This window comes from Sinorhizobium sp. Y406 (assembly GCF_058732025.1).
Window position 1 is genome coordinate 451867 of record NZ_CM178974.1, and the last position, 55917, is coordinate 507783.

Here is a 55917-nt window from a genome sequence, read left to right on the forward strand (position 1 = left end):
CAAGAACAAGGCGAGTGCCGACCGTGTTGCGGTCGAGGCCGATCTCGCGAAGAAGATCGCTGCCGCCGAGACGCGCATCGCCGACATCAAGGCCAAGGCGCTTTCCGACGTTGGTGCGATCGCCGAAGAGACGGCAACTGCCGTCGTTACGCAACTGATCGGCGGAACCGTCACCAAGGCCGAGATTTCCGCCGCCGTCAAGGCGTCTGCGGGCAACTGAGGAGCAGGTAATTATGGCTCTTGATGCGACTTTCTATGCCTTTGTTGGCCTGATCCTTTTCCTGGCACTCATCGTCTATCTTAAAGTTCCGGGCATGGTCGCCGGCGCACTCGATACCCGCGCCGACAAGATCAGCAATGAGTTGGCGGAAGCCAAGCGACTGCGCGAAGAGGCGCAGGGTCTCGTCGCCGAATACCAGCGCAAGCGCAAGGACGCCGAGGCCGAAGCGGCCAGCATCGTTGCCGCGGCGCAGCGCGAGGCGGAGATGCTGACGGCGGAAGCCAGGCAGAAGACCGAGGAATACGTGGCGCGCCGCACGGCACTTTCCGAGCAGAAGATAAAGCAGGCCGAGAGCGACGCGATCAACGCGGTTCGCGCGGCCGCCGTCGACCTAGCGATCAGCGCCGCGGAGAAGGTTCTGATGGCGAAGGCCGATGCCGGCGCACAGGAAGCGCTCTTCAGGAAGGCCCTCGGCGAGGTCAAATCGCGCCTCAACTGAGATCGCTCCAAAACGCTAAACGGGAGAGCCCCGCTTCGGCGGGGCTTTTTTGTCGGATGTCACCTACGCTGGGCATTGCCGACATTGGTCATGCGCAATCGAGACGTGTTTATTTCGATCGCGAATATCGGAATTGAACTTCCTCGGGCCGCCCGAAACCTATGGTGCGCCAAGTCCACCTTCCACTGTTGCACATTGAACGGCCCGAGCCCGCGGCAGATGGCAGTCGGCAATGATGCCAGTTGAAGATCGCTCTGTCTCCGCAAGCCACAATATCCCTGGGCGGTATTGCCTCTGCTGCAGCGAACTTACGTCGCCGTCGACAGATCCCGGATCGAGAACCTTCTTGCCGGCCCTTCTCGGAAGATCGGTTGTGAGGACGTCGCTTGGTCTCAGACCTGCCGGAAGGGGCGGAAGCTCATGCGGTGCAGCGAGCACGGACCATGGCTGTCGATAGCGGTGCGATGCTTCACTGTCGCATAGCCCGCATGCAGGGCAAAGCCATAGGCGGGAAAGGTAGAATCGGCGCGCGCCATCATGCGGTCGCGCGTGACCTTGGCGACGATCGAGGCGGCAGCAATTGAAGCCGACCGCGAGTCGCCCTTGACGATCGCCTTTGCTTGACAGGCGAGACCCGGAGGCACATCGCGCCCATCAATCAGGACAAAGCGGGCCGCCGTCGCCAGGCCGAAAATCGCCCGGCGCATGGCATCGAGGCTGGCCTTGAGAATATCGCTGGTGTCGATGTGTCTCGCCGAGGATGACGCGATCGAAACCGTGGCCGTCGCCATGATCTGGTCGAACAGCATTTCGCGTTGTTCGGCGCTCAGGAGCTTGCTGTCGTTGAGACCGTCAGGGACGGCATCGGGATCAAGGATGACTGCGGCGGCGACCACCGGGCCAGCGAGCGGCCCGCGGCCGACTTCATCGGCACCGGCAACGGGCCAGAAGCCGTCCCGCCTTGCCGTCAGTTCGAGAGCGAAATCCGGGATCACCGGTTGGAGAGGGAAAAGGAGGGAATCGGGCGGGTTGCGACGTGACATGCGGGGGACCCTCGCATATTCGCCCGATTCCCTTCAAGCCCCCCGGTACGAGTGCGGCGGTGACCGGGAGGAAAGCCGGCGTCGTCCTGAGGCGGGGAGGACGCCGGAGCTGAAATCCTGTCGGCGCTCAAGGCGCCATGGGTCCGTCCGGACGCTGTTACGTGGCTCCAAGATCTATTGCATGCCTGTCTGACGCGACCTCGACTCAAGGGCCACGGCAACACTTGCGCGTTTGCCAAGACGCGCGCCGCTGTGGAGCAGCGCCTGCTTGAGAACTGCCGCCTCGGCGTCTCGGAGATGCGCGTGAGCCCTTAAAGCAGCGACAATTGCACCCCCATTCCGAGCGGAGGCACGAAGATATCGTTTCGCAACTGGCGGCGCGCGAGATTGAGGCCAAGCCGCTTGGCGGCGAGGTCGAAGCGGCGGCCGATCTGCCAGGCATAGGGGCCAGCGCCCTTCATCCGCTTGCCGAACTCGGCGTCATAGTCCTTGCCACCGCGCATCGAGCGAATAAGGGACATTACGTGCCTGTAGCGATCAGGGTAGTTTCTCAACAGCCAGTCCCGGAACAGTGGACTCACTTCCAGCGGCAGGCGCAGGAGCACGTAGCTTGCTTCGGCAGCGCCAGCCGCCTTGGACGCGTCCAGCACGCGTTCGATTTCATGGTCGTTCAAGGCGGGAATGACCGGAGCAACCAGAACAGCGGTTGGAATGCCGGCCTCGGACACCGCGCGCATCGCCTCGAGGCGTTTGGCCGGCGTCGAGGCCCTCGGCTCCATGGCGCGTGCAAGCTTCCGGTCAAGGGTGGTCACCGAAATGCCGACCCGCGCGAGGCCCTTCTCAGCCATCGGTGCAAGCAGGTCGATGTCGCGCGCCACCATGGCCGATTTGGTCACGATCATCACCGGGTGGTTGGCCGACTGAAGCACTTCGAGGATCTGGCGCATGATGCGCCATTCCTTTTCGATCGGCTGATAGGGATCGGTATTGGTGCCTATCGCGATCGGCCGCACCTTGTAGTCCGGCCGTGCCAACTCTCGCTCCAGCAGGCGCGGAGCGTCTGGCTTGACGAACAGCCTGGATTCGAAGTCGACGCCCGCAGAGAGGCCCATATAGGAATGCGTGGGCCGCGCGAAGCAATAGATGCAGCCATGTTCGCAACCGCGATAGGGATTGATCGAGCGGTCGAAGGGAATATCGGGGGATTCGTTGCGGGTGATAACCGACCGTGGTTTCTCGACCTGGACCTCGGTTTTGAAGGGCGGCAGATCCTCGATGGTCTGCCAACCATCATCGAAGGTCTCACGGGTTACGGGCTCGAAACGTCCTGACATGTTGAGGCCCGCTCCGCGCCCGCGGCGGCGGTCGACATCGATCCTGACGCCGCTTGCGGTGGCCATGGCGTCGGCGATCTCGGCGCTGTTGCCCGGTGCAAAGGCGCCCCGCCTGAGTTGAGACAGCTCGTTCATGGAAATCTCCTCGGAACCGATAGTCGAGTCTGTTCCGCTCTGACTATTTTCCTACCGTAGACAGCAGAACAAATCAAGAACAAAATTCCATGTCATCTCGGCATCGGGAGGAGGCGGTCGGCTTTGCCCCTGTAATCTTGTGGTATTTGCCTCTGCAATGCGCTAGGAACGGCTATGCTGACGATCATTATGGAAACGCGGGACAATGAAGCGGAGCTGGCACAAACGCTTTCCGCACTGGTCACGGGTGCAGTGGAAGGGCTCGTCAGCGACGTCATCATACTCGATCACGGTTCCAAGGACGGCTCGCTGCATGTCGCCGACGCCGCGGGCTGTCGCTTCTGTGTCGACTGGGACCTTGGCGATGTCGTGCGGTCGGCACGGGGCGAGTGGCTGATGCTGCTCGAGCCGGGCGCCCGTCCTGTGGGCCGCTGGGTCGACGAACTCCTCGAATATGTCTCGCTCAACAAGGCGCCGGCGCGCTTCTCTCCATCGAGAGTGCACAAGCGGCCCCTACTCAGCCGGCTGTCCAAGAGGGCGCCCCCGCTTGAGACTGGATTCTTGATGCGAAAGCTTGACGCCGTCGCCATGGCGCGTGCCGATATGCGGCTGAGCGATATCGCGAATGCGCGGTCGGTGCGCAAGCTTGGCACGGAACTCGTTCCAGCATGGGTGGCGCTGAGACACCGGATGGCCGAGCGCGCCTGAACGAGCTTGCCCAGACCCACGGAATATGGGGTGTGCCTTGCGGCACCCCCGAAGCCATTCTTAAATCACCTTGCTCGCGAAAAATCTTTGCCATGATGCCCCGACCGGGTGGAGCGCATGTTATATATCTCCTACTTCCCCATATTTTTAGGAAAGAGGCGCCGTCGCGTTCATTCCAAGCGAATAGTCACCTGGCCGCGCGAAGCTAACGTAACAAGGGTAGCGGCTCTTTCCGCCGGCGGCTGTTCCAAAGGGAACAGTTTCCTCAACCGCGCTTCAGGTGCTCGTCGAGTCGCGGCATGATTTCGACGAAATTGCAGGGCATGTGCCGATAGTCGAGCTGCTGTTTCAGGATTCCATCCCAGGCATCCTTGCAGGCCCCGGGCGAGCCGGGCAGCACGAAGATTAAGGTGGCGTTCGCAACCCCGCCGGTTGCCCGCGACTGGATCGTCGATGTGCCGATCTTGTCGAAGGAAATGCGGTGAAAGACTTCGGAAAAGCCGTCCATGCGCTTTTCGAACAGCGGCTCCAGCGCCTCCGGCGTCACGTCGCGGCCGGTGAAGCCTGTGCCGCCGGTGGTGATGACGACGTCGATTTCGGGGTCGAGCGTCCAGGTTTTCACCTGATCGTAAATCTTCTGCCGCTCGTCAGGGACGATTGCGCGGGCCTTGAGCAGATGACCCGCTTCGCGGATCCTCGTCTCCAGCGTATCGCCGGACTTGTCGTCCGCGCGCGTACGCGTGTCGGAGACGGTGAGGACGGCGATGCCGACGGGAATGAAGTGGCGAGTCTCGTCGATTCCCGGCATCTGGCCTTATCCTCTCTTTCCGGAACTGCGGCTGGCTAGAACGTACCACCCGGCATGGGCGGCGGAAATGCGCCGTGCAGCCGCAGCCGCCTCTTCATCGCTGCGGAACAGGCCGAAGCAGGTCGCACCCGAGCCGGACATGCGCACGAGGTCTGCGCCGGCCGCGCTAAGGGCATCGGACACGTGTTCGATCGATGGCTCCAGGGCGCGAGCCGGTGGCTCCAGATCGTTGCGCATGCCGGCCAGAGCGCTCAGCCACTCCTCGGTTGTTTCGATGCCTTGCGGCAGCACCAGCGGCGGGTTCGCCTTTCTGGCAAGCGTCCTGAATATCACCGGCGTCGATATGGCGACGAGCGGGTTGGCGAGGACGATCGCGAAGGACGGCAAAGCGGGGAGCGGCGTGATCACTTCGCCGATTCCCCTTGCGATAAGCGCGCGGCCTTCGAGACACATCGGCACATCGGCACCGAGCTGGAGGGCGAGCTTGTTCAGTCCTTCGGGCGCGATACTTGCTTCCCAGAGCGCAAGCAGCCCTTTGAGCGTCGCGGCGGCATCTGCCGAGCCGCCGCCAATGCCGGAGGCGATCGGCAGGTTCTTCTCAAGATGCAGATGGACCGGGCCAGCGGATTCTCCCCTTCCGGTCAGTTCGCTGCGCAGGAGATCGCGAGCGCGCAGGACCAGATTGCCATCCCGGCCCTGAGCCGTGGTCGCCAGGTCCTGCGAAAAACGGCCCGAGACGGTAAAGCGGTCAGCCTCCGCCGGTGCTAGGCCCACCCGATCGCCGAGATCGGCGAAGGTGACCAAGCTTTCGAGGAGGTGATGGCCGTCGCCACGCTGGCCGATGACATGCAGCGCCAGATTGATCTTGGCCGGCGCCGCTGAGGTCAGTGCGAAGCCGGAGAGGTCGTCTGCCTGCATTCGGTTATCAGGATTTCTTGTCCGATGCAGCGGTTTCCGCGGCGCCCTTTTTCGGCAGGGTCTCCTTGGCATCCGCCGCAGCCGGAACGGTCTGCGCGAGAGGCGGCAATCCGTTTTCGATCTTTGCCTTGATCTTCGGAATTTCCGCTTCCTCCGGCTCCAACTCCAGCGCCTGGGTCCATTGGAACACTGCCTCGAGCTTGCGTCCCACCCGCCAATAGGCGTCGCCAAGGTGATCGTTGATCGTCGGATCTCCGGCCATCAACTCCGCCGCACGCTCGAGCTCGCCCACTGCCTCCTCGAAGCGGTTCATGCGGAAATAGGCCCAGCCGAGCGAATCGACGATGTAACCGTCGTCGGGCTTGAGCTCGACCGCCTTACGGATCATCTCCAGGCCCTCTTCGAGGTTGATGTTCATGTCGACCCAGGAGTAGCCGAGATAGTTAAGGACCTGCGGTTGGTCGGGGTTGAGCTCCAGAGCCTTGCGAAAATTCGGCTCTGCCTTCTCCCAGAGCTTCTGGCGCTCATAGGCGATCCCGCGCTGGAAGAAGACGGTCCAGTCGCTACGCTTCGGAACCGGGCCGATCGCCTCGACTGCACGATCGTAAAGCTCGCCCATTTCCTTGTACGCCTTGGCGTCGGAAAGCACGCTGCCATAGGCGAGATAATTGCGGATGTTCTTGGGATCGAGTTCGATCAGCCCCTGCAGGTGCTTCTTAGCCTCGTCGACCTTGCCGACGCCGGCAAGGGCGAGGCCGAGTTGCAGTTCCGAGACCCGGCGCATTGGCGAATCTTCAGGCACACTCCTGTAAAGCGCGATTGCCTCCTGCTCCTTCTTCAGGTTTTCGGCAATGCCTCCCAGCATCACCAGGATATCGGCACTGTCCGGATCGAGCCGGCGCGCCGTCTGGAGGTAAAGCGACACGATGTCCTCGGCACCTTCCCGGTTGAGGGCACCACCGATCGAGAAGAGCACGGCAGCCGCACCCTGCACGGCCGTACGTACCTGCTGCTCCTGGTGTTTGCCCTCTTCAATGCTTTTCCTGAGCGCCTCGAGCGGAGTGTAGTTGTTGACGAGGCTTTCGCCAACGGAGACGGTATCGAGCGCCTTCTGCTTGTTGCCCTCTCGCGCCTCGAAGCGCGCCAGCGCCTCAACCGCACGCATGAAGGTGTCCGGCGCGGCACTTCCGCCTTCCCGGTCGAGAATGGCGTCGTTCAGCCTCGCGCGCGCCGTCGCCTTGTCGCCGGCGGCCAGAGCGATCGCGCCAGCATGATAATTCTTGAACACCCGGAACCATTCCGGCCCGTCGAGCGCCTTAATCTGCGCAAGCGCTTCCTTCGGCCTGCCCTGACCGTATTTCGCCCAGGCGGAGAGCAGAGTGCTCATCAGCCGGTCGAGGTCGTTGGGGCCTTCATATTTCAAGAGCTTTTGGGCCGTGCGGTATTCGCGTTTGCGGATCGCGTCGATGGCGCGGACGACCGTCGTGATCCGTTCGACGGCCCGCTCTGACTTCAGATCCTCGGCAACCTTGACGCCTTCGTCGAATTCGCCGCCGATCAACAGCGTGATCATCAGGCGCTGCTTGACTTCCCGGTTGTCCGGCTCGAACTGCAATGCGATCCGGTAGAGGTCTGCCGCCATCGCATAATCTCGATCGACATCGGCGGTGCGAGCCGCCAGGAAGGCACCGGCGAAGGTGTTTGCGCTCGTGAGGTCGAAAGGTTCGGCGTCCTCGACCGCAGCCGCTTCTTCAGCGAAGGCGTAATGGCTGCCGGTCGTAACCACGAGGGCCAGCATTGCCGCGGCGCTGAGAAGCCGAAGGAGTTTATTCTGCCGCATATCAAACCTTTCGTTGCCGATGGTCCGGCGCATCGCGCCATCGCTCATTGCTGCGGAGTCGATTGGAGGGTGCCGGACGCAAGTCTCGAAAAACAGAATGGCTTTTTTGGCGCAGCCCGGCAAGAAATTCCTCAAGGGAAACCCTGACCAGCCGGCTAGCTCACTCGATCGATGCAGAAATCGATCACCTCGGTGAGCGCAGCTTTCCAGGGGGAAGCGGTGAGGGGCGCGAGCGCATCGCGCGCGATCGTGCCGTAATGCTGGGCGCGCGCAATCGTATCGGTCAGCCCCCCGTAGCGGTGGATTAGCCCGAGTGCCTTTTCGAGATTGGCCCCATCACTGGCGCCACCTTCGATGGCTTCGCGCCAGAAGGCGCGGTCCTGCGGCGTGCCGCGTCGATAGGAAAGAATGACCGGCAACGTGATCTTGCCCTCTCGGAAGTCGTCGCCGACATTCTTGCCGAGATTAATCGACGATCCGCCATAGTCGAGTACGTCGTCGACGAGTTGGAAGGCAAGGCCGAGATTCATGCCGTAGGATTTCAGCGCGTTGCGATCGGCCTTGCTCGCAGCCGCAACAATGGGGCCGACCTCGGCGGCCGCGGCAAAGAGCGCAGCCGTCTTGGCGCGGATCACCTGCAGATAGTCGTCCTCAGTGGTCTCCATGTTTTTGGCCACGGACAACTGGAGAACTTCACCCTCCGCGATCACAGATGCGGCGGTTGAGAGCACATCGAGCGCATCCAACGAACCGACATCCACCATCATGCGGAAGGCCTGGCCGAGCAGGAAGTCGCCGACGAGCACGCTCGCCTGATTGCCCCAGATCGTCCGCGCCGTCGACTTGCCGCGCCTGAGATCGCTTTCGTCGACCACGTCGTCGTGCAGAAGTGTCGCCGTATGCATGAACTCGACGCTGGTCGCGAGCTTGACATGGGCGTCGCCGTCATAGCCGAACATCGAAGCGGCCGCGAGTGTCAGCATCGGCCGCAGGCGCTTGCCGCCCGAAGAAATCAGGTGGTTGGCGACCTCCGGAATCATCTGCACGTCGGAGCCGGCCTTCGAGAGAATAAGCTGGTTGACCCGCTCCATGTCGGACGCCGTGAGCCCGACGAGCGGCTTCACGGACGCCTGTTTGTTTTTGCCGTCTTCCAGCGGTATCACTACGCCCAACGCCCCGGACTCCTGTTTCTTGCTCGGTTGTGACAATAGTAAAGAGGTGGCTCGTGCGGCAAGAGGCGAATTGCCTCGCCCGCTGGAATTTGAAGGAGGAGACCCGATCGCGATGAAGGAACTGATCCGCACCAACGATGCCGTCCTTCTCTCCTTCGCAGAAAGTCTGATGAAGGACGCCGGCATCACCTGTTTCGTCGCCGATCGCGACATGAGCATCCTTGAAGGCTCGCTCGGCCTGTTGCCGCGGCGCTTCCTGGTGGCCGAGGAGGATGCCGAGCGGGCCCGGCGCATTCTGGTCGAAGCTGGCCTGGAAAAGGAACTGCGGCAGTGATCGAGGCATCTCCGCGGACCGGCCGCGATGCGCTGGCAGAATGGCGGCCATGACAACGCTGATCAAGGAAACCGTGGATGCGTTCCACCGAGGCGGCTTTCACCTGATCCAGCCGCTTGGCCAGGGGCATCGCTCCGGCATGGACGCAATGCTGCTTGCGGCCCTCGTTTCCTGCGAGGGTTCCTGCCGCGTCGCCGATCTCGGTGCAGGGGCGGGGGCGGCCGGCATGGCGGTCGCCTCGCGCGTTGCAACGGCTGAGGTGCTGCTCGTCGAACGCTCGCCGATCATGGCCGGCTTTGCCCGTCGCAGCCTTGCCTTGCCTGCAAATGCACATTTTGCGGGACGCGTCGCCGTTCTCGAGGCGGATGTGACGCTGACTGGCAAGGCACGCGTAGAGGCGGGCCTTGCCGATGACACCTTCGATCACGTCATCATGAACCCGCCCTTTAACGATGCCGCCGATCGCCGGACGCCGGATCGGCTGAAGGCCGAGGCCCACGCGATGAGCGACGATCTCTTCGAAACCTGGATCAAGACCGCGGGCGCGGTCATGGAGCCCGGGGGCCAGCTTTCGCTCATAGCCCGGCCGGAATCGATCGCCGAGATCATCGCAGCCTGTGGCCGCCGCTTCGGCGGCATCGAAATCACGCCGCTCCTGCCGCGCGCCGGCGAAAACGCCGTGCGTATCCTGGTGACCGCGATCAAGCAGAGCCGCAAGCGATTGGCGCTGCGCGCGCCGCTCGTGATGCACGGGGAGGGGACGCACCGTTTCTCCCCGGACGTCGACGACCTCAATAACGGCCGGACCGCCTATCCTCGCCGGCGATAAACGGTAAGCGTGGCATTGCGTTTGCTGCGGCAGTGCATACATGCAGGGACAAGTTTCGAATGAGCAGGAGTTGAAATGGCCGGGTTCTTGAAAAAATTGCTTCCGAGGCGTTTTCGCAAGGACGGGCAAACGATCCCGGCTATCCGGCTCCATGGCGCGATCATGGCCGGGGGCAGCCAGTTCCGTCCTGCTCTCAATCTCGCGACGGTGGCGCCGCTGCTCGAGAAAGCCTTCGCCGTCAAGGAGGCTCCGGCCGTAGCCATCTCCGTCAACTCGCCCGGCGGCTCGCCGGTGCAGTCGCGCCTGATCTACCAGCGTATCCGCGATCTCGCCGAGGAGAAGAAAAAGCGGGTCCTGATCTTCGTCGAGGACGTGGCGGCCTCGGGCGGCTACATGATTGCGCTTGCCGGCGACGAGATCATTGCCGATCCGAGTTCGATCGTCGGCTCGATCGGTGTCGTGTCCGGCGGGTTCGGTTTTCCGGAGCTGTTGAAGAAGATCGGCGTCGAACGGCGCATCTATACGGCCGGCGAGAACAAGGTGGTCCTCGATCCGTTCCAGCCGGAAAAGGAGCGGGACGTCGAGTTCTTGAAATCACTTCAGCTCGATATCCACGATACCTTCATCGAGATGGTCAAGGCCCGGCGCGGCACGCTGCTCAGCGACAATCCCGATATATTCTCGGGTCTCTTCTGGACAGGGCGTCGCGGGCGGGAGCTTGGCCTCGTCGATGGACTCGGTGACATGCGCGGAGAGGTGAAGAGGCGCTATGGCGAAAAGGCGCGGCTTGAACTCATCCAGCCGAGCCGCAGCCTCTTCGGACGGCGCCAGCCGGGGGCGGCGGTCGCGGGATCTCTCGCAGCCCCACTCGCCGCTTCTGCTGTAGCGGGACTTGTCGAGGCGATAGAAGAAAGGGCGCTATGGGCGCGTTTCGGGCTGTGATACCAAGGGCAGTAGATTTCGGTCGGTCCCGCACCGCCCGGCCAGGGAATCGCTGCACCTCCAGCTGGCATTCTGTCTGATCCGGGAGGCGCAGAGGAGGAAACATGCCGCAGATCATTCTGCTCTTGATCATCGCTGTTATCGCCTGGATCGGCTATCGCAAGTTCATCGCCGACGCCGAGCGGCTCGCGCGCCAGCGCGAGCGTTTGCGCCGTGAGCGCGAGAGCGGCGCCGACGGAACGCTCGTCAAGGATCCGAAGACCGGCGAATACCGCCTGAGGCGCGACGACGAGCGATAAATTGCCGCAGGCTGAGGCTTAGGCCGTGGATCGGCCAAGGCGCTTGACCCTAGTTCTCCGGCATGGCACCTGTCCCCGCACATGTCGAAGAATTCGGACGAACCCATGACCGCTGCCCCCCTCCCGGACCATATGAACCCGAAGCGCTCGTTCCAGGCTTTGATCCTGACACTGCACAACTATTGGGCCGACAAGGGCTGCGCGGTGCTCCAGCCCTATGATATGGAAGTTGGCGCCGGCACCTTCCATCCGGCGACGACGCTCCGCGCGCTCGGGCCGAAGCCGTGGCGCGCGGCCTATGTCCAGCCCTCGCGGCGTCCAGCCGACGGCCGCTATGGCGAAAATCCGAACCGGCTCCAGCATTATTATCAATATCAGGTGATCCTGAAACCCAACCCGTCCAATCTTCAGGAACTCTATCTCGGCTCGCTCGAGGCGATCGGTCTCGATCCGCTGCTGCACGATATCCGCTTCGTAGAGGACGACTGGGAAAGCCCGACGCTTGGTGCGTGGGGCCTTGGTTGGGAGTGCTGGTGCGACGGCATGGAAGTGTCGCAATTCACCTATTTCCAGCAGGTCTGCGGCATCGAGTGCTCGCCGGTTTCCGGCGAACTGACCTATGGCCTCGAGCGATTGGCGATGTACGTCCAGGGCGTCGACAATGTCTACGACCTCAATTTCAACGGCCGCGAGGGCGCAGAAAAGATCACGTATGGCGATGTCTTCCTGCAGGCTGAGCAGGAGTATTCGCGGTACAATTTCGAATACGCCAACACAGCGATGCTGCATCAGCACTTTATCGACGCGGAGAAGGAGTGCCTGGCGCTTCTTGCCGCCGGTGCGCCCAACGCCGGCAACGATCGCCTGCACAAATGCGTCTTGCCCGCCTATGACCAGTGCATCAAGGCGAGCCATGTCTTCAATCTTCTGGATGCGCGCGGCGTGATTTCGGTGACGGAGCGCCAGAGCTACATCCTGCGCGTGCGCACCCTCGCAAAGGCCTGCGGCGAAGCCTTCCTGCTGACCGATGCAGGCGGCGCGAATTGGAATCAGGAGGCAGCCTGACGGTTGCCAGGGTGCCGTTGGCCCGGCTGCGATCAGAGCAGATCGTCGTTTTCCATAGGGCGGGTCGGTTTCACGAGCGGAGAAGCGCCCGGCTGCAGCGCCCTGGCATAGGTCTCCAGCGCGCGGCGGACGCCGTCCGGCCTTTCGACCTCCTCTACGCCCGCATAGGTAGCGAAGAGCGCTGTAAAGGCGATCGCGTTGACGAGGGTCGCGAGCGGTTTCATCGGGGGACCTTTGCGTCCTGGCGTGCGGGTGGATCTACTATCCCCCACTTGCTGGTCCGGCGCCGTTACCGGGGATACAGGCAGGCAGGCAGTCGAAATTCGTCGGTCGACAGCAGCGCGGCGCATGCGGAATACCGCTCCCCTGGTGCCGCTTCGATGCGGGCGGTCGCCCTTGCGTCTCCCGTCGGAATGCAGTTGCGGCTGCCCGTGTGCTGCGCCCGAGAGTCGCGGCGGGCTCTTTGAAATTGCTGCAGGCTTTCATCCTAAATCGATTTGGATTCGAGGAATCATGCAGTAAGCTCCGGCGGGTGCAAAAGGAGGGTTCTCATGCTCGGGCTGGCAATCGGTGTCGCCGTGATCCTTTATCTTGTCTACGTCTACAACAGCCTTGTCAGGGCGCGGCAGATGACCCAGGAGGCCTGGTCCGGCATCGACGTACAGTTGAAACGCCGCGCCGATCTCATTCCCAATCTGATCGAGACGGTGAAGGGCTATGCGGCGCACGAGAAGTCGACGCTCGAGGAGGTGGTCGCACTTCGCAACCGGGCACAGGCCGTGCCGGAAGGCGACGTAGCCGGCCGGGCCGCGGTGGAGGGGGCGCTCTCGCAGGCGCTCGGCCGCCTCTTTGCGCTCGCTGAAGCCTATCCCGACCTGAAGGCCAACCAGAATTTCGCCGAACTGCAGCGTTCGCTGGAGACGATTGAAGGCGAGATCCAGATGTCCCGCCGCTATTACAACGGCGCTGCCCGCGACTTGAACGTGAAGGTCGAGAGCTTCCCGTCGAATCTGATTGCGAACCTATTCCGTTTTGCCCGGGCCGGTTACTTCGAGATCACCAACGAGGCGGATCGTGCTGTGCCGTCGGTCAGGTTCTGATTCGTATCGGGTGAGGAAGGGGGCATTGCTATGAGGCGGCTCTTGGCGGCGTTGGCGGTCGCACTGCCCCTTCTGGCGACGTCGCCCGCTGCAGCGGCAGAGATCATCTCCGCCTTTCATTCGGTGATCGACGTCGCCAGGGATGGCACGCTCACGATCACGGAAACGATCACGGCAAATGTCGAAGGCAGGGAGATCCGCCGCGGCATCTACCGCGATTTTCCGCTGACCTTCCTCGATGAGAATGGCCGCCGGGCCCGCGTGGACTTCAAGGTCCTTTCCGTCGAGCGCGACGGCGAGGAGGAGGAGCACCGCACGGAGGCGATCAGCGGCGGCATCCGCGTTTACACCGGTAAGGCCGACGTCTTCCTGCCGCATGGCGAACATACATTCCAGATCTCATACGAGACCGGACGCCAGATACGCTTCTTCGACGACCACGACGAACTTTATTGGAACGTGACCGGAACCGAGTGGATTTTTCCGATCGAGGAGGCAACTGCAACGGTGACCTTGCCGTCGGGGGTCAGGGCTCAGGCGCTCGACGTCTTCACCGGCGGCTACGGCGCCACCGGCAAGGATGCGCGCGTTGTGGAAGAGGGTGACGAGATATTCTTTGCGACCACGCGAAGGCTGCGTCCGCAGGAAGGATTGTCGATCGCGATCATGATGCCGAAGGGCAGTATCGACCGGCCGAGCGCTGGCCAGGAAAACATCTGGTGGCTACGCGACCGTCTGACACTGGTCATCGCCGCGGCAGGCCTCCTGCTCGTCACCCTCTATTACGGGCGTGCCTGGGTCCGCGTCGGCCGCGATCCCGCCCGTGGGGTCATGGTGCCGCGCTGGGATCCGCCGGACGGAATTTCGCCGGCTCTCGTCAACTATGTCGACAACAGGGGTTTTTCCGGTGAGGGATGGACAGCACTTTCTGCGGCCGTGCTCAACCTTGCTGTCAAGGGCTATGTCGTCCTCGACGATCTGAAGAATGCCATCGTCATCGCCGCCACCGGCAAGGGGGGCGTGGAGCAGCTGCCGACGGGTGAGGCGGCAGTGATGAAGGCGATCGCAGCGGCCGACGGCAGGCTTACGATCGATCGGGCGAACGGCAAAAAGGTCGAAGCGGCAGGGTCCGGTTTTCGCCGCGCGATGGAGCGCGAACACCGCGATAAATACTACCGCGCCAATACCGGATATATCATCGGTGGCGTCCTGATTTCGGTGGTTTCGCTGGGCGCACTGTTCATCTTTGGCGATCTCGGAGAGGACAAGATCCCTCTCGTTTTCGTTCCCGTCGTCTTCGCCATTCTTGTTTCGACCCTGGCGGTTTCATTCGGCAAATCACTACGGCGCGGGTCGAGCCTCGCGCGCCGCATTCTGTCGATCGTCGTGCTCGCCTTTATCGGTTTCGTGCTCTTCTCCGTCTTCTCGAGCATCCTGGCGGTCGTCGTGCTCTCTGCGAGCGAACCGGATGACCTGGCGCTGCTTTCCGCGATCGGCGGCATACTGCTCGTCAACTTGCTCTTCTTCTTCCTGATGGGGGCGCCGACGCCGCTCGGCACCCGCATGATGGATGGGATCGACGGTCTCAGGCAATATATGACGCTTGCCGAAAAGGATCGCTTGAACATGCAAGGCGCGCCGGAAATGTCGCCGCGGCATTTCGAGACGCTCTTGCCCTATGCGGTTGCGCTCGGCGTCGAGAAGCCGTGGACGGAGACCTTCGATCGCTGGCTGCTGGCCGCAGCAGGCGGTGCAGCCGCGGCCGCTGCCTATCAGCCGGCGTGGTATCACGGCGATTCCTTCAGTCCGGGGTCTTTCGCCGATACGATCGGCGATTTCGCCGGCTCCATGGCGGGTACGATGACGTCTTCGCTGCCGCCTCCGCCAAAGAGTGCGTCATCGGGCTTCTCGTCCGGCGGCGGCTTCTCCGGCGGTGGTGGCGGCGGCGGCGGTGGCGGCGGCTGGTAGAGTGCGCCGATTTCCTCACAGCACTTGATGACATTTTCTCCAGAGCTTGCTAAGTCCCGCGCCAACGGTCCGGAACATAACAAAGCTGAATTCATGCCCGATCTTCTTATCGAACTGCGCTCCGAAGAAATCCCTGCCCGCATGCAGCGCAAGGCGGCCGGCGACTTAAAGAAGCTGGTGACCGACGCCCTGGTCGGGGCTGGCCTAACCTATGAGGGCGCGCGCGAATACTGGACGCCGCGCCGGCTGACGCTCGACATTCGCGGCCTGAATGCCCGCTCCGCCGATGTCCGCGAGGAGCGCAAGGGGCCGCGCACCGATGCCAACGAGAAGGCGATCGAAGGCTTCCTGCGCGCCGCGGGTCTCTCCTCGATCAGTGAAGCGCATGTTCACAGCGATCCGAAGAAGGGCGAATTTTACGTCGCTCACATCGTAAAGCCCGGCCGCGCGGCAGAAGACATCATTGCCGATGTGATGCCGGCAATCATCCGAGACTTCCCCTGGCCGAAATCGATGCGCTCCGGCGCCGCTTCCGCCAGGGCGGGCAGCCTGCGCTGGGTGCGCCCCCTGCAATCGATCATCTGCACCTTCGGCGCGGAAACCGAAGAGACGAAGGTGATCCCCTTCGAGGTCGACGGCATCGTCGCCGGCAATGTCACCTACGGCCACCGGTTCCATGCGCCGGAGGCGATCAGCGTTCGTCGCTTTGCCGATTATTCCGAGCAGCTCGAAAAGGCGAAGGTCGTGCTCGATGCCGAACGCCGCAGACAGATGATCTCAGCGGACGCCCACAACATCGCCTTCGCCAACGGCCTCGAACTGGTAGAGGACGAAGGGCTGCTTGAGGAAGTTGCAGGTCTGGTCGAGTGGCCGCGCGTGCTGATGGGAAGCTTCGACGAGAGCTATCTGGAAATCCCTTCCGAAATCATCCGCCTGACGATCAAGACCAACCAGAAATGCTTCGTCACGCGGCGGCCCGGGGCGGAAAAGCTTTCCAACAAGTTCATCCTCGTTGCCAATATCGAAGCGCGCGACGGTGGCCAGGAGATCATCCACGGCAACGGCAAGGTCGTGCGCGCCCGCCTCTCCGATGCGGCGCATTTCTGGAAGCGCGACCAGGGCGATCTGCCGGACCTCGAAACGCTGGAAGCGCCGGCGGCGAAGCTTGCGCTTGATCTTGAAAAGCCGCTCGACCAGCGCATGGCGAAGCTCGATGCGCTGAACGTCACCTTTCATGCCAAGCTCGGAACCCAGGGCGAGCGCGTCGCCCGCATCCGCGCCCTGGCTGCCGCACTTGCCAAGATCACCGGAGCCGATGCAGCGCTGGTCGATCGCGCAGCCGTTCTCGCCAAGGCGGATCTACGCACCGAAGCGGTCGGGGAATTCCCGGAGCTTCAGGGCATCATGGGCCACAAATATGCTGCCTTGCAGGGCGAGGATCAGGCCGTCTCCAACGCGATCGAAGACCATTACAAGCCTCAGGGTCCTTCGGACCGCGTGCCGACCGATCCGGTATCGGTCACCGTCGCGCTTGCGGACAAACTCGATACGCTCGTCGGCTTCTGGGCGATCGATGAAAAGCCGACCGGCTCGAAGGATCCTTACGCACTACGCCGCGCCGCGCTAGGCGTGATCCGGCTCGTGCTCGAAGGAAAGGCACGTCTCCCAATGCTGCCCTTCTTCGATGTCGCCCTTGCAGGGCTCAAGGCTCAGCGGCCCGACATTGCCGGCGAGATCGGCGGGGACCTCCTCGCCTTCTTCCATGACCGGCTGAAGGTCTATCTACGCGACCTCGGGGCGCGCTACGATCTGATTGACGCGGTGCTGACGCCTGAGGCCGACGACCTGTTGATGATCGCCCGCCGCGTCGAGGCGCTGACGGCCTTCATCACGGCGGAGGAGGGCAAGAACCTGCTTGCCGGCACCAAGCGCGCGACGCAGATCCTTGCGGCCGAGGAGAAGAAGGGCACCGAGGTGGCCGCGAGAGTGGACGAGAAGCTCTTCCGGCTCGACGCCGAGCGCACGCTGCACGCTTCGATTATGATCGCCTCCGACGACGCGCGCCAGGCGATCGTCAAGGAGGACTTCCGCTCGGCCATGGAGGCGCTCTCCAAATTGCGCGAGCCGGTCGATGTCTTCTTCGACGACGTGCTCGTCAACGACGAGAATGTAGCGATCCGCGCCAACCGTCTGGCGCTGTTGGGCCTGATCCGCACGGCGACCGGCGAGGTCGCGGATTTCTCGAAGATCGCGGGATGACGTCGACAAGCGACGGGAGCGATCCTAACTCCCGCCGTATGACGAGCGACAATGCGAGCGCGGGCGCAGGTGTCATCGAGCCTCCGGGCCACGAGCGGGGCGGTGATTGGATTGCCGTTGCCGACGATGCCATCCCGTTCGAGCGTATCGAGGCCTTCTTTTCGGGGCGTGCCTACGAGCCGCACCGGCACGATACCTATGCCATCGGCCAGACCTTGTCCGGCGTTCAGAGTTTCCATTATCGCGGTGCCGAGCGGGCAAGCCTTCCTACCACGACGATGGTGCTGCACCCCGACGAAGTGCATGACGGCCAAGCCGGTAGCGAGGATGGCTTTCACTATCGCATGATCTACATCGAGCCGGCAGCCATCCAGAGCGTTCTCGGTGGTCGGCCGCTGCCTTTCATCAAGGGCGGGATCTCCTGCGATCCACACCTCTTCGCCGCGGTTCGCGCCTTGCTTCCGGCGACGGATGCCCGGATCGAAATCCTGGAATTCGAGGACGGCCTTTTCGAACTCGCCCGTGCGCTTGAAGTCGCCGGCGGCGGACCCGCGAAGGCTGGCCGCACGCTCGACTACCGCGCCTGCGAGCAGGTGCGCCTTTACCTCCATGACCTGCCCGGAGGCACTGTGACACTTGAGAGCCTCGAAACCATCAGCGGCCGCGATCGCTGGGGCCTCAGCCGCGACTTCCGCCGGCTTTTCGGCACGAGCCCCTATCGCTATCTGGTGCAAAGGCGCCTTGAGACGGTCAAAGTCCATCTGCGGCGGGGCGTCCCAGTTGCACAGGCCGCGCTCGTCGCGGGCTTTGCCGACCAGGCGCATATGAGCCGCCACTTCAAGAAGGCCTTCGGCGTCACCCCCGGACGATGGCTGCGCGTGGCGGGCATGCCTTCGGCTGTCGAAGCGGACCGAGCCTGAAACGGCTCTCTTCCTGCACGATCGTTCAAGACCGGTCGCAAGGCTCCTGCTGTAATTCCTGTCGGAAACAGCCTGAGGAAACAGCGATGAAATCAAACAGACCCGCCTATGCCCCGATAAACTTCGCAGACAAGCTGGCGCAGTTCACCGATCGATGGCAGCCGCGCGTGATCGCAGAGCTCAACGACTATCAGTTCAAGATCGTCCGCATTGAAGGCGACTTCATCTGGCACGATCACCCCGAGACGGACGAGGCCTTCATCGTGCTGGAGGGCGTCCTCCGCATCGATTTTCGTGATGGCGCGGTGACGCTCGGTCCGGGCGAAATGTACATCGTGCCGAAGGGCGTCGAACACAAACCCTTTGCAGCAAGCGAAGTGACGATGTTGCTCATCGAACCGCGTGGGACGCTGAACACCGGGGAGGTGGGCGGTGAGCGCACGACAGCGAATGATATCTGGATCTGACAGGGTTGACGTCCAGGTTCGGCGATCTCGCGCCCCTCCTTCAGCGGGTCATGCAGCTGGTTTCATTGCCGCGGTATTTCTGACGGAATGAATCTTCTGTTGAAGAAGTCGGCGGTGGCCGTCTATGACGGACAGCATGATCGCAAGAATTCTCGTCAGTGCCTGTCTCATGGGGCATGCGGTGCGCTACGACGGCGTAGCGAAGCCGCTCCTTCATCCGGCCATCGAACGCTGGCGCGGTGAGGGGCGGCTTGTGGTCCTCTGTCCCGAAATGTCGGCAGGCATGCCGGTGCCGCGCCCGCCGGCGGAAATCGAGCCCGGCAGGACCGCTGGCGCAGTGCTTTCCGGCGATGCTCGCGTCCTCGAAAAGACCGGCGGGGATGTGACGGCCGCGTTTCGCGAGGCGGCTGAAAACGCGCTTGCTCTTGCGCGTCGGACGAATTGCCGCTTTGCGCTGCTTATCGATGGCAGCCCATCCTGCGGCTCAAGCTTCGTCCATGACGGGGGCTTCAGGGGCGCTCGGGTTTCCGGGGCGGGGGTGACGGCGGCGCTGCTCCGCGCGAACCGCATAGAGGTCTTTTCCGATCGGCAGATCGGCGAGTTGGCGGCGCGGATCGAGGAATTCGGTTCCTGACAAAAGATTACGCCCCTGCTTCTCTCAGGGGCGCAACCTTTTCGCCATTGCAGCGAAACGCCCGTCGGCCCTTGAACCTGGCCGATGGGGCAGGGAACTCAGTTTATATGGGTTCAATCTAGCCGAAGTGCGAAAGCGGACGGATCAAATTCTCGTGAAGTGCCCGCCATGGCCGCGCTCACCGGCTCGGTCCGCGTTGGGGTGCCGACCGCAGAGGTCTTCGTCGTCACGTCGATCGTCGCGGCGGGTGGTGTGGACGGGCTCGTTGAGGCATATGCCTGTTTCGTTTGATCCGCTTCGAGTGCCGCGGCCCTGATCGCTTCCTCCGACGCTTTGCTGACGAAGATCACCGGCGAGCCGCCGAGCCAGGCCTCCGTGCGGACCGACTTGAACTCCCCATGGATTTCCTTGAGCTCAACCCGGTCCGTTCCGGGCGCGAGCTCGGGCACGAGATAGGAGCTCTTCTTCTTCGGCTGTAGCGGAGGGCACTCGGCACAGGAGATCGTCGCGACGCTGGAATTAATGGCCTCGCCGGAGACCACGTCTTCGATCGAGGATGCTGCCGCTGTGCCGGCGGCGAAAAGGAGGGCGGCGGTGATCAGCAGGGAACGCATCGGTCTCTCCTCGCTAGCTCACGTGATCCAGGGTCTGCTTCAGATCATCGTGGTCGTTTCCGGCAGCTGGAGCGGGACGGGCGGGCAAACCGTGTATAGCTCTTCCCTCGCTTCAGTTCGGGGGAGAATATGAGCTTTCCCTTACCTTCTCGTCAGGAGAATTGGTAAAAATTGAATGATGCGGCCGAAATTCCGCCGTTCACGTCGTCTCGCGTTCGACCGCGCGCCAACCGATGTCGGCACGACAGAAGCCATTCTCCCACGAAACGCCCTTCAGCGCGGCGTAGGCGGCATTCTTGGCTTCGCCGACGGTCCGCCCCATGGCCGTGACATTCAGGACCCGGCCGCCGGTGGCGACCAGCCGCCCGTCCTGCATCGCTGTTCCGGCATGAAACACCTTGGTCCTGGCAGACGCCTCCGGCAGCGAGTCGATCGGCGTGTTTTTCTCGTAGGTTCCGGGATAGCCGCGTGAGGCAATGACGACCGTCAGCGCCGCCTCATCGCGCCATTCGGCCTTCAGGCCGTCGAGCGCGCCCGTTGCTGCTGCGTAGAGCAGCGGCAGGAGGTCGCTCGTCAGGCGCATCATCAGGACCTGGCATTCCGGATCGCCGAAGCGGACATTGTATTCGATGAGTTCCGGTCCCTTCTCGGTGATCATCAGGCCGGCGAAGAAGACGCCGGTGAACGGGTGCCCGCTCTCGGCCATGCCGCGCACCGTCGGCTCGATGATCTCCTTCATCGTCCGTTCGACCATTTCCTGAGTCATTACCGGGGCCGGCGAATAGGCACCCATCCCGCCGGTGTTCGGTCCCGTATCGCCGTCGCCAACGCGCTTGTGATCCTGCGCAGAGCCGAGTGGCAGCACCGTCTCGCCGTCGCAGAGGCAAAAAAAGCTTGCCTCTTCGCCGTCGAGATAGGCTTCGACCACCACTTCCGCACCGGCAGACCCGAAGGCACCCGCAAAGCAGTCGTCGATGGCAGCAAGCGCCTCCTCGAGCGTCATCGCGACGGTCACGCCCTTGCCGGCGGCAAGCCCGTCGGCCTTGATGACGATCGGTGCGCCCTGTTCGCGGATATAGGCCTTGGCCGGTTCGGCTGCGGTGAACCGCTTATAGGCGCCGGTCGGAATTCCGTATCTGGCGCAAAGGTCCTTGGTGAAGCCCTTGGAGCCTTCGAGCTGGGCAGCGGCGGCCGATGGGCCGAATACGGGAATGTTTGCGGCGCGAAGCACGTCTGCAAGGCCGGCGACCAGGGGCGCCTCGGGGCCGACGACGACAAAGTCGATCGCCCGTTCGCGGCAGAAGTCGAGAACGGCCGAATGGTTCTCGGTATCGAGTCCGACGATCGTTGCTTCTTCGGCGATGCCCGGATTGCCCGGCGCGGCATAGAGCGCGGTGAGCTTCGGCGATTGCGCGATCTTCCACGCTAGCGCATGTTCACGTCCGCCCGACCCGATCAGAAGAACCTTCATCGCCAACCCCGCCATCTGCTCGTCGATGCGCTGCGGTTAGGACGGCAAATGGGGCCAGGTCAAGGAAAAAGCGGTGCGGATATGTGATTCCCGCACTATGCCGTGTTCAAGCCTCGCTCGCCGCGACCGGAAAATCGCGGAAACGTTTGGCGGCGAGGGTCGGTGCATGCCGCGCCGTTCTGGTCAGGCCCCAGATCGCCAGATCGTCGAGGGCGAGGGGCTTGCTGATGAGATATCCCTGGAAACGGTCGCAGCCGGCCGCCGTCAGCATTGCGAGCTTTTCCGGTGTGTCGACGCCTTCACCGACCACCGCCATGTCTTTCGCATGGCAAAGCGCCACGACCGCCTTTAATACGGGGAGCGCGTGCGACGCGGTGAGATCCGCAACCAGCGCCCGGTCGAGCTTGATCGTGTCGGCGGCATAGTCGATGATCTGCTGGACGGACGTATAGCCGGCGCCGAAATCATCGATCGAAAGGCGAAAGCCCTTCCGCCGAAGCTCCTCGATGTTTTCCCGCAACTGATCGCTGATTTTGACGGCGAAAGTCTCGGTCAGCTCGATATCGATCGATTGCGGACCGAGCCCGTGGCGCTCCAGGCACTCTGAGAAATAGTCGTTGATCGCGCTCGAATGCAGTTCCGCCGAGGAGATGTTGATCGCCACCACCGTGTCGGGCCCAAAGAACGCCTTCAACTGGTGGCAATCGGCCATGGCTTTGTCGATGACCCACCAGTCGATCTTTGAAAAGAGACCGGAGCTTTCCGCTATCGGCACGAACTCGTCCGGCGTCACATTGCCGAGAACCGGGGAATGCCAGCGCAACAGCGCTTCGCAGCCGGTGACCTGACCTTGGGTGTTCACGATCGGCATGTAGACGAGGTGAAACTGCTCGTTCGGGTCGATGGCGCGCAACTCCTCCTGGATCTGGCGCTGCCTGGTGCGCTTGTCATGAATCGCACGGGAGAACCGGGCAGACCGGTTCTTGCCGCCGGTCTTTGCCTGATACATGGCGGCGTCGGCATTGGATATCAGTTCGGCGACCGTGATTGCGTCACCCGGGCATATGGCGACGCCGATGCTCGCCGTGACCGGATAGCGCTTGTCCGAGACTTCGAAACCGCCATCGAAGAGCGCGAGGATGGCGGAAGACATCTCGCGTACGGTGCCGTCCCCCGGTTGCGAACGGGCAAGCACCGCGAATTCGTCGCCCGAGAGGCGAGCAATGATGGCCGGCGCTTGGCCCCTCCTTCGGCTGATGGTCTCGACGCAGCCGGTGATGCGCGTGGCGAGTGTCTTCAGCAGGTCGTCGCCGACTTCGTGGCCATATTTGTCGTTGACGAACTTGAAGTTGTCGATGTCGATGAACAGCAGGCTGCACTTGCCGCCGGAGGTCAGGACGTCATCGACGACGCCGGCGGCAAGCGTATTGAAGCGGCCGCGATTGGCGATTCCTGTGAGCGTATCGGTCCAGGACTTCTGCTGCGCGAGCCGCAGCGAATTGAGGGACTGGCGGTGAAGCTCGCGGATGTTCTGCGTCAGGCGCCCGATTTCGCCCACGGTGCCCGCACCTGCGATTTCGTCGTGCTCGCCGGTCATGACCGCCGTCACATTGGCATCGAGCCTTGCGATCGGACCGGTGATGAAGCGCCTGATCAGGAGGACGATCAGGCAGATGGATATCAGGCTCATGGCAAGCGCGCCGAAGGCAAGCTGCATCTTCTGCTGCAGCATCTGCGCGTCGAAGTGAGAGTCCGGCACGGCGATCGTCGCGTATAGCTGTGGTCCGAGAGGCACACTCGCCGAAAGCGCGTCCGTGACGGCGAGCGGCCATGGCTGGAGGACGATGTCGGCGCCATACTCCTTCTTCAGGGCGGCCTGCATCTGCAGAAAGCGATCGGGCAGTATGGCTATCTGCATCAGCAGCGCGTTTGATTTGTTGCTCGGCATCGGGCGGCGGAAGGTGACCGGATCGACGAAGAGGGAGTAAACGATCCGCGGCCGCTCGCCAGTGGGCTCGAGATAGGTCAGGTCGCTCAGCCGCTTGCTGGCAACCAACTTTCTTGCAAGAGCACTTTGGGGCCTGTCGATCTGGGCAAAGGGATCCCAGCTGTTTTCAAAATAGTATCGGACTTCTCCCTGCGCATCGAGGATAGCGAATGAGAGATACGCGATCGGATCGTCCGACAGTGATCTTATGCTCTCCTGCAGGCGCACGCCGAGCGCGGCTACGCGGTAGCGCTCGTCCGTCTCTGCCACGTACTGGCGTAGCGCATTGCCGTTCAGCAGCGCATTGAGAAAACCTTCGCTGCGCTGGATTTCGTTCTGGAAGACGGCGGCTGCGTGTTCCAGGCGCTGCGAAAGCTTCGCCTGTTCCAATGCGCGAATTGATCGCTTTTCGGCGTAGTGAGCCGAGAGAGCCGCGAGAAAGTAGCCGGCAAGCACTACGGGAAAGATCAGAAAGAGCGCGCGCTTGCTGAGTGTCACTGGAAGTTTGCCAATGTGCTGATGATGCGCCGGCGCGCCTGGACGGAATTGACCGAAAGTTCTTGCTGGTACTGACTTCTCGTCAGCACCTCCTCCGGCGGGTAGATTTCCGGATTGGAGCGTACGGACTCAGGCAGGAGCTTCTGTGCTGCACTGCTCGGGGTAGGCATGTTCAGCGACAGCGCATTGGCGGCTGCGACCTCGGGCGAGCCGACATATCTGAGGAACTCCAGAGCCCGTTGCTTGTGGGGAGAGGCGGCGGTAACCGAAACGCAGTCGAGCCAGGAGAGCGTTCCTTCTAAGGGAACGGCGTAGCGCCACAGACCGGACTCGCCGATCTTCTCGTTGAGGACGTGCTGATCGCCGCTGTAGCCGAGCGCCATATGGATATCTTGGCCGATTGTGGGGCTCTGAATGGCGGTGATGACATAGTCGTAGGTCAGAACGGACGGCGCCTGGGCCTTCAGTAATTCGAAGGCGGCCTTCAGGGTCTCGGTGTCGTTGGCATTGATGGAAGCGCCGAGCAGTACCAGCGGCGGCACGAAGAGTTCGCTATAGTCGTCGAACATCGCGACGTGCTTCTTGAGGGCGGGCGCCGGACGCATCATGTCCTGCCAGGACGTAGGCGGCGGCTCGATGACGTCGGCACGATAGAGAATCCCGACCGTGCCCCACAGATAGGGAAGGCCATAGCCTGCGCAGCGCTTGCGCCACTCGGGCGCATAGTCCGCGAGCGCCGGCAGATTGCTGTCGGAGAGGGGTTCGAGGACACCCTTCTTGCCGAAGAGCGAAGCGCCATGCTCATCGACCGTGACCAGGTCGATGTGATTGGTCGGGTCGGCGAGGATCACGTCGCGGGCGTCGTCGCTGTCGAAATTGATCTGGTGAATCGAAACGCCGGTCTCCTGCGTCCAGCGATCGATGAGGTCCTGGTCAATATAGTCTTCCCAGATCAAAAGGTTCAGTGTCTCGGCATGGCACGCGGACGCGCCGACAAGCGCTGCCAGTAACACGGAAATTGCGGCACGCCCTTTCATCCTCAGCCCCCGCTCGATGCCCATGGGCCGATTTTATGGGGGAATAATTGAGGAATACTTACGGAAAGGCACCGTCGCGGCAGTCGGAAAGTCGCGGGACTTCACCTTGCCTTCATCGCCGCGTCAAGCGCTTGACCGCCGGCCTTTGCGGCGCCAAACAGAAAGCATGAGCACCTCGCCCGTCGATTCCGGCCGCGTGCATGACGCGCCATCCACCAATTGGGTCTATCGTGCGCTGCCGCGCGCGCTCTGGCCCTATGCACAACTTGCCCGCTGGGACAGGCCGATCGGCTGGCAATTGCTGATGTGGCCATGCCTCTGGTCCACGGCTCTGGCCGCCGGCACGGCCGCGAGCCTCGGCGGCTTTTCTCCGGCCCGCTTCCTTCTCCATGTTTTTCTTTTCGTCGCCGGGGCAATCGCCATGCGTGGCGCCGGCTGCACTTATAACGATCTCGTCGACCATGATATCGACATGGAGGTGGCGCGCACGCGCTCGCGCCCGCTGCCGTCCGGCCGCGTCACGCGCGCCCAGGCCAAGGCCTTCATGATCCTGCAGGCGCTGGCGGGCTTCGTCATCCTGCTGCAGTTCAATGGCTTCACCATCTTCCTGGGCATTCTCTCGCTGGTGCTGGTCGCCATCTATCCCTTCGCCAAGCGGTTCACGGACTGGCCGCAACTTTTCCTCGGTCTTGCCTTCTCATGGGGAGCGATCATGGGCTGGGCGGCGGAATTCGGTACCCTCTCGGTTGCGGCCGTGATCCTCTACGCGGCGGCCATCGCCTGGACCATCGGCTACGACACGATCTACGCCTATCAGGACCGCGAGGATGACGAACTGATAGGCGTCCGCTCCACGGCGCGCCGCTTCGGCGAGAACCCAGGGCCGTGGCTGATCGGGCTCTATGGAATGGCCGTCCTCCTGATGTTCTTCGCGTTTCTCGCAGCGGGCGCCGGCTTTTTCGCCTATATTGGGCTTGTGATTGCGGCGGTCGTACTCGCCTATCAGATCCTGGTGCTGAATATCCACGATCCGCTGCAATGCCTGGCGCTGTTCAAATTCAACGGCACAGTCGGCCTCATCGTATTCGCGGGGCTAGTTCTGGCGCTTCTCGTGCGCCTTTTATGAAGAAGCCTCCGGGTTCACCGGATGCGATTCAAGCCCAACTCAATTCAGTATCGGCCCGCCGCCGCCTTTCAGCGAGTCGAGCGCGGATGATGGCGCGGATAGCGGCGAAAGTAGTCAGCAGCGGTCTGCGCATCGGCGTCTCCTTCTTCTATGTCCTGCCGCGGCTTATGACAAGAAGAACGCATTTGCGCTGTTTCGCGGGTAACACTCTGCTCTTGAGGATCGCGCGGCGGTCTGCCGGCGTCGCGCGGCCCATGCAAGAGAGCCGACCATTTGTTGATGGCCGGCTCCCATTACGAGAAGGGATTTGTAAGGGGACTTGTCAGGTCAGCGACGGGCGATGATTTCGCGGCCGTTGATCTTCATGTGCACGCCAAGCTGGCCGGTGGAGCGGCGCACGAGGAAGCGAGGTCGGCGCTCGGCGAAGAAGGCGTGGCGCCGGCGCGGTTTCGCCGGTGCGGTGCGCACGTCGCCGAGATGTTCCTCGAGGGATCGTGCCACCCCGTCCGCTTCGATCATCAGCATCGGGATTCGATAGGCCTCCGCCCAGGCACGCCAATCGGCTGCAATGTCGGACAGATCATGGGCCACGAGCAGCGGGATGCAAAGATCCGGATCGTCGTGATGGAGCTCTAGCGTCACTGTAACCTCTCCGTTCCCGTGGTCGATGGCCCGCGCCGCCACGCCCCTGAAGGCCCGGGCGGGCAAAGCGATTGAAAGCGGAAGTCCGCTGGATGGTAACACCTTGCGCAGCACAGCGCCACGCTGGTCGAGGCTGATGCTGACATTGCCCACATCGCCATGCAAGATATAGCTTGCCTGCTGCGGGAAACGCTTCGGATCGAGTCGCAGCGTGTTTTCAACCCACGCCGGTTGAGAGAGTGTATTGCCCATTTCCATCGCCCTTGTTTTCCTTGAGAGCCGGGATGCCGGTCTTCTCGTCGGGACTTTTCGTCCTCTATGGGCGGGAGGATAGGCGCGGCCGCTTCCGGGCGGCTTAAGAATTGCGGTTAAAAAAACTTTGCGTTGCCCGATGGTTAGCAAAAGCCGAGCCTGCAGGGTTTCTCCTCCGTAAACGGAAACTACGGCATTTTTTGCGTCAGCGCCGCAATGGGCCGAACAGCTTCGCGCAAGGGTGTTGCGTCACCTTGAGGCCGTTTGATGATCGGAGACGGGCGCGCGTCGGCCGTCTGGTGGAGCGGCCCTCGCATGGTTTCGACTTATCTCGACTATAATCTCATTGCGCGGGACATGACGCTCAGCCTCAAGCGTGTTTCGGAGCAAACCCTCGTCGCCCGCGATACGCAATACTTCAAAGAAAACATCGGCAATGTGACTTCGGTCGATGAGTTCCTGGACGATTTTCGTCTCTATTCTTACGCAATGGCGGCGTTTGGGCTGGGGGAGATGATCGATTCGGTCGCCTTCATGCGCAAGGTGCTGGAAAGTGACCTCTCCGACGAAAACAGTTTCGCCAACAAGCTGACGGATGAGCGCTATCGTGAATTCGCAATGGCGTACAGCTTCAGTAGCGGGACCGCCGTCTCGCAGACCGAGGCGCAACTCGACGAACTCATCGGATTGTACAACACGAGCATCGCCAATCTCGGGGAGACCCAGAAGGAGGAGACCCGCTACTACAACGTCATGATCGACAAGGTCACCAGCGTCGATCAGTTGTTGAACAACGACCGCCTGCGCGCCTACGTGTTCACCGCCTTCGGGATCGATGAGAGCACCTATTCGCGACAGACGATTCGTGGCGTGCTTTCCAGCAGTGCGGACGATGCGGACAGCTACGAGAATACCGTGATTGCGCCCCAGCTCTCCAGCCTCGAAACGGCGAAGGCAAAGGCGCAGGCGGAACTTTCGGCGGGGGGGCTTACCGACGACGAGCGAGTACGGCTCCAGCGTAAGATAACGACCTACACGAATTCCATCGCCACGCTTAACAACTACCTCGACCTCGCTGCGGCTTTCGATTTTGGCTCTGACGGAGCCGCGACGGCAGGCGCCGCGCAGACGGCCGAAAACAAGCTCGCCACCAACGATCTCTATATTTCCAGCAACTCCCGCGTCACGCCGCAGGCGGCCCTTTTGAACAAGGCCTATTTCGAGGAGCAGATCGCCAGCATCACGACCGTCGATGAGCTCGTCGCCGATACGCGCCTTTACAACTACATCAGAACGGCCTTCGACCTTACCGGCGTCGCGATCGTTCCTGCGACCATCAAAAACATTCTCACGAGCGATCCGGATGATCCGGATAGTTACGTCAATACGATCGGCGGCGGCGACGAGAACTACATAGCACTCGCCAACGCCTTCAATTTCCAGGAGGACGGGACACTCGCTGCCGGGGACACGGCCCAGGCTGCGGCACAAACGAGACTTACCTCCAATCGCTACATGACGCGATATAACGACAAGGATGAGGAGGCGGACGAGAAGGCGATCAGCGCTTACGAAATCGCCGTTTCCGACCTGACGTCCGTCGACGACTTCGTCGGCACCGCTTCAATCTACGAATTCGCGCTGACAGCAGTCGGGCTGGATCCCGATGCCGAAAGCGCGCGGACGATCAAGCGGGTGCTGACCAGCGACCTGACCGATCCGAAAAGTTTCGTTTATACGCTCAAGGACGAGCGCTACCTGACGCTTGCCCAACTGTTCAACTTTACGACAGAGGGTGAAATCGGCGTTCCTGCACTCGCCCAATCCGAGACGCAAATCCAGGAGACCGCGAAGAGCTACATCGTCAACAAGTCCCGTTTTGGATCGGAGGACGACAAGGCGGCGGCAGAGGACGAGAGCGATTATTACACGGCCGAGGTTCCCAAGCTTGCCTCGCTCGATGAATTCCTGGCGGATTCCCGTCTGGTGAGCTTCGCGCTCGAAGCCAATGGGATCAACCCGGAAAGCGTGACCCCCGACGTGCTTCGCCAGATCTTCACTTCCGATCTCGACGACCCGGAAAGCGTCATCAATCAGCAGGAAAATTCCGCCGCCTATGTCTCGCTGGTGACCTCCTTCAACTTCGACAGCGAAGGAAACCTGCTGCGCGAGCAGAAGGACGCCATTGTCACCCGCCAGGGATTCTACGAAACGCTCGACCATTATCTGCACCAGATGCTGGAGGAGCAGGCGGGCGAGGAAAACGAGGGCGTCCGCCTTGCGCTGTATTTCGAACGGATGGCGGGGTCATTGGTCGACGCCTATGACCTGCTGGCCGATGATGCGCTGGCCGAGGTGTTCCGGACTATTTTCAGCCTGCCAGACGAGTTCAGTTCCATGGACATCGACCAGCAGGCGAAGTTCGTCGACAAGAATCTCGATCTCGAAATACTGAGCGACCCGGTTGAGCTCAAGAAGCTTCTCGCACGATTTGCCGTGCTCTACGATCTGGAGAATAACACGGCAGTCGATCCGGTCGTGTCGATCCTATCGAGCAGCGGCACCGTCGGGATCAGTGCCGATACGCTTCTTACGTTGTCGCAGCTTCGGGTGGGTGGTTAGGCGCAAGGCGCGCCCGGCTCAATCGGCCCGCAGCACCTTGTCAGGGTTCATGATTCCGGCCGGATCGAAAGCATGTTTGATCCGACGCATCAGCTCGATCTCGATCGGGGAGCGGACCGCGGCGAGTTCGTCGCGCTTCAGCTGGCCGATGCCGTGTTCGGCCGAAATCGAGCCGTCATATTTCAGCACTACGGCATGCACGATTGCGTTCATCTCGCGCCAGCGGTCGAGAAAGACCGACTTGTCCGCGCCGACCGGCTGGGAGATGTTGTAGTGGATGTTGCCGTCGCCCATATGGCCGAAGGCGCAGATGCGCGCGCCGGGTATTGCCTTCAGGACGGCCGCGTCGGCCTCCGCCATGAAGGCTGGGATGCTCGATACCGGCACGGAAACGTCATGCTTGATCGAGCCGCCTTCGGGCTTCTGCGCCGGCGATATGCTCTCGCGCATGTGCCATAGCGCCTCGCTCTGCGCTTCGCTTTGGGCGACGACGGCATTCTCGATGAGCCCGTCCCTGATGCCGGCTTCCAGCAGGCTCTGCACCATCCGATCTGCGCTTTCGGCGGAATCGAAGGTGGAGACGTCGACCAGCGCATACCAGGAGTGGATTGAGTCCAACGGGTCCCGCACGCCTGGTATATGGCGCGTGGTGAATTCTATGCCGAGCCTCGGCATCAGTTCGAAGCCGGTGAGCGCAGGACCGCAGAGGCTTGATGCCAGGTCGAAAAGCGCAAGCGCATTCTCGACGCTCGCCAGTCCGGCAAAAGCCACCTGTCGGCCGCGCGGCTTCGGAAAAAGCCTCAGGACGGCGCCGGTGATCACGCCGAGCGTTCCTTCCGCGCCGATGAAGAGGTCGCGCAGGTCGTAGCCCGTATTGTCCTTCTTGAGCCGTCGCAGACCCTCCCACACCTCGCCGGTCGGAAGCACCACCTCGAGTCCGAGGCAAAGCTGGCGCATATTGCCGTAGGCGAGCACCGCCGTGCCACCGGCATTGGTGGAGAGATTGCCGCCGATCCGTGCCGAGCCCTCTGACCCGAGCGAAAGGGGAAAGAGCCGATCGACGTCGTCGGCGGCCCCCTGGATATCCGCAAGGATGCAGCCTGCGTCGGCGACGATGACATTGCCCACCGGATCGATCTCGCGGATCCGGTTCAACCGTTCGAGTGAAAGAATGACGTCCGCCTTGCCTTCGCGCGGAACGCCGCCCGCGACATGTCCCGTATTGCCGCCCTGCGGCACGATCGCCGTCAGGGTGTCAGTTGCGAGTCGCAGGATGCGCGACACCTCGTCGACGGAACCGGGCTTCAGCACGAGCGGCGTGGTGCCGCGATAGAGCCCGCGCGATTCGACCAGATAGGGCGCAATCTCGCCGGCACCCGTCACGGCATAGTCGGCGCCGACGATGTCGATGAAGGAGGCGATCAGTTCGGGAGAAGGTATTACGCTCGTCATGACCCTACCTTGACGGTCAATCCCTCGGCGCGGCCGCCCGCTGCAGGCGGTCGATGATGGCTTCGCCTAAGCCTTCATTCGGGACTGTTCCGAAGGCGATGGTGCGGGCACCGCTCGCATCCGCCTTCTTCATATAATCGAAAAGATTGGCGGCCGCCTCGCGGAGATTGCCGCCCGGGCTCAGGTCGAGCACCATAGCCGCCTCGCTCTCGCCGGGGAGCGGGCTGCCGCCGAAACGAATGAGCGCTTCTCCCTTGCGAACGTCCGTTGCATCGAGCCGCACCACGGCGCCCGGTGCATAATGCGAGGTCAGCATGCCCGGCGCCTCGATCGTCGCACCTGCGGTTTCGGGGCGCTCCACCACGAGGCCGGTCAGCGCCTCGACCTCCGCGGCATCGAGCCCGCCCGGCCGCAGCAGCCGGAGCGTCTCGCCTTCGACCTTGATGATCGTCGACTCCAGGCCGATCTCGGCCGGGCCCGCATCGAGGATCAGTTTCAGCTTCGATCCGAGATCCGCCTGCACGTGGGCCGCGCTGGTCGGGCTGATCCTGCCCGAGGTGTTGGCGCTCGGCGCCGCCAGCGGCCGCCCGAACTGCGCGATCACGCGGCGCGAGAAGCCCTCGGGCATGCGCAGGCCGAGCGTGTCGAGACCTGCGGAAGCGAGCGCATGCACGCTCCTTTCCGACCGCTGCGGCAGGATCAGCGTCAGCGGACCTGGCCAGAAGGCTTCCGCCAGTTGCCGCGAAACTGCATCGAAGGCCACATGCTCCTCAGCCATCGCCAGGTCCGAGACGTGGCAGATGAGCGGATTGAAACGGGGCCGGCCCTTGATCTCATAGATCCGGCCGATCGCCTCTGCATTCGTCGCATCCGCCGCGAGGCCGTAGACAGTCTCTGTCGGGATCGCGACCGGTTCGCCGGCGGAAAGCACCGCGCAGGCCGTGTCGATCGCCCGGTCGGGTTCGCTGCGCGTATCGATGATTTCGGCCATGGCGTTCGCCTTCCTTTCCGCGGTTTCCTTAGCGGACCTGCCGGGAAAACAGAACGATTTTCTTTGCCGCTGGGCTCGGCGCGTTACACTAGATGCCGCGGATGATCCTTCGCAGCGCCTCCTCGCGTGCGCCAAGCATCAGCACGTTCTTGAGCGCCACCTTCGGGTCCTGCGTGCGAAAGATCAGGCCGTCGCCGCGCACATTGCGGTTGACGACCATCCGCCCTCCCTCCGTGCCCGGCTCAATGGCAACGGCGAAATACATGCGCGAATAGCCGGCCTGGATCCGGTCGAAGAAGTGCGCCTCGTCGCCGAGATCTGAAAAGAAATTTGCGAAGTAGAAAGCCCAGGTGACGTCTTTCGATCGAGCAAGCCGGGTCGTGGCGGCCGTCACATGGCAATAGCCAAGGTGCGGGCTCGCGGCGAGCGTCCGGTGGAAGATCATATTCGGGAATTTGATCGAGGCGTGAAAGCTGTTGATCCGCTTGTGAGTCGCTTCTCCCGCCGCCGTCAGCTTGCGCCCGGTTTTCTCCGCCACCTCCTCGTAGCTCAGATAGCGCCGCTGCTCGGGCGTTTGGCGGCGTCGCTCGATGCGGCCGGTTCGCAGAAACTCGGTGTGGGACGTCGCCTTTGGCACCGGAGCCGACGCCTTCTCTGAGGCGTCGTAATATCTGAGCTTTGCCATCGACCTCTGCGCGCCTTCGCGAGAATGCGGTTGAACTACCGGTGGACGCTAAACCATCAGGGTTAACAGAGTATTTTTCGTACTTCTGCGCGAGGCGCGTGCACCGGTGCCGTCGCAATCAGTCGCAATCTGGATGGTCGCTTTCGCACTTGGGATGGCGTTGCCGAAAAAATTACCCATTGCTCAACATTTCCTTTATCGTTTTGTTTCTATTAGTGAAAATCGACGCGACCCTCACCGCCGTCCCACCGTAAGATTGCTGTCGTCTTTCCAGAATGGAATGTCGTTTATCGGCACTTGTGCGGGCTGCGCGACCGCTTAGATGGGGACACTCGAGGTGCCGCCCTGAAGCGGGCGGAGAATTGGGAAGCCGGTCAAATCCCGGTGCTGCCCCCGCAACGGTGGTGGAGTGAAGCCACGGCGAAGGCCACTGGACGGGAATGTCCGGGAAGGCGCCGGGCGGGTCCTTGGCGGGACGGCTCCAGAGCCCGGAAACCAGCCTTGAGCACATCGACCGTAACGGGTTGCGGCGGGCAGCCGGACGGAGCCATGGCGCGCGGCCTGTTGCCGCGGGGGTTCCTGTCCTGCCTCTCCGAACTAGAGCGAGATGAGGAAAAGAGTGCGCGGTTTTCCGCCCGCATCTCGCTCTAACTCTTTTGATCTGGGCGAACGAGGACATGGGCATGGACATTCAGAGCGAAATGCTGCGCAAGCTGGAGACCCGTCGCGAAGGCTACAGCCTCGACCGGGACTTCTATATCGATCCCGACTATTATCGTCAGGACCTGGAAAACATCTGGTACAAGGATTGGCTCTTCATCGGCCACGATTGCGAAATCCCGCGGGCCGGCAACTACTTCACGGTGCAGGTCGGCGATTATCCGATCGTCATCGTTCGCGACCGGCAGGGAACAATCCGGGCGCTGCATAATTCGTGCCGCCATCGCGGCTCGCGCGTCTGCACCCAGCACAAGGGCTCTTCGGCAAAGCTCGTTTGCCCCTATCATCAATGGACCTACGAATTGGACGGCAAGCTGCTCTTCGCGCGGCAGATGCCGGACGGGTTCGATCCGGCGGCGCACAGCCTGAAGCCGGTGCATTGCGAGGCTGTCGGCGGCTACATCTTCATCAGCCTCGCCGACGAGCCGATGGAGTTCCAGCCGTTCCGCGACATGGTTTCCGGCTATCTCGCGCCGCATCGTCTCGGCGAGACCAAGGTCGCCTTCGAAAGCACGATCATCGAGAAGGGCAATTGGAAGCTCGTCTGGGAGAACAATCGCGAGTGCTACCATTGCGCGGCCAATCATCCCGAGCTCTGCCGCACCTATCCCGAAGCGCCGACGGTGACGGGGGTGCATGGCGCGATGAACGATCCGGAGATCAACGCCCATTGGCAGAAATGCGAGGCGGCCGGCCTGCCGAGCGCATTCAGGATCGGGTCGACCGGTCAGTTCCGCATGACGCGCATGCCGCTGATCAACGGCGCCGAGAGCTACACCATGTCGGGTCAGAAAGCCGTGGCCAAGCCGCTCTCCTCCGAAGCGATGACCGGCCGCATCGGCACATTGCTGCTCTTTCACTATCCGACGACGTGGAACCATATTCTCGGCGACCATGCGATCACCTTCCGCGTGCTGCCCCTCGGTCCCGAAACGACCCAGGTCACGACCAAGTGGCTCGTCAACAAGGACGCGGTCGAAGGCGTCGACTACAAGCTTGACGACCTCATCCATGTCTGGACCGAGACCAACGACCAGGACCGGCAGATCGTCGAGGAGAACGCCTTCGGCATTCGCTCGCCGGCTTACCAGCCGGGACCCTATTCCGTCGAGCACGAGGGCGGCGTGATGCAGTTCGTCGAATGGTACGCGCGCTACATGCTGGAGCGCCTGCAGCGCGGCGCAGCGCCTCTTTCGCGGGTGGCATGACATGGAAATGGCCCGTTCCTTCCATCATTTCGACGAGCTCAGCCCCTGGATCGACCGCCAGCACATGCTCGAATGCATCTCGGTGGTGGCCGAAACCGCGGATGTGATGACCTTCACCTTCCGCTCCGACAGGCCGGCCTGGTTCCGCTACCTGCCCGGGCAGTTCGTAACCCTCGAACTGCCTGTCGGAGAGGAGCCGGTGATGCGCACCTACACGCTCTCGTCCTCACCGTCGCGGCCGCTCTCCGTTTCGATCACCGCCAAGGCACAACGGGACAGCATCGGCACCCGCTGGATGTTCGACAATCTGAAGCCGGGCATGGTGCTGAAGGCGTTCGGGCCGCTCGGCGATTTCAGCTTCGTCCGCCATACGGGTGAAAAATATCTCTTCATCTCCGCCGGCTCGGGCATCACGCCGATGATGTCGATGACGCGCTGGATGGCAGATTGCGCGCCGGATTCCGATGTCACCTTCATTTCCTGCGCGAGGCGCCCGGAGGATCTCCTGTTCAAGCCGGAGCTGGAGATCCTCGCCAGACAGATGCCGCATCTCAATCTCGGCTTCCTAGTCGAGGGGCACGAGGCGCGTCATGGCTGGCACGGGCTGCGCGGCCGTATCGACGCCACGAAGCTGCCGCTGCTGGCTCCGGATTTTCAGGAGCGAACGGTCTTCTGCTGCGGTCCCGAGCCTTTCATGCGCGGTGTCCGGGAGATGCTTCAGTCCGTCGGGTTCCCCATGGCCCGCTACCACCAGGAAAGCTTCCAGCCTGCGGCGGCACCAGCAGCAGAAGAGCTTGCCATCCGCGCCGGTGCGGCGGGCGCCGAGGCGGGGACGTCGAAGGTGATTTTTACCATGAGCGGCAAGGAGGTGGAGGTGATCCCGGGCCACACCATCCTCCAAGCCGCGCGTGCCAACGGCGTCAGGATCGGAGCCGCCTGCGAAGGCGGCATCTGCGGCACATGCCGGGTGTTGAAGATCGCCGGCGATGTGGACATGAACCACAATGGCGGCATTCTCGACGACGAGGTCGAGGAGGGCTACATCCTCGCCTGCTGTTCGCGTCCGCGGGGCGACGTCCAGATCGAGGCGTAACCGGACCAACTGTCCTGCTTGGGTCCCACAGCGCCGAGGCTCTCAGAGACGCGGCGTCGTGGGCAGCAGCGTGAGCTTCAGCGCCGCTCGGTCCGGTAGGGCATCAGCGCCTCCGCTGCCTTCACGTCGATCGTCCCGGTGACCGTCGTATCAACGGCGGCCTCGACGCCGCTACCCGAGCCGCTCTCGGCATCGGCACGGCTGATCAGCAGCGGTTGCGACAAGGCGTCGGCTGCCGCGGCGCTGGCGGCCGGTGACAGGCCGATCGTCGCCGACGCGACCACGGTCAGTACCGGCGGCTTTTCCGGAAGGAGGGCCCCATGCGGCCAGATCTTCTTCAGTTTAGCGGCGTTCATCGCAGCCACGTTCACATCGATGTCGTTGCGCGTGCCGGGCACGCGATAGGGACAGCGTTTCTTCCCGCAGTTGTGCGCCGACGAGAATTGCCAGAGCGCGTATTTCTCCCAATTGCCCAGCGGGAAGACCTTGCGGATGTCGGGCTTGTAGCGTGCATACCAGAGCGGCAGGCGGGACAGCAGCCGATGCTCAAAGCGATTGTCGGCAATGTATTTCGCCGTGACGTGGTTGGTATATAGAATGGGATAGCGACCGGTACGTGACTTGATGTGCCCGGCAAAAATCGCGGCGTCTTCGAGGGACATGAATTGCACGGGATCCATGCCTTCGATATCGAGCACCATCAATTCGTCCTCGCGCGGATCGGCGTAGTCGAGGAAGTGATTGGCCTGGTCGACGGGATTGCCCGGCCGGGCCAGATGATAGGCGCCCCAGAGCAGGCCTTGGGAGCGGGCAATCATACGCCGCGTCTGGTATAGCTCGCGGCTGACCGCATATTTCCGCCACATCGTCTTGCAATGGGCGACCGTGTCGCCGCCGTGATCGCCGGCGCAACTGAAGCTTTCGGGCAGCCCGTCCGAGGCCTTGGCAATGAACCCGGCGATGCGCCTGTCCTTCAGCATCGCCTCCCAATCGATGCTGTTCAATTCATAGGCATCGACGATGATGGCGTTCTGCGATTGCTTCCAGGGCTCTATATTGGCGGCGCATGCCGTCGCCGTCGCCGCGAAGGTCAGGCCCACGAGGGCCGCCAGGCGCAAGATCGTTCCCGAGATCGAGAGTCCCCGCTTTTCCATTCTCTGAGATTGCCGACTTAGAGTTAAGAGGTCGTAAATCCCAGCCCCGCCGGCATCCTGCGCGAGACGGACGGGCCTGTACACCGACCGCCGGCCGCAATTGTCGGTCCGACTCGGCTCATGATTGTGTGTAACCGTTGCAGATCGCCGCCACTTCCGGCGCAGGCACTCTTCTGCGTGCAGCTGCATTCCTGCTCTACGCGCTGCGGTCGTGCCGGGCCGGGAACGAAATGCCCGGCGAAGGCGTTTGCGTGGTGATCACGCTGACTTGGGTCGGATAACTCGAGCGTTTTGAAGGCGATCGATCCTGAACGGCAGTTGCGATACGGAACTCAGGCGCAAGTTTGGGCGCTTCCCCCCGTGTCTCACGCGCCCGCGTTTGGGCATCCGATCGGGGCTGGCGTCGGGTCATGGAGGTGAGAATGAAGATCACAAAGACGAAATGGGTTTCATGCACGTTCGCCGTATTCGCTTTGACCGCGACGGCGGTTCCGACACATGCTTTCACGCCCGCTCCGTCGAAGGTCGTGGTCACGAGCGATGTAACCGATGTCCAATATCGATCTCGGCGCGGCTACTACCGGGACGGAGACGTCCGTTATTACAATGGACACCGTGGCTACCGACATCATCGTCCCGGCTATCGCTACCATCGTGGATGGTGGTTCCCGCTTGCGGCGTTCGGGGCAGGGGCGGTCATCGGCGGCGCCCTCGCACAGCCGCCAGTGCGCTATGGCAACAGGCATGTGGAATGGTGCTACGATCGCTACCGCTCCTATAGAGCCTATGACAATACGTATCAGCCCTATAACGGCCCGCGTCGTCAGTGCTATTCGCCCTATAGTTAAGGGCGCTTGCAGCTTCAGCGGCATCGATGGTCGGATTCGCTGCTATCGGCGTGTCCCCCCAGCAGATATTCATGGGTTTACCCACGGCTATCTGCTTAATTGGGTCCCTTAGGTTTGCCGCAGGTGCTGATCGAAAAATGTTGGGTTGACGGGTGATCGCCCTCATCGGCCAGGGGGCAGAAGCCGAACCGGCTGCAGAAGTGGCCGCGACCGAAGTTGACGTTTACGTAAAAATCAATAATCTGCCTGCGCGAAGCATGAGCAATGCGGCCAAACCGTGGCCGCGCGGGGAGGAGCAGCATGTACAAGGCGCCGGTCGAGGAGATCGCATTCACCTTGAAGCACGTGGTCGGCATGGCGGACGGCTTGGATGCCGGGATGTTCGGCGAGCTCGGCGAGGACCTCATCGATGCGATTCTGTCGGAAGCGGGGCGCTTTGCCACGGAAGAGGTAGCGCCGCTCGGCGAAGTTGGCGACAGGCAGGGATCTCGCCTCGTCGATGGCTCGGTGAAGACACCAGACGGCTGGCGTGGTCTTTACCACAACTGGATCGCCGGCGGCTGGAATGGGCTCACGGCGCCGGAAGCTTTCGGTGGTCAGAACCTGCCGCATATGCTGCACGTCGCCGCCATGGAGATGTGGAACGGCGGTTCGATGGCCTTCGCGCTGGGGCCGACCCTGACCATGGGCGCCATCGATGCGCTGGAAAAGCACGGTACCGACGCACTGAAGGCGACATTCCTCGAGAAGATGGTCTCCGGCGAATGGATGGGGACGATGAACCTCACCGAGCCGCATGCGGGCTCCGACCTCGGCGTGCTCAAGACCCGTGCAGAGCGCCGCGACGACGGCACCTACCGCATCTTCGGACAGAAGATCTTCATCACCTGGGGCGAGCACGACTTCACCGACAACATCGTCCACCTCGTGTTGGCGCGCTTGCCGGATGCACCGCCGGGCACCAAAGGCATCTCGCTGTTCCTCGTGCCGAAGTTCCTCGTCAACGAGGACGGGTCGCTCGGCGCGCGGAATGATCTCTTCTGCCATGCGCTCGAGCACAAGCTCGGCATCCATGGTTCGCCGACCTGCACCATGATCTATGGCGACGGCAGATATGGCGAGGAAAAGGGCGCGATCGGCTATCTCGTGGGCGAGGAAAATCGCGGGCTCGCCTGCATGTTCACGATGATGAACAATGCCCGGCTTGCCGTCGCCATGCAGGGTGTCGCGATCGCCGAGGCCGCGACCCAGAAGGCGGTTGCCTATGCCAGGGAACGCACGCAGGGCCGTGCGCCGGGCTGGGAGGGCGAGGGCATGAGCCCGATCATCGAGCATCCGGACGTCGCCCGAATGCTGCTGACAATGAAGGCGCTGACGCAAGGTGCGCGCGCCATCGCCTATGCGTGTGCCCATGCAGTCGACATGGCGCATGCGAGCGAGGGCGACGCGGCGCTTCGTTGGCAGGAGCGCTCGAGCCTGTTGACGCCGATTGCCAAGTCCTTTGCCACCGACGTCGGCGTCGACGTCGCCTCGATCGGCATTCAGGTGCATGGCGGCATGGGCTTCATCGAGGAGACGGGGGCCGCGCGCTACCTGCGCGACGCCCGCATCGCGCCCATCTACGAGGGCACCAACGGCATTCAGGCGATCGACCTCGTTACCCGCAAGCTGCCGCTGTCCGAAGGTGCGCAGGTGCGCGGCTTCATCGGGGAGCTCCGGCAGGTCGCGTCTGCCGTCAGGGCCTCGAACCGCCAAGGCTTCGGGGAAACGGCCTCGCGGCTCGATGCGGCGCTTGCGGAGCTAGCGGAGGCGACCGATTGGCTCCTGGCGACGCTCGCCGCCGGAAGGCACGCCGATGCGCTCGCCGGCGCCACCGCCTATCAGCGCCTCTTCGGCCTCACACTGACCGGTGTCTATCTTGCCAAGGGCGGACTTGCCGAGGCCGGCGACGGCAGGCAGGAGGGGCGAATTGCGCTCTGCCGTTTCGCCGCGGAGAACCTGATTGCCGAAACGGCGGCGCTCAAGGACAGCGTCGTGAACGGAGCCGCGAGCCTCGCGGCCGCCCGCGCCATTCTGGACTGAAAGGGCTGTCCCATGACCGACCATGTACTCGTCGAACGCCCGGAGGCCCATCCCGGCGTTCAGGTCATCCGCTTCAACAGGCCGGAAAAGAAGAATGCCATCACGCGCGAGATGTACGCGAAGATGACGACCGCCTTGACGGTGGCGCAATCGGACCCGGCAATCCGGGTGACGGCCTTCCTCGGAAGCGAAGGCTGTTTCTCCGCTGGAAACGACATGAGCGATTTCTTGGCCGTCGCCATGGGCGGAAGCATGGGGCGCGAGGTACTCGATTTCCTTCGGGCGCTCGCGCGTGCGGCAAAGCCGGTCGTTTCCGGCGTCGACGGTCTGGCGATCGGCATCGGCACGACAATCCATCTGCATTGCGATCTGACGGTCGCCTCCGCTCGGTCGCTCTTCAGGACACCCTTTGTCGACCTCGCGCTGGTTCCGGAAGCGGCCTCGAGCCTGATCGCGCCGCGCATCTTGGGGCACCAGCGTGCCTTCGCGCTGCTTGCCGCCGGCGAACCGCTCGAAGCCGCCGAGGCGCTGACGGCCGGACTGATCTGGAAGATTGTCGATGCGGAGAGCGTCGAGGAGACGACGCTGTCGCTTGCCGCGCGCCTTGCCGCGAAGCCGCCGGAGGCGTTGCGCATCGCCCGCGACCTCGTTCGCGGCAACCGCAAGGACGTGCTTGCCCGCATCGACGAGGAGGCGGAGCACTTTGCGGCGCAACTGAAGAGCGCCGAAGCGCGCGCCGCCTTCGAGGCCTTCATGCGTCGTTGAGTCGACGGATGGTGCCATCATGGGGAGTGGCCCGGTCATGCGCGTGCGGGAGAGGAGTGTTTTGACGCGCTAGGCTCCTTGGTGGCATGGCGATGCGCCCTTCCATGCCCGGCCATTTTCTTGCTTGACCCTGCCACTGTTGTAACCATTACATCCGTCTTCAGTCAGATGATTTTCGCGGCCGTTCGTTGCGGTGCCACAGAATAGACGCGAATCGCGTGTCTGCATGAACTGACAATTGACAACTTCGGTACCGGTGGTAGTCCTCGGGCATGGGTATGTTCCGAATCACATTGCAAAAGATGTTGGTTCTGCTCCGCTTGGCGATTGTCATGTCGCTGACGGTTTACTCATTGCCGACGGCTTCTGCCGCAATGCATGGCGCTTCGTACAATCCTGAAATCGCGCAGTCCGACAACCATCATCGTGAGACGGCGAGCGGCGGGCATACGCATGGCGACCACAAATCCTCCCTGGAAGATGCCCAGAAGCTTGTGAAGCAGGAATGTTGCAAGGGCTTCTGCGTCAGCATGGCGATCGTCGGGGAGGCCGAGGCCGTCGGCGGACCGCGCGTAGTCTCCATTCGCGAATTCATCGATGACGCCCGCACCACGGGCGAGCTTCCTGCACTGCACCGTCCCCCGAACATCTGACTAGGACGCACCCGTTCTTCTCACGGGTCCAAGGAGTGTTCGTGAGCAAGGATTCGCTCTCGGGCGCCACTGCAATTTCCTATTCGGATGAAACCATGAAGCCGTTGTTTTTCGTGGCCGCCCTGCCGCTGTTTGCGAGCGGATGCGCCGCCACATTGCCTCCCGATGTCATTGCTTCGGGCGATCTCGCCACCTCCCAGGCTCAGGTCCGCCCCCTCAGATATACGAGCCCGGTCTCCGGCTACACCCACCGCGCTCCGGTCGATCCCCAGCCGTGGCGCAACCAGAACGACGCGCAGGCTCCGGAAGGAGACGCGTCATGATGAACAGCAAGATCAGACTTGCAGCGACTCTCGCCCTGCCGCTGGTGCTCGGCGGCTGCGTATCCGCCAGCGAACATGCAGCGAAGAACGCTGGCTTCTCGTCGGTCGAGGCCAAGACCGCCGAGGCCGCAGGCAAGCAGACGGTCTGGATACAGAACCAGCAGCAGGCACGCGTGGTCTCAGACCGCGTGAAGACGCTGATGGCGAAGAAGACCATCGACGTCGAGACCGCCGTGCAGGTGGCGCTCCTGAACAACAAGGGTCTGCAGGCGGCCTACGCTGACCTCGGCGACTCCGCGGCCGACGCCTGGCAGTCCACCATGCTCGTCAATCCGACCGTTTCGCTCGGAGTCACCGGTATCGGCGCGCCGGGGCTGGAAGCCTTCAGGTCGGTCGAAGGCATGATCGCCAATAATATTCTCGCGCTTGCCACCCGAGACCGGAATATCGCCATCGCCGATACTGAATTCCGAAGGGCGCAATTGAATGCGGCTCTTCGTACGTTACAGCTAGCCTCAGATACACGCCATGCCTGGATCAACGCCGTTGCCGCCTGGGAAACGGTCGGCCAACTCAACCAGGCGCAGGCAGCAGCCGACGCAGCCTCGGAGCTTGCACAGGAACTTGGCAAGAGCGGCGCGCTCACGAAAGAAGGTCAAGCCCGCGAGCATGTGTTCTATGCCGAGCTAGCGGGACAGACGGCAAAGGCGCGGCTGGAGGCGCGGCTCGCCAAGGAAGAGCTGACGCGGCTGATGGGGCTCTGGGGCTCGGACATCGACTATCAGGTTCCGAACCGTCTGCCGCAGTTGCCTAGGGGAATAATGAAGCGTGACCTGATCGAGGCGGAAGCGTTGCAGCGCCGCGTCGACCTGCAGATGTCGAAGCTCGACCTTGAAGCGTCGGCCAAGTCCTACAAGCTGACCGAAGCAACCCGTTACGTCACCGACCTCGAACTATTGACCGGCTTCGAGACCGAACGGGAGAAGGAAGACGGCAACGTCGAAACCGAGACCACCGGACAGGCGGAACTCGAGTTCGTTATCCCGATCTTTGACAGCGGCAAGGCCCGGATGCGCAAGGCGGAACTTGCCTACATGCGGGCGGCGAACCTGCTCGCCGAGAAGGCGGTCAACGTCCGCTCCGAAGCGCGTTCCGCCTACCAGGCCTACCGCGCCAACTACGACATCGCCCGGCACTACCGAAACAGCGTCGTGCCGCTGCGCACCAAGATCGAGGAGGAATCCCTCCTCACTTACAACGCCATGATCACCAACACCTTCGAACTGCTCGCCGACAGCCGCGAGAAGGTCAATGCGAACCTGCTTGCCGTCAACGCCAAGCGCGACTTCTGGCTCGCGGAGGCGAACCTCGCCCCTGTCATCTACGGCGGTGGCACAGGAGCTGCCTCCGGCGAGATGGAAGTCGCGGCGGCCGCCGAAAGCGGCGGCGGTGGCCACTGAGAAAGGAACAAACAATGTTCAGCAGAAGACAGTTGCTCGGTGCGAGCGCCGCCCTAGTGTCGACCGCCGCCTGGGCCAAGACCTCCAACATGGGCCTGCCTGAGGCTGCGGTGATGGAGACGGCGGAGACTCAAGCCCCGGTCCGGCCGACCTCCGGCCCCGACTACAATCCGGTCGTCACGCTCAACGGCTGGACGCTGCCCTACCGCATGAACAACGGCGTCAAGGAGTTCCACCTTGTCGCCGAGCCGGTCGAGCGTGAAATGGCGGAAGGCATGACCGCCTATCTCTGGGGGTATAATGGCCAGTCGCCGGGACCGACGATCGAGGCGGTCGAAGGCGACCGGGTGCGCATCTTCGTCACCAACAAGCTGCCGGAGCACACGACGATCCACTGGCACGGCATGATTCTCCCCTCCGGAATGGACGGGGTCGGCGGCCTGTCGCAGCCGCACATCCCGGTCGGCAAGACCTTCGTCTACGAGTTCGACCTCGTGAAGTCGGGCACCTTCATGTACCACCCGCATTCCGACGAGATGGTGCAAATGGCGATGGGGATGATGGGCTTCTTCGTGATTCACCCCAGAGACCCGAAGTTCATGCCGGTCGACCGCGACTTCGTGTTCCTGCTCAACGCATACGATATCGATCCGGGCTCCTACGTGCCCCGGGTCATGGAAATGACCGACTTCAACATGTGGTGCTGGAACAGCCGCATCTTCCCGGACATCAGCCCGCTTGTCGTCTCCAAGAACGACCGGGTGCGGGTCCGGGTCGGCAATCTCACCATGACCAACCACCCGATCCACATGCACGGCTACGATTTCGAGGTCACCTGCACCGACGGCGGTTGGGTGCGGCCCGAGGCCCGCTGGCCGGAGGTCAGCATCGACATTCCGGTCGGCGCGATGCGGGCCTACGAGTTCGACGCCAAGTATGAGGGCGACTGGGCGATCCACTGTCACAAGTCGCACCACACGATGAACGCGATGGGGCACGACATCCCGACCTTCATCGGCGTCGACAAATCGAAGGTTGCCGAGAAGATCAAGAAGCTTCGCCCGGAATACATGCCGATGGCCACCAAGGGCATGGCCGATATGGGCGAGATGGAGATGGAAATCCCCGAGAACACCATCCCGATGATGACCGGCTGGGGACCGCATGGCCCGATCGAGATGGGCGGCATGTTCTCGGTGGTCAAGGTGCGCGAAGGCATCTCGGCGGGCGATTACGCCGATCCCGGCTGGTACGAAAACCCACCCGGCACTGAGGCCTGGGAGTGGACGGGCGAGCTTCCCAACGCGGACAAAGCCAAGGACGCCAAAACCCAGATCATGCCGAAACATAAGAACCACGGCTGATCCCGCATGCCGATGTTCAACCAACCAAAGGAACACACAATGAAAGCTCAAATCTTCGGACTTCTCGTCGCCGCGCTCGCTACACCCGCGCTCGCAGGCGGCAATCACGCAGGCGGCCACGGCGAGGCAATGGCCGTCGGCGAGCCCGGCAAGAAAGCCAATGCCACCCAGACGATTCGCGTGACCATGAAGGAGACGGACGACGGCAAGATGATCTTCACTCCGTCGACGTTCGAGGTCCGCAAGGGCCAGACCATCGTCTTCGCGATCAAGAACGCGGGCGAACTCGACCACGAGTTCGTGCTCGATCAGGAAGACAAAATCATGGAGCACAAGGCGGTGATGGAGAAGTTCCCGGAGATGGAGCACGACGATCCGAATGCGATCCGGCTGGCCACTGGAGAGTCCGGCGAGATCGTCTGGAAGTTCACCAATGACGGCACGTTCAAGATCGCCTGCCTCGTGCCCGGCCATTACGACGCCGGCATGCACGGCGACATCACCGTTGCCAAGAAATAATCGCAGGAAGGAGACAACATGAAGACGCTGATCAAACTCACCCTCGCCTCTGCCCTCGCTGTCGGGACCGCCTACGGCGCTCTCGCGCAGGAGTTCACAAAGGGAACCGTTAAGAAGGTCGACGCCAAGGCGAAGAAGGTCACGCTGATCCACGAGGAGCTGAAGAGCCTTGAGATGCCGGCGATGACCATGGTGTTCCGCGTCCAAGACGACGCGATCCTGGAGAAGCTGAAGGAAGGCGCGAACGTCGAATTCGTCGCCGAGCGCGTCAACGGAAAGTTGACAGTCATTGAGGTCAAATAATTCCCGACACAGGACGCGGGCGTAGCCGCCGCGTCCTGTGTCTTTCATTCGTTGGGCGACAGCTCCGATCGATGTCTTGGATGTCGCTCGCGGCGTGCTGCAGCGGGAGTGTTACGATACGGGCGGCGTGCAGACGGTTCTCCAGAGATCGTCTTTCCAGTCGCTCCCCCCACCTTCCGCAGTGGGTATCGGGTAATCGACGCCCCTTACCGAAACCGCCGGCGGTGGGCCGCATCGGACAGATGCCTTGTGTTGGCCGGGGTCCTTGTAACCGGCCTCTATGTCGTCACTCGTTTGTGACAGTGAGATGTAAACATCATAGTCATAGTCGGTGCTCGACGCCACCTGGCTCCCTACAAGGCTCAGATTGACGATGGTGTGATCCTGAAAGCGTGCCGTGTGGAAGATCACCGGCTCGGTTGCGGTCGCTGACGAGAGGAGCAATGTCTCGACAGCAAGGACTGAAATGACAATACGCATTCACCCCTCCCGTGGTTCATGCGACGCCAAACCATACCATGACGGCGCTCCATTGCCTCCGCGAAATTCGCACGTAAGAAGACAGAAGCTTAGATACCGGGTGCCCGAACGCCTGGGTGACATGCGCGCTGGCCCCTTGCGCCGACTAGCCGTGCCCCGGCAGCCAGCCCAGCGCTCGCCGGATGCTCCATATCGAGCCTAACCGCTCCCGATTTGGACGGCGTTGAAAACGCCTGCTATGCTGCTGCAGTTCCGGCACGTCAGGCCACCTGAGGAATGCTGAACCAAACGCCTCCTTGAAGCCGATTGTGTGCCGAACTTCGTGATCACTGCGGGTTAGCCCTTTTCTCGGGGGAAAGCCCGCTCATTGGAGCAATCCAGGACATGAGCCGAGTTCGGCGCGCTTTCAACCGGCCGCGCAGGAGCGGACCGCCCCACCCATCAATGGCGACCGCAGCGCCGTCTTGATCAGACGGCCTCGGTCGACAGGAAGCCCGCGGCTCCTGGTTCGGCTGCAGCCTGCAAGCGTGCCGCGGCGTTCACACCATGGCCACCAGAATCGCCACCTATGACCACAACGTCGGCAATGTGTAGCCCGAAGGCATGCAGCGGGCTGCGCCCCCCGACGCGGTGGCATTTCACGCCTTCCTCGCAGCTCTCAATGCATTCACCGGACTCGAAAATTCAGCGCGTCGGGCATGCCCGGCAGTGTTGAATATGAACAAAAAGCCAACTTATCCGTTTAGCGCCTGAACCGGGAGGTCGCGGCGATGGATCAGCATCAAATGATGAGTGTGGGGTGGGGACGCTTCGCGGCGATGATCGCCACATCGACGGTAATCATGTTCTTTCTGATGTACCAGCTCGTTTACAGTTGGGACCATGCGCTGTTCAGCTTGACCCGGTTCATTTCCTCCCTGGTGATGGGCTGCGTCATGACAGCGGTAATGCTGGCTTTCATGTGGCGGATGTACCGACCAGAAGTCGCGAAAATTGCCGTACTTGCGGTGGCGATCATCGGAGGCTGGACGCTGCTGACTGTGAACCGCAGCCAAGCGCTAATCGGCGATGTCGACTTCATGAGAGCGATGATTCCGCATCACTCCATAGCCATCAGCAACGCGCGCCAGGCTGACATTCGTGATCCGCGTGTGCGCTATTTGGCAGATAGGATTACTCGCGATCAGGTGAAGGAAATTGCCGAAATGAAAATGCTGATCGAGGACATCGAGCAGTTCGGCAGGCGCGCCAACGAACCGCTGGCCGCCGGTCCTGCGACTTTGAAGAGCGAGGGTGCGAGCGAGGCTCGGGATTTGTTGAGCGGCAAATTACTGACGGAAAAGCCGCTGTAGTCGAGAGGGCCAGGGTTGCATCCCCTCGAGCTATTGTGAGTCGGATGTATCGAGATGTCGGCTTCTCGCATGGAGTGCTGTCCAAGCTCCGCTTTCCACCCGAACCGGACCTTGCTAGAAAACCTTGTGGCAGCGAAAATCCCGTCGCTCTCGCCCGGTTGAACGAGAGCTTGCATGGGGCGCTTCCATACCGTCAAGATGAACACAGTGGTTCAACAGGGGCACTGATCCGGAGACAAACGCAGCGAATCCCCGTCATTCATCTATCGAGCGTCGCCACCGTCTCCACATGCGACGACCAGAGAAACTGGTCGATCGGCGTCACCGATGTGATGCGATAGCCCGCAGTCGCCAGGATCGAGAGATCCCTGGCAAGGGTCACCGGGTTGCAGGAGACCGCCGCGATCTTCTTCACGCCGGAGCGGGCAAGTTCGTGGCACTGGGCTTCGGCGCCCGCCCGGGGCGGATCGAAGACGACGGCATCGAAGACCTTCAATTCCTGCGCCATCATTGGCCGGCGGAAAAGATCGCGTTTCTCGACCGTCACAGGCTTCAGCCCTTGCGTGTTGCGCGCCGCGAAATCAAGCGCCTTCAAGGCCTTGTCCTCGCCTTCGACGGCGTGCACGCGCGCGGTGCGGGCGATCCGCAGCGCAAAGGTGCCGATGCCTGCGAAGAGATCGGCGACACGTTTCGTCTTGCCGAGATGATCGAGCACGAGCTTGGCCATGGCTTCCTCCGCCGGGCGCGTCGCCTGCGCAAAGGCGCCGGGCGGAGGCAAGACCGTGATGCCGCCCACGTCGATGCTGGGTTTGACCGGCTCGATGATGATTTCGCCGTTGAGGCTGACGCGGGCGATGCCCCGCTCGCCGAGAACGGCCTCGACGGTCGCGCGCCGCTGCCGGTCGCTGAGCTTGAGTCCTTCGAAGGCGAGATCAAGGCCGGTCTCGGTTTCGAGAACGGTGATGCGGAATGGTTCGGAACTCAACGCCATCGCCGCAGCGATCTTGCGGATGGTGGCAAGCCGCGAGACGATGCTCGGGCTCGTGATGGGACATTCGCTGATCGCGACGATGTGGTGGCTCGCCGCCTGGTTATAGCCGAGCAGGAGTTCCTTTTCCGTGGGCCGAGCGGTGAAGACGGCACGGCGGCGCTCGCCCGGCCGGGCAACGGCGAGGGGTGCGACATCCGGTGTCAGCCCCTTGGATTTCAAGGCGTCGATCACGAGGTTCCGCTTGAAGTCGTGATAGAGCGCATCGGACGCGTGCTGCAGGCTGCAGCCGCCGCAGGTGCCATTGACACCGTCCGGCCCGAAGTGCCGGCATTTTGGCTGGACGCGCTCGGGAGAAGCCTCTCTCAGCGAGATCAGCGTGCCATGGGCCTTGTTTACGGCAAGGGCCGCGGTTTCTCCAGGCAGGGTGAAGGGTGCGTAGACGGCGCCGGATTCGGTCTGGGCGATACCGTCACCCTGCGCACCCAGGCGGCTTATCGTGACGATTTCGGTGCTCATGGCTTCCGCCCCGCAAGAAGAAACTCCCTGTTGCCGTCGCCGCCCGCAATCGGCGAGGGGGTGAGGCCAAGGCTCAGCCAGCCCACATCCTTGACGAGCCAGCGTTCGAGCTCGGCCGCCACCGTCGGGGCGCTCTCCGGATCCTTGAGCAGCCCCGCCTTGCTGATCGCGTCACGCCCGGCCTCGAATTGCGGCTTGACGAGCAGGATGCACCGCGCGCCGGCTTCGGCAAGGGAGAGCGCCGGCGGAAGCGCCAGTTTCAGAGAGATGAAAGAGACGTCGGAAACGATGAAAGTAACTGAACGGTCACCGATATTCTCCGCTTTCATCGCCCGAGCGTTCAGACCTTCGATATTGGTGACGCGTGGATCGCCGGCAAGGCGCGGATGCATCTGGCCATGGCCGACGTCGACGGCAACCACATGGGCCGCCCCGCGCTCGAGCAGGACCTCGGTGAAGCCGCCTGTCGAGGCGCCGACGTCGAGACAGATCTCACCCGCCGGATCGAAGCCGAAATGGTCGAGCGCGGCGACGAGCTTCAGCGCCGCGCGGGAGACATAGGCCTGCGCCGGATCATCGATGGTGATCGCCACGCCTTCGGCAAAGGCGGCGGCCGGCTTGGTGACGGTGCGGCCGTCGACCTTCACGGTGCCGCGTTGGATGGCATCGCGGGCGCGGGAGCGGCTTGCGACGAGGTCCTTGCTCAGGAGCAATTGGTCGAGGCGGATCATGTTGTGTGCTTCGTTGGACATGGGTCGTCATCGCCCGTCGCGCGCCGCAATGCAAGGGGGACCCGCGAGGGCCTCCTCAGCCGGCCGCCCCGATGCCGATGGAGTGCTTCTGTCCGAGCGCCTTGAAGACCGTCGAGACGATGCCGGCGCGATCAAGACCGGCGTGTGCATACATCGCTTCGGGTTTTGCCTGTTCCATCCAGATGTCCGGCATTGCCATCGGGCGCACCCGAAGGCCGCCGTCGAGCAGGCCCTCTTCCGCCAGGAAATGCAAGACATGGCTGGCGAAACCGCCGATCGAACCCTCCTCGATGGTGATCAGCACTTCGTGGTGGCGCGCAAGCTGGCGGATCAGGTCCTGGTCGAGCGGTTTGGCGAAGCGCGCGTCGGCGACCGTCGTCGAGAGGCCAGCGGCATCGAGGTCTTCGGCGGCCAACAGACAGTCGGCAAGCCGTGTGCCGAAGGAAAGCAGCGCGACCTTCGTGCCCTCCTTGAGGATGCGGCCCTTGCCGATCGCGAGGATCTCACCATGCTCCGGCAGGTCGACGCCGACGCCTTCGCCCCGCGGATAGCGGAAGGAGATCGGGCCTTCGTCATAGGCCGCGGCGGTGCGGACCATGTGCTTCAGTTCCGCCTCGTCGGCGGCCGCCATCACCACGAAGCCCGGCAGCGATGCGAGATAGGTGGTGTCGAAGGAACCGGCATGGGTGGGCCCATCGGCGCCGACGAAACCGGCGCGGTCGATGGGGAAGCGCACCGGCAGGCCCTGGATCGCCACATCGTGGACGACCTGGTCATAGGCGCGCTGCAGGAAGGTGGAATAGAGCGCCGCGAACGGCTTGTAGCCCTCCGCCGCCAGGCCGGCAGCAAAGGTCACGGCATGCTGCTCGGCAATGCCGACATCGAAACAGCGCGAAGGATGCACGGCCGCGAACCGGTCGAGCCCGGTGCCGGATGGCATGGCCGCAGTGATCGCCACGATCTTGTCGTCGAGGCTCGCTTCCTGGACAAGAGCGTCCGCAAAGACCGAGGTGTAGGAGGGTGCATTCGGCTTTGCCTTCGCCTGGGCACCGGTGATCACATCGAACTTGTTAACGCCGTGATACTTGTCGGCAGCGGCTTCCGCCGGCGGATAACCTTTGCCCTTCTGCGTCACGACATGGATCAGCACCGGGCCTCTCCCATTGTCGCGGACATTGCGCAGCACGGGCAGAAGATGGTCGAAGGAATGCCCGTCGATCGGTCCGATATGGTAGAAGCCCATTTCCTCGAAGAGCGTGCCGCCGGTGACGTAGCCGCGCGCATGCTCGACGGCGCGGGTGATCGCGCGGTCGACCGTCTTGCCGAGGTAGGCGGTCAGCTTCTTCCCGACCTCGCGGATGCCCATATAAGTCCGGCCCGAGGCCAGCCGCGCCAGATAGGCGCTCATGGCGCCCGTCGGCGGCGCGATCGACATGTCGTTGTCATTGAGGATGACGATCAGGCGAGCGTCGAGAGCCCCGGCATTGTTTAGCGCCTCATAGGCCATGCCGGCCGACATTGCGCCGTCGCCGATCACGGCGATGACATTGCGGTTCTTGCCGTCGAGGTCGGCGGCGACCGCCATGCCGAGGCCGGCCGATATCGAGGTTGAGGAATGGGCTGCGCCGAAGGGGTCGTATTCGCTTTCTGCGCGCCGGGTGAAGCCGGAAAGCCCGCCCTCCTGGCGCAGCGTGCGGATCCGGTCGCGCCGCCCGGTGAGAATCTTGTGCGGATAGCACTGGTGCCCGACATCGAAGATAAGCCGGTCATGCGGCGTATCGAAGACCTTGTGGATGGCGATCGTCAGTTCCACGACGCCGAGGCCGGCGCCGAGATGGCCGCCGGTGCGCGACACCGCATCGATCATTTCCGCGCGCAATTCGCTTGCCAGCTGAGGCAGATCCCGATCGTCGATCTTCTTCAGATCGTCAGGGATATTGACCCTGTCGAGCAAAGGAGTTGCAGGCATCGGAGTGGTCGGCAGTTGTGTCACGCTTGTCGCCTTATACGCACCAGCTTTCGGCGCGATCTGTTTTGGTTGTGTCCGTCAAAACGGCACTGTTTAGACGCAGTCGCCGTTGAATGCAAAATCAGGCTTTCCTGCGTCTTCGACCGAGAACTTAACGAAAATCAGCCTCCGGGCAAAGGGATGAACTCCTGTTCATCCCCCGGAACGATATCGAAGCGCCTGCTCCGCCATTCTTCTTTCGCCCTATCGATCCGCTCCTTGGAGGAAGAAACGAAATTCCACCAGATATGGCGCGGCGAACCGAGCGCTGCGCCGCCGAAAAGCATGACGTGGCAGCCGGTCGGACCGGCCGTAATGGTAATCTCGTCGCCGGGCCGGAAGACGAGGAGCTGGTTGTCGGCAAAACAATCCCCGGCGATGATTGCCTCGCCCGAAAGGATATAGAGCGCCCGCTCCTCCCATTGCGCGGCAAAGGGCGCGCTGCTGCCTGCCGCGATATTGAGATCTACATAGAGTGTGTCGGTGAAGACGGAGACGGGCGAGACTTCGCCTTCGAATTGGCCGATCACGACCCGCGCCCGCACGCCGCCGTCGGCGAGATGAGGCAGAACGCGCTCCTCCGTGTGGGTGAAGATCGGATCGATCTCTTCCTTGTCGTCGGGCAGCGCCAGCCAGGTCTGCAACCCGGACAGCGAGCGCTCATGACCGCGCTGGTTCTCCGGCGAGCGCTCAGAATGGACGATGCCGCGTCCGGCCGTCATGAGGTTCACGTCGCCGGGCCGGATCACCATCTCGGTGCCGAGGCTGTCCCGATGCTTGATCTCGCCGTCGAAAAGATAGGTGACGGTCGAAAGCCCGATATGCGGATGTGGCCGCACGTCGATCGCTTCGCCCGCGTGCAGCAACGCCGGCCCCATCCGGTCGAAGAAGATGAAAGGGCCCACAAGGCGGCGCCGCGCCGTCGGCAGGGCGCGACGTACCTCCAGCCCGCCGATATCGCTGGTGCGTGGAATGATCAGATGCTCGATGGCGTCACAGGCCGGCTTGTCGCCGGCGAGCGGGTCGGGACCGGGAAAGAAGGACATGGCAGGCGCTCCGTCTGGTGGGGTATCGGCTCGCGTTCTCCGAGGAAAAAGCGTGGAAGTTAGCCCCTCTCCTTGAGTTAAACCCTGGTTTAACCCGAGGGCTAACCCTCTCCCCGCAAGCGGCGCGAGGGGACCGGGAGTTCGCCGCGAGCCCCGGAGGAGGGAGCGATTGAGTGCCACAAGTCTCCTTCGCCCCGCTTGCGGGGGAAGGTGGCCGGCAGGCCGGATGAGGGGCAAATTTCGATAAACCGACCTCTCGCCCTCACTGCTCCGCATCCAGCGGCTCGACGCCCTGAGGCCGGCCAGCGCGGTCGAGGCGGATTTTTTCGATGCGGTCCTCGGCCGCCTTCAACAGCGTCTCGCAATGCTTCTTCAGAGCCTCGCCGCGCTCGTAGATCTCGATCGACTTGTCGAGCGCCACGTCGCCGCGTTCGAGCGCCGAGACGATGCGCTCCAGTTCTTCGACGGCCTGCTCGAAGGAGAGGGCTGAGACGTCCGGTTGTGCGTTGGTGTTCATCAATTACCCTCTCATCAGTCTCTGTATGTGCATGGCCGCCGATTCGGCGAGCCCTTCGAGATCATAGCCGCCCTCGAGCAGGCTGACGATTCGGTTGCCGCCGCTCTTGCCGGCGACCTCCATCAGGCGTCCTGTTGCCCAGTCGAAGTCCTCCGCCATCAGGTTGATTTGCGCCAGAGGATCACGGTAATGCGCGTCGAATCCGGCGGAGATCAGCACGAGATCCGGGCGGAAATTGTCGAGTGCTGCCAGGACGCGGGTGCGGAACGCGTCACGGAAATGCTCGCTGCCGCTGTTGGGCGAAAGCGGAGCATTGACGATGTTGTGTTTGACGCCCGTCTCCTCCTTGGCGCCGGTGCCGGGATAAAGCGGCATCTGGTGCGTGGAACAGAACAGCACCGAAGGGTGGTTCCAGAAGATATCCTGCGTGCCATTGCCATGGTGCACGTCCCAATCGACGATCGCCACCCGCTCGACGCCGTGCGCACGCTGGGCATGGCGTGCTGCGATCGCGACTGTGTTGAAGAAGCAGAAACCCATCGGCCTGCTCTTCTCTGCGTGATGGCCCGGCGGACGTGCCGCGACGAAGGCATTGTCCGCCTCGCCGGCGAACACCGCGTCCACGGCGGCGATAGCGGCTCCGACGGCAGTCAAGGCGGCATCGAAGCTCGAGGGGCTGGCAAAGGTATCCGCTTCGATCTGCGTGATGTCCTCTTCCGGAATCCACTTCTTGATCGAGCGCAGATGCTCCTCGGTATGGGCGAGAAGGACCAGATCCTCGCTGCCTTTCGGCGCCTCTACCCGCTTCAGCTCAGCAAAGTTCGGGTGCTCCAGCGCAAGGTTCAGCGCCTTCAGCCGATCCGGCCTTTCCGGATGTCCCTCGGGAACGATATGTTCCAAAAAAATGGGATTTTCATAGAGCTGCGTTGTCATCTGCGCAAAGCTAGTGCGCGTGCCCTTCAAAATCCATGGCAGCGACCACAATTGTGCCGATTTTCAACAGCGCGGATCGATGAGGATCTTGCCGTCCCGATGCGGATCGGCCTGGTGCGCCAGGGCATCCGCGAGTCGGCTCAGGGGATAGGTCGCAGCGACGGGGCTTGCAAAGAGCCCGTCGCGCAGCCCCGTGAAGCATCGGGCGAAAGCGGCTTCGAGGGAGCCGCGACCGGCGGAATGCACATAGTTTCTCAGCCACAGGAAAGCAAAGCGGACATCGGGCCGGGCGGCGATTGCCGATTGCGGCACCGGAACGTTGCTCAGCGCCCCATATTGGACCAAGATGCCGCCGGGACTGATCGCCCGGCGGATCAACTCGCCGGCAAGCGGGCCGCCGACCGCGTCGAGCACGGCGTCGAAGACCCTTTCTGGGGGAAGGCTGCTGCCCTCGGTGACCATGACCCTCTGCCCCGCCTCGAAGCGCCCGCGGCTTTTGTCGCTGCGAAGGATCGCGGTCGGCACCGCGCCTTCGCGGCCGATAAGCTTTATCAGCATGCCGCCGATCGCCGAGCCCGCCGCGGTGACGGCGACGGAGCGTCCCTGCAGCGAGCCGAAATGTCTGCGCAGATCCTCGATCAGCCGAAGCGCCGTCAGAGGGTTGACATAGCTCATGGCGGCCTGGCTGTCGCTGATGTCGTCCGGCACGCGAAAGCACCATTCGGTCGGGCGCACGAGAAACTGCTGCCACAGCCCGCTCGCGCCGATCGGGATCACGCGATCGCCGGATTTGAAGTGGCGAACGCCCGGGCCGATGCGGCTCACCGTGCCGACACCCTCGAATCCGGGCACGAAAGGCAGCTCGGTGCGGGCGCGATAGGCGCCGGTGACGGGAATGAGGTCCGAAGGATTGATCGCCGCGAGCGCGATTTCGATCTCCACTTCCCCGGCTGCCGGATCAATACGCGGCGCGTCCACAAGCTCTATCACTTGTTCCGGATCGCCAAACTGTCTAACCAGGGTGGAGCGCATGGGAAGGGTCTCGCATGGACGGCATCGAGCGGGAGAATGTCACGGAAATCCGCATTCCATTTCGCGATATAGACATGCATGGGCACATGCACAATGCGGCCTATTACGCGCATGGGGAGGCCGCGCTGGCCAATCTCTGGCGGCACCGCCCGGCCGTCGAGCACGAGCCGGCCTATCTCGTGCGCCGGTCGGCCTGCATCTTCCATCGCGGCCTGCGTTTCGACGACCCCGCCCGCTTCACCGTGACCGTCGCCAAGATCGGAGGCAGTTCGGTGAGCTTTGCCGTTCGTGTCGAAACCGGTGATGCGCTTTCCGCCGAGATCGAGATCGTCTGGGTCGCCGTCGATCGCGGTCGCCACCAGCCGGTGCCGTTGCCGACGGCAACCCGTGACTGGCTCTCCGGCTATCTCTCCTGATCGAGCTGTCGGCGGCGGAAATGCCCGATAATGCCCATGCCGCCGCCGACACCCATCATTGCCAGGCCCTGGCTCTCCGATATCGCCTCGAGCATCTGCGAAAACAGCCGCACGACCAGGATGGCGCCGGAAGCGCCATAGGGGTGGCCGAGCGCGATCGCGCCGCCATCGAGATTGACGCGCTCAGGCGGGATTCCAAGACGGTCGAGACTGCCGAGAACCTGCGAGGCAAAAGCCTCGTTGAATTCGATGAAGTCGATATCGGCAATGTCGAATCCCGGATTGCGGGCGCGAAGCCTCGCCATCGCCGGGACGGGTCCTAGCCCGAGAAGGTTCGGGTCGACCCCGGCCGTCGCCGCGTCGATGAATTCGAGCGCAACCGAAACCCCGAGCCGGCGGGCTTCGGCGACGCTCGTGACCAGCACCATGGCAGCGCCGTCATTGATCGGGCAGGCATTGCCGGCGGTGACGGTGCCGCCCCTAACGAAGACCGGCTTCAGCCGGGCGAGCG

Annotated in this window: 55 protein-coding genes and 1 riboswitch (2 of these 56 cut by a window edge); of the genes, 30 read left to right on the forward strand and 25 right to left on the reverse strand. The window is 62.6% G+C overall.

Features of this window, described 5'->3' with window-relative positions; genetic code table 11:
- Together AC4P1R_RS02140 and AC4P1R_RS02145 are read left to right on the forward strand one after the other, a co-directional pair.
- Positions 1-220: the end of a F0F1 ATP synthase subunit B gene (locus AC4P1R_RS02140; protein WP_069460345.1), read on the forward strand. 395 nt of this gene lie to the left of the window's left edge; the window shows 220 of its 615 coding nt (coding positions 396-615); the start codon falls outside the window, past its left edge; it ends in the stop codon at positions 218-220.
- Positions 221-233: 13 nt separating this feature from the next.
- Complete coding sequence (locus tag AC4P1R_RS02145) at positions 234-719, forward strand: F0F1 ATP synthase subunit B (RefSeq protein ID WP_069460346.1); 486 nt, start codon at positions 234-236, stop codon at positions 717-719.
- 392 nt (positions 720-1111) lie between these two features.
- Here AC4P1R_RS02145 and rnhB read toward each other — a convergent pair whose 3' ends face one another.
- On the reverse strand, positions 1112-1762 hold the full coding sequence (gene rnhB / locus AC4P1R_RS02150) for a ribonuclease HII (protein ID WP_069460347.1): 651 nt from the start codon (positions 1760-1762) through the stop codon (positions 1112-1114).
- Between the two features lie 311 nt (positions 1763-2073).
- On the reverse strand, positions 2074-3231 hold the full coding sequence (locus AC4P1R_RS02155; protein ID WP_151610899.1) for a PA0069 family radical SAM protein: 1158 nt from the start codon (positions 3229-3231) through the stop codon (positions 2074-2076).
- 174 nt (positions 3232-3405) lie between these two features.
- Here AC4P1R_RS02155 and AC4P1R_RS02160 point away from each other — a divergent pair, with 174 nt between their 5' ends.
- The gene (locus AC4P1R_RS02160; RefSeq protein WP_069460349.1) at positions 3406-3939 is read left to right on the forward strand and encodes a glycosyltransferase family protein; all 534 of its coding nucleotides are present in this window, start codon (positions 3406-3408) and stop codon (positions 3937-3939) included.
- A gap of 265 nt (positions 3940-4204) precedes the next feature.
- On the opposite strand, the gene moaB is transcribed toward AC4P1R_RS02160, so the two are convergent.
- The 4 genes from moaB to AC4P1R_RS02180 all read right to left on the reverse strand — a co-directional run bounded on the left by moaB (position 4205) and on the right by AC4P1R_RS02180 (position 8677).
- Positions 4205-4747, reverse strand: coding sequence for a molybdenum cofactor biosynthesis protein B (gene moaB / locus AC4P1R_RS02165; RefSeq protein ID WP_069460350.1), 543 nt, complete (start codon positions 4745-4747; stop codon positions 4205-4207).
- 6 nt (positions 4748-4753) lie between these two features.
- Positions 4754-5665 carry a 4-(cytidine 5'-diphospho)-2-C-methyl-D-erythritol kinase gene (locus tag AC4P1R_RS02170; protein WP_069460351.1) on the reverse strand — a complete coding sequence of 304 codons (912 nt, stop codon included), beginning with the start codon at positions 5663-5665 and terminating at the stop codon, positions 4754-4756.
- A 7-nt stretch (positions 5666-5672) separates the two neighbouring features.
- Positions 5673-7505, reverse strand: coding sequence for a tetratricopeptide repeat protein (locus AC4P1R_RS02175; RefSeq protein ID WP_069460807.1), 1833 nt, complete (start codon positions 7503-7505; stop codon positions 5673-5675).
- A gap of 155 nt (positions 7506-7660) precedes the next feature.
- A complete protein-coding gene (locus tag AC4P1R_RS02180; protein WP_151610901.1) occupies positions 7661-8677 on the reverse strand; it encodes a polyprenyl synthetase family protein in 1017 nt (338 codons plus the stop codon).
- Positions 8678-8789: 112 nt separating this feature from the next.
- Between AC4P1R_RS02180 and AC4P1R_RS02185 the strand changes: the two genes are divergently transcribed.
- The 5 genes from AC4P1R_RS02185 (at position 8790) to AC4P1R_RS02205 (ending at position 12146) form a co-directional block, all read left to right on the forward strand.
- Complete coding sequence (locus AC4P1R_RS02185; RefSeq protein ID WP_069460353.1) at positions 8790-9011, forward strand: putative signal transducing protein; 222 nt, start codon at positions 8790-8792, stop codon at positions 9009-9011.
- 40 nt (positions 9012-9051) lie between these two features.
- Positions 9052-9840, forward strand: a complete 789-nt coding sequence (locus AC4P1R_RS02190; RefSeq protein WP_492177370.1) for a tRNA1(Val) (adenine(37)-N6)-methyltransferase — start codon at positions 9052-9054, stop codon at positions 9838-9840.
- 75 nt (positions 9841-9915) lie between these two features.
- Complete coding sequence (locus tag AC4P1R_RS02195; protein WP_069460354.1) at positions 9916-10782, forward strand: S49 family peptidase; 867 nt, start codon at positions 9916-9918, stop codon at positions 10780-10782.
- Positions 10783-10886: 104 nt separating this feature from the next.
- Complete coding sequence (locus tag AC4P1R_RS02200) at positions 10887-11081, forward strand: hypothetical protein (protein WP_069460355.1); 195 nt, start codon at positions 10887-10889, stop codon at positions 11079-11081.
- Positions 11082-11186: 105 nt separating this feature from the next.
- Entirely contained in the window at positions 11187-12146 is a 960-nt protein-coding gene (locus AC4P1R_RS02205; RefSeq protein WP_151610903.1) for a glycine--tRNA ligase subunit alpha, read from the forward strand.
- Positions 12147-12178: 32 nt separating this feature from the next.
- On the opposite strand, the gene AC4P1R_RS02210 is transcribed toward AC4P1R_RS02205, so the two are convergent.
- Positions 12179-12370: a hypothetical protein gene (locus tag AC4P1R_RS02210; RefSeq protein ID WP_069460356.1), complete on the reverse strand. Its 192-nt coding sequence runs from the start codon at positions 12368-12370 to the stop codon at positions 12179-12181.
- A 327-nt stretch (positions 12371-12697) separates the two neighbouring features.
- Between AC4P1R_RS02210 and AC4P1R_RS02215 the strand changes: the two genes are divergently transcribed.
- The 6 genes from AC4P1R_RS02215 (at position 12698) to AC4P1R_RS02240 (ending at position 19494) form a co-directional block, all read left to right on the forward strand.
- Positions 12698-13246: a LemA family protein gene (locus AC4P1R_RS02215; protein WP_069460357.1), complete on the forward strand. Its 549-nt coding sequence runs from the start codon at positions 12698-12700 to the stop codon at positions 13244-13246.
- A gap of 30 nt (positions 13247-13276) precedes the next feature.
- Positions 13277-15214, forward strand: coding sequence for a DUF2207 domain-containing protein (locus AC4P1R_RS02220; protein ID WP_069460358.1), 1938 nt, complete (start codon positions 13277-13279; stop codon positions 15212-15214).
- Between the two features lie 93 nt (positions 15215-15307).
- Positions 15308-17473, forward strand: coding sequence for a glycine--tRNA ligase subunit beta (gene glyS / locus AC4P1R_RS02225; RefSeq protein WP_069460359.1), 2166 nt, complete (start codon positions 15308-15310; stop codon positions 17471-17473).
- The gene (locus AC4P1R_RS02230; protein ID WP_246231764.1) at positions 17470-18393 is read left to right on the forward strand and encodes an AraC family transcriptional regulator; all 924 of its coding nucleotides are present in this window, start codon (positions 17470-17472) and stop codon (positions 18391-18393) included. Before glyS ends, AC4P1R_RS02230 begins: the two co-directional genes overlap by 4 nt.
- An 86-nt stretch (positions 18394-18479) precedes the next feature.
- The gene (locus AC4P1R_RS02235) at positions 18480-18860 is read left to right on the forward strand and encodes a cupin domain-containing protein (RefSeq protein ID WP_069460360.1); all 381 of its coding nucleotides are present in this window, start codon (positions 18480-18482) and stop codon (positions 18858-18860) included.
- Positions 18861-18996: 136 nt separating this feature from the next.
- The gene (locus AC4P1R_RS02240; RefSeq protein WP_069460811.1) at positions 18997-19494 is read left to right on the forward strand and encodes a 2-thiouracil desulfurase family protein; all 498 of its coding nucleotides are present in this window, start codon (positions 18997-18999) and stop codon (positions 19492-19494) included.
- A gap of 113 nt (positions 19495-19607) precedes the next feature.
- On the opposite strand, the gene AC4P1R_RS02245 is transcribed toward AC4P1R_RS02240, so the two are convergent.
- From AC4P1R_RS02245 to AC4P1R_RS02260, 4 genes are all read right to left on the reverse strand, one after another.
- The gene (locus AC4P1R_RS02245; protein ID WP_069460361.1) at positions 19608-20108 is read right to left on the reverse strand and encodes a plant virulence effector HPE1-like domain-containing protein; all 501 of its coding nucleotides are present in this window, start codon (positions 20106-20108) and stop codon (positions 19608-19610) included.
- Between the two features lie 199 nt (positions 20109-20307).
- Complete coding sequence (purD, locus tag AC4P1R_RS02250; RefSeq protein WP_069460362.1) at positions 20308-21579, reverse strand: phosphoribosylamine--glycine ligase; 1272 nt, start codon at positions 21577-21579, stop codon at positions 20308-20310.
- Between the two features lie 106 nt (positions 21580-21685).
- On the reverse strand, positions 21686-24064 hold the full coding sequence (locus AC4P1R_RS02255) for a putative bifunctional diguanylate cyclase/phosphodiesterase (protein WP_069460363.1): 2379 nt from the start codon (positions 24062-24064) through the stop codon (positions 21686-21688).
- Positions 24061-25101 (reverse strand): polyamine ABC transporter substrate-binding protein, encoded by a 1041-nt coding sequence (locus tag AC4P1R_RS02260; protein WP_069460812.1) that lies wholly within the window; start codon positions 25099-25101, stop codon positions 24061-24063. The genes AC4P1R_RS02255 and AC4P1R_RS02260 overlap by 4 nt, the downstream gene beginning before the upstream one ends.
- 166 nt (positions 25102-25267) lie before the next feature.
- Here AC4P1R_RS02260 and ubiA point away from each other — a divergent pair, with 166 nt between their 5' ends.
- Positions 25268-26227: a 4-hydroxybenzoate octaprenyltransferase gene (ubiA, locus tag AC4P1R_RS02265; RefSeq protein ID WP_069460364.1), complete on the forward strand. Its 960-nt coding sequence runs from the start codon at positions 25268-25270 to the stop codon at positions 26225-26227.
- Positions 26228-26554: 327 nt separating this feature from the next.
- Here ubiA and AC4P1R_RS02270 read toward each other — a convergent pair whose 3' ends face one another.
- Positions 26555-27121: a DUF6101 family protein gene (locus AC4P1R_RS02270; protein WP_083265436.1), complete on the reverse strand. Its 567-nt coding sequence runs from the start codon at positions 27119-27121 to the stop codon at positions 26555-26557.
- A 315-nt stretch (positions 27122-27436) separates the two neighbouring features.
- On the opposite strand from AC4P1R_RS02270, the gene AC4P1R_RS02275 reads away from it, so the two are divergent.
- On the forward strand, positions 27437-29743 hold the full coding sequence (locus AC4P1R_RS02275) for a DUF1217 domain-containing protein (protein WP_492177371.1): 2307 nt from the start codon (positions 27437-27439) through the stop codon (positions 29741-29743).
- Positions 29744-29761: 18 nt separating this feature from the next.
- Here AC4P1R_RS02275 and AC4P1R_RS02280 read toward each other — a convergent pair whose 3' ends face one another.
- From AC4P1R_RS02280 to AC4P1R_RS02290, 3 genes are all read right to left on the reverse strand, one after another.
- Positions 29762-31195 (reverse strand): FAD-binding oxidoreductase, encoded by a 1434-nt coding sequence (locus AC4P1R_RS02280; RefSeq protein ID WP_069460367.1) that lies wholly within the window; start codon positions 31193-31195, stop codon positions 29762-29764.
- Between the two features lie 16 nt (positions 31196-31211).
- A complete protein-coding gene (locus tag AC4P1R_RS02285) occupies positions 31212-32186 on the reverse strand; it encodes an L-threonylcarbamoyladenylate synthase (protein WP_069460368.1) in 975 nt (324 codons plus the stop codon).
- Between the two features lie 88 nt (positions 32187-32274).
- A complete protein-coding gene (locus AC4P1R_RS02290; protein WP_069460369.1) occupies positions 32275-32871 on the reverse strand; it encodes a DUF6656 family protein in 597 nt (198 codons plus the stop codon).
- 318 nt (positions 32872-33189) lie between these two features.
- Positions 33190-33389, forward strand: a riboswitch (cobalamin riboswitch).
- On the opposite strand from AC4P1R_RS02290, the gene AC4P1R_RS02295 reads away from it, so the two are divergent.
- The 3 genes from AC4P1R_RS02295 to AC4P1R_RS02305 all read left to right on the forward strand — a co-directional run bounded on the left by AC4P1R_RS02295 (position 33373) and on the right by AC4P1R_RS02305 (position 35892).
- Positions 33373-33522, forward strand: coding sequence for a hypothetical protein (locus AC4P1R_RS02295; protein ID WP_165614743.1), 150 nt, complete (start codon positions 33373-33375; stop codon positions 33520-33522). Its footprint overlaps the riboswitch before it by 17 nt.
- A 32-nt stretch (positions 33523-33554) precedes the next feature.
- Positions 33555-34799: an aromatic ring-hydroxylating oxygenase subunit alpha gene (locus AC4P1R_RS02300; RefSeq protein ID WP_069460813.1), complete on the forward strand. Its 1245-nt coding sequence runs from the start codon at positions 33555-33557 to the stop codon at positions 34797-34799.
- 1 nt (position 34800) lies between these two features.
- Entirely contained in the window at positions 34801-35892 is a 1092-nt protein-coding gene (locus AC4P1R_RS02305; protein ID WP_069460370.1) for an FAD-binding oxidoreductase, read from the forward strand.
- 77 nt (positions 35893-35969) lie between these two features.
- Here AC4P1R_RS02305 and AC4P1R_RS02310 read toward each other — a convergent pair whose 3' ends face one another.
- Positions 35970-37046, reverse strand: a complete 1077-nt coding sequence (locus tag AC4P1R_RS02310; protein ID WP_492177372.1) for a glycoside hydrolase family 25 protein — start codon at positions 37044-37046, stop codon at positions 35970-35972.
- 422 nt (positions 37047-37468) lie between these two features.
- Here AC4P1R_RS02310 and AC4P1R_RS02315 point away from each other — a divergent pair, with 422 nt between their 5' ends.
- From AC4P1R_RS02315 to AC4P1R_RS02355, 9 genes are all read left to right on the forward strand, one after another.
- On the forward strand, positions 37469-37894 hold the full coding sequence (locus AC4P1R_RS02315) for a BA14K family protein (protein ID WP_151610911.1): 426 nt from the start codon (positions 37469-37471) through the stop codon (positions 37892-37894).
- Between the two features lie 300 nt (positions 37895-38194).
- The gene (locus AC4P1R_RS02320; RefSeq protein ID WP_492177373.1) at positions 38195-39976 is read left to right on the forward strand and encodes an acyl-CoA dehydrogenase family protein; all 1782 of its coding nucleotides are present in this window, start codon (positions 38195-38197) and stop codon (positions 39974-39976) included.
- A gap of 12 nt (positions 39977-39988) precedes the next feature.
- A complete protein-coding gene (locus tag AC4P1R_RS02325) occupies positions 39989-40741 on the forward strand; it encodes a crotonase/enoyl-CoA hydratase family protein (protein ID WP_069460374.1) in 753 nt (250 codons plus the stop codon).
- Positions 40742-41013: 272 nt separating this feature from the next.
- A complete protein-coding gene (locus tag AC4P1R_RS02330; protein WP_225190627.1) occupies positions 41014-41394 on the forward strand; it encodes a hypothetical protein in 381 nt (126 codons plus the stop codon).
- Between the two features lie 95 nt (positions 41395-41489).
- The gene (locus AC4P1R_RS02335; RefSeq protein ID WP_069460814.1) at positions 41490-41717 is read left to right on the forward strand and encodes a hypothetical protein; all 228 of its coding nucleotides are present in this window, start codon (positions 41490-41492) and stop codon (positions 41715-41717) included.
- Positions 41717-43177, forward strand: coding sequence for a TolC family protein (locus AC4P1R_RS02340; protein ID WP_425353245.1), 1461 nt, complete (start codon positions 41717-41719; stop codon positions 43175-43177). Before AC4P1R_RS02335 ends, AC4P1R_RS02340 begins: the two co-directional genes overlap by 1 nt.
- Positions 43178-43191: 14 nt before the next feature.
- Positions 43192-44541 (forward strand): multicopper oxidase family protein, encoded by a 1350-nt coding sequence (locus tag AC4P1R_RS02345; RefSeq protein ID WP_151610912.1) that lies wholly within the window; start codon positions 43192-43194, stop codon positions 44539-44541.
- Between the two features lie 39 nt (positions 44542-44580).
- On the forward strand, positions 44581-45060 hold the full coding sequence (locus AC4P1R_RS02350; RefSeq protein WP_069460378.1) for a cupredoxin domain-containing protein: 480 nt from the start codon (positions 44581-44583) through the stop codon (positions 45058-45060).
- 18 nt (positions 45061-45078) lie between these two features.
- Entirely contained in the window at positions 45079-45363 is a 285-nt protein-coding gene (locus tag AC4P1R_RS02355; protein ID WP_069460379.1) for a copper-binding protein, read from the forward strand.
- A gap of 111 nt (positions 45364-45474) precedes the next feature.
- Here the strand turns inward: AC4P1R_RS02355 and AC4P1R_RS02360 are convergent, their stop codons facing one another.
- The gene (locus tag AC4P1R_RS02360) at positions 45475-45843 is read right to left on the reverse strand and encodes a hypothetical protein (RefSeq protein WP_492177374.1); all 369 of its coding nucleotides are present in this window, start codon (positions 45841-45843) and stop codon (positions 45475-45477) included.
- A 770-nt stretch (positions 45844-46613) separates the two neighbouring features.
- Here AC4P1R_RS02360 and AC4P1R_RS02365 point away from each other — a divergent pair.
- Positions 46614-47195, forward strand: a complete 582-nt coding sequence (locus AC4P1R_RS02365; RefSeq protein ID WP_492177375.1) for a DUF305 domain-containing protein — start codon at positions 46614-46616, stop codon at positions 47193-47195.
- 259 nt (positions 47196-47454) lie between these two features.
- Here AC4P1R_RS02365 and AC4P1R_RS02370 read toward each other — a convergent pair whose 3' ends face one another.
- From AC4P1R_RS02370 to AC4P1R_RS02400, 7 genes are all read right to left on the reverse strand, one after another.
- Positions 47455-48702, reverse strand: coding sequence for a class I SAM-dependent RNA methyltransferase (locus tag AC4P1R_RS02370; protein WP_069460382.1), 1248 nt, complete (start codon positions 48700-48702; stop codon positions 47455-47457).
- On the reverse strand, positions 48699-49454 hold the full coding sequence (locus AC4P1R_RS02375) for a TlyA family RNA methyltransferase (RefSeq protein WP_492177376.1): 756 nt from the start codon (positions 49452-49454) through the stop codon (positions 48699-48701). Before AC4P1R_RS02375 ends, AC4P1R_RS02370 begins: the two co-directional genes overlap by 4 nt.
- Positions 49455-49509: 55 nt before the next feature.
- A complete protein-coding gene (dxs, locus tag AC4P1R_RS02380) occupies positions 49510-51423 on the reverse strand; it encodes a 1-deoxy-D-xylulose-5-phosphate synthase (RefSeq protein ID WP_225190677.1) in 1914 nt (637 codons plus the stop codon).
- A 161-nt stretch (positions 51424-51584) separates the two neighbouring features.
- Positions 51585-52508, reverse strand: a complete 924-nt coding sequence (locus tag AC4P1R_RS02385) for a pirin family protein (protein WP_069460385.1) — start codon at positions 52506-52508, stop codon at positions 51585-51587.
- A gap of 262 nt (positions 52509-52770) precedes the next feature.
- Positions 52771-53025 (reverse strand): exodeoxyribonuclease VII small subunit, encoded by a 255-nt coding sequence (locus AC4P1R_RS02390; protein WP_069460815.1) that lies wholly within the window; start codon positions 53023-53025, stop codon positions 52771-52773.
- 3 nt (positions 53026-53028) lie between these two features.
- Complete coding sequence (locus AC4P1R_RS02395) at positions 53029-53958, reverse strand: histone deacetylase family protein (protein ID WP_492177377.1); 930 nt, start codon at positions 53956-53958, stop codon at positions 53029-53031.
- 63 nt (positions 53959-54021) lie between these two features.
- The gene (locus AC4P1R_RS02400) at positions 54022-54990 is read right to left on the reverse strand and encodes a zinc-dependent alcohol dehydrogenase family protein (RefSeq protein WP_492177378.1); all 969 of its coding nucleotides are present in this window, start codon (positions 54988-54990) and stop codon (positions 54022-54024) included.
- Between the two features lie 14 nt (positions 54991-55004).
- On the opposite strand from AC4P1R_RS02400, the gene AC4P1R_RS02405 reads away from it, so the two are divergent.
- Positions 55005-55406 (forward strand): acyl-CoA thioesterase, encoded by a 402-nt coding sequence (locus tag AC4P1R_RS02405; RefSeq protein WP_069460388.1) that lies wholly within the window; start codon positions 55005-55007, stop codon positions 55404-55406.
- On the opposite strand, the gene AC4P1R_RS02410 is transcribed toward AC4P1R_RS02405, so the two are convergent.
- Positions 55394-55917 carry the 3' end of a thiolase family protein gene (locus AC4P1R_RS02410; RefSeq protein WP_069460389.1) on the reverse strand. The gene runs 670 nt beyond the window's last position, so 524 of the gene's 1194 nt are visible here — the last part of the coding sequence; its start codon lies beyond the right edge, outside the window; the stop codon is at positions 55394-55396. The two genes, AC4P1R_RS02405 and AC4P1R_RS02410, sit on opposite strands and share 13 nt — an antisense overlap.

Bases quoted from the DNA above. Each gene is read 5' to 3' on its own strand.
- AC4P1R_RS02310 (WP_492177372.1), bottom strand. From the start codon at position 37,046: ATGGAAAAGCGGGGACTCTCGATCTCGGGAACGATCTTGCGCCTGGCG.
- AC4P1R_RS02365 (WP_492177375.1), top strand. From the start codon at position 46,614: ATGGATCAGCATCAAATGATGAGTGTGGGGTGGGGACGCTTCGCGGCG.
- ubiA (WP_069460364.1), top strand. From the start codon at position 25,268: ATGAGCACCTCGCCCGTCGATTCCGGCCGCGTGCATGACGCGCCATCC.
- AC4P1R_RS02405 (WP_069460388.1), top strand. From the start codon at position 55,005: ATGGACGGCATCGAGCGGGAGAATGTCACGGAAATCCGCATTCCATTT.
- AC4P1R_RS02370 (WP_069460382.1), bottom strand. From the start codon at position 48,702: ATGAGCACCGAAATCGTCACGATAAGCCGCCTGGGTGCGCAGGGTGAC.
- AC4P1R_RS02145 (WP_069460346.1), top strand. From the start codon at position 234: ATGGCTCTTGATGCGACTTTCTATGCCTTTGTTGGCCTGATCCTTTTC.
- AC4P1R_RS02235 (WP_069460360.1), top strand. From the start codon at position 18,480: ATGAAATCAAACAGACCCGCCTATGCCCCGATAAACTTCGCAGACAAG.
- AC4P1R_RS02230 (WP_246231764.1), top strand. From the start codon at position 17,470: ATGACGTCGACAAGCGACGGGAGCGATCCTAACTCCCGCCGTATGACG.
- AC4P1R_RS02320 (WP_492177373.1), top strand. From the start codon at position 38,195: ATGTACAAGGCGCCGGTCGAGGAGATCGCATTCACCTTGAAGCACGTG.
- AC4P1R_RS02385 (WP_069460385.1), bottom strand. From the start codon at position 52,508: ATGTCCTTCTTTCCCGGTCCCGACCCGCTCGCCGGCGACAAGCCGGCC.
- AC4P1R_RS02240 (WP_069460811.1), top strand. From the start codon at position 18,997: ATGATCGCAAGAATTCTCGTCAGTGCCTGTCTCATGGGGCATGCGGTG.
- AC4P1R_RS02185 (WP_069460353.1), top strand. From the start codon at position 8,790: ATGAAGGAACTGATCCGCACCAACGATGCCGTCCTTCTCTCCTTCGCA.
- AC4P1R_RS02160 (WP_069460349.1), top strand. From the start codon at position 3,406: ATGCTGACGATCATTATGGAAACGCGGGACAATGAAGCGGAGCTGGCA.
- AC4P1R_RS02270 (WP_083265436.1), bottom strand. From the start codon at position 27,121: ATGGGCAATACACTCTCTCAACCGGCGTGGGTTGAAAACACGCTGCGA.
- AC4P1R_RS02395 (WP_492177377.1), bottom strand. From the start codon at position 53,958: ATGACAACGCAGCTCTATGAAAATCCCATTTTTTTGGAACATATCGTT.
- AC4P1R_RS02155 (WP_151610899.1), bottom strand. From the start codon at position 3,231: ATGAACGAGCTGTCTCAACTCAGGCGGGGCGCCTTTGCACCGGGCAAC.
- dxs (WP_225190677.1), bottom strand. From the start codon at position 51,423: ATGCCTGCAACTCCTTTGCTCGACAGGGTCAATATCCCTGACGATCTG.
- AC4P1R_RS02360 (WP_492177374.1), bottom strand. From the start codon at position 45,843: ATGCGTATTGTCATTTCAGTCCTTGCTGTCGAGACATTGCTCCTCTCG.
- AC4P1R_RS02400 (WP_492177378.1), bottom strand. From the start codon at position 54,990: ATGCGCTCCACCCTGGTTAGACAGTTTGGCGATCCGGAACAAGTGATA.
- AC4P1R_RS02285 (WP_069460368.1), bottom strand. From the start codon at position 32,186: ATGGCCGAAATCATCGATACGCGCAGCGAACCCGACCGGGCGATCGAC.
- AC4P1R_RS02260 (WP_069460812.1), bottom strand. From the start codon at position 25,101: ATGAAAGGGCGTGCCGCAATTTCCGTGTTACTGGCAGCGCTTGTCGGC.
- AC4P1R_RS02245 (WP_069460361.1), bottom strand. From the start codon at position 20,108: ATGCGTTCCCTGCTGATCACCGCCGCCCTCCTTTTCGCCGCCGGCACA.
- AC4P1R_RS02300 (WP_069460813.1), top strand. From the start codon at position 33,555: ATGGACATTCAGAGCGAAATGCTGCGCAAGCTGGAGACCCGTCGCGAA.
- AC4P1R_RS02275 (WP_492177371.1), top strand. From the start codon at position 27,437: ATGGTTTCGACTTATCTCGACTATAATCTCATTGCGCGGGACATGACG.
- AC4P1R_RS02335 (WP_069460814.1), top strand. From the start codon at position 41,490: ATGAAGCCGTTGTTTTTCGTGGCCGCCCTGCCGCTGTTTGCGAGCGGA.
- AC4P1R_RS02330 (WP_225190627.1), top strand. From the start codon at position 41,014: ATGGGTATGTTCCGAATCACATTGCAAAAGATGTTGGTTCTGCTCCGC.
- AC4P1R_RS02355 (WP_069460379.1), top strand. From the start codon at position 45,079: ATGAAGACGCTGATCAAACTCACCCTCGCCTCTGCCCTCGCTGTCGGG.
- AC4P1R_RS02175 (WP_069460807.1), bottom strand. From the start codon at position 7,505: ATGCGGCAGAATAAACTCCTTCGGCTTCTCAGCGCCGCGGCAATGCTG.
- AC4P1R_RS02215 (WP_069460357.1), top strand. From the start codon at position 12,698: ATGCTCGGGCTGGCAATCGGTGTCGCCGTGATCCTTTATCTTGTCTAC.
- AC4P1R_RS02190 (WP_492177370.1), top strand. From the start codon at position 9,052: ATGGCGGCCATGACAACGCTGATCAAGGAAACCGTGGATGCGTTCCAC.
- AC4P1R_RS02170 (WP_069460351.1), bottom strand. From the start codon at position 5,665: ATGCAGGCAGACGACCTCTCCGGCTTCGCACTGACCTCAGCGGCGCCG.
- AC4P1R_RS02340 (WP_425353245.1), top strand. From the start codon at position 41,717: ATGAACAGCAAGATCAGACTTGCAGCGACTCTCGCCCTGCCGCTGGTG.
- AC4P1R_RS02200 (WP_069460355.1), top strand. From the start codon at position 10,887: ATGCCGCAGATCATTCTGCTCTTGATCATCGCTGTTATCGCCTGGATC.
- AC4P1R_RS02305 (WP_069460370.1), top strand. From the start codon at position 34,801: ATGGAAATGGCCCGTTCCTTCCATCATTTCGACGAGCTCAGCCCCTGG.
- AC4P1R_RS02210 (WP_069460356.1), bottom strand. From the start codon at position 12,370: ATGAAACCGCTCGCGACCCTCGTCAACGCGATCGCCTTTACAGCGCTC.
- purD (WP_069460362.1), bottom strand. From the start codon at position 21,579: ATGAAGGTTCTTCTGATCGGGTCGGGCGGACGTGAACATGCGCTAGCG.
- AC4P1R_RS02345 (WP_151610912.1), top strand. From the start codon at position 43,192: ATGTTCAGCAGAAGACAGTTGCTCGGTGCGAGCGCCGCCCTAGTGTCG.
- AC4P1R_RS02290 (WP_069460369.1), bottom strand. From the start codon at position 32,871: ATGGCAAAGCTCAGATATTACGACGCCTCAGAGAAGGCGTCGGCTCCG.
- moaB (WP_069460350.1), bottom strand. From the start codon at position 4,747: ATGCCGGGAATCGACGAGACTCGCCACTTCATTCCCGTCGGCATCGCC.
- glyS (WP_069460359.1), top strand. From the start codon at position 15,308: ATGCCCGATCTTCTTATCGAACTGCGCTCCGAAGAAATCCCTGCCCGC.
- AC4P1R_RS02325 (WP_069460374.1), top strand. From the start codon at position 39,989: ATGACCGACCATGTACTCGTCGAACGCCCGGAGGCCCATCCCGGCGTT.
- AC4P1R_RS02350 (WP_069460378.1), top strand. From the start codon at position 44,581: ATGAAAGCTCAAATCTTCGGACTTCTCGTCGCCGCGCTCGCTACACCC.
- AC4P1R_RS02220 (WP_069460358.1), top strand. From the start codon at position 13,277: ATGAGGCGGCTCTTGGCGGCGTTGGCGGTCGCACTGCCCCTTCTGGCG.
- AC4P1R_RS02315 (WP_151610911.1), top strand. From the start codon at position 37,469: ATGAAGATCACAAAGACGAAATGGGTTTCATGCACGTTCGCCGTATTC.
- AC4P1R_RS02195 (WP_069460354.1), top strand. From the start codon at position 9,916: ATGGCCGGGTTCTTGAAAAAATTGCTTCCGAGGCGTTTTCGCAAGGAC.
- AC4P1R_RS02280 (WP_069460367.1), bottom strand. From the start codon at position 31,195: ATGACGAGCGTAATACCTTCTCCCGAACTGATCGCCTCCTTCATCGAC.
- AC4P1R_RS02205 (WP_151610903.1), top strand. From the start codon at position 11,187: ATGACCGCTGCCCCCCTCCCGGACCATATGAACCCGAAGCGCTCGTTC.
- AC4P1R_RS02390 (WP_069460815.1), bottom strand. From the start codon at position 53,025: ATGAACACCAACGCACAACCGGACGTCTCAGCCCTCTCCTTCGAGCAG.
- AC4P1R_RS02375 (WP_492177376.1), bottom strand. From the start codon at position 49,454: ATGTCCAACGAAGCACACAACATGATCCGCCTCGACCAATTGCTCCTG.
- rnhB (WP_069460347.1), bottom strand. From the start codon at position 1,762: ATGTCACGTCGCAACCCGCCCGATTCCCTCCTTTTCCCTCTCCAACCG.